Raw genomic sequence first — 56,135 nt, 5'->3', positions numbered from 1 at the left:
TCCGCAAGTCCCGCCCGGACCTCTCCGACCCCCGCCTGCACACCCTCGACCTACGCCACGGCGACCAGTTCCTGGTGATGCGGCGGGGTGGCTGCCTGGTCGCGGCCAACGTGGCCGGCAAACCCCAGCGGGTGACCCTGCCCGGGGTGGCCCGACGGGTCCTACTGGCCACCGGTAACGGCGTCACAGTGATGCGCGACCGCATCGAACTACCACCCGAAACAGCAGCCATCGTCGCCCTCTGAGAGTATTCGCTGCTCGGTCCGGCCTCGGTCGGACCCGCTTGGCTGCGGACTACACCCAGCGATACCTCTCGCCGGAGTGCTGCGGGTGCCATCTAGCTGCCTACGATGCGTGCGGGTCCGGCGGTTCGTCGGAGCTGAAGGAGGAAGGAATGGTGACAGTCGAGAGGCCCTGAACTGCCATCGGGTGGTATTGATCAAAGAGCTCTAGCACCGAGTTGGCCTGCTCAAACGTAAGATCGTTAGCGCTTGCCGCCGCAGGCCAGTCGTGTGACGAGACGTGATACTCCGAGTCTGCTGACACGGCCTCCCCTTCCTGGCGCTGTGGATGCTATGAAGGTTGATTAAAGCTTGCCTTGGGGTCAATGGGAACGGGACTGTCAAGAAAGTTGCAGTAAGTGACTGTGTGTACGCTGAGTGTAGCACCGCCGTTAATGAATGTTCTCTTTTGCGCCTCCAAACGAATCTGGCCTGTTCGATAGATGCATGAATTCCCAGGTTCGAGCAAGGTAGGCGTATATAACTGTTGAGGCATTGGCTAGAGATGTCAGGCACAACAAACCCCAGGCTGTCGAGGTGATACCTAGAATCGACAGGCCAACGGGGAGCTCCCATTGGAGATACGGAAGCCCTGCCTTGAAGATCATGAATAGCCCGCAGGCGGCGATCGAGCAAAGAACTGTAGCTACTAACGAGATTCGGGCGGCAAGGGTTCCCTCGATTAGGCGTCGTGGTTGTCCGTCGAAACCAAGCCATGCTGCAGCGACGGCGGGAAAGACGAGTAGGAAAGCTGGTACGTCCGTGCCGGGGTCAGGTTTGCGGGACGTAACGAAACCGATCAGCCAGATCAACAGTGCCGCTGCCGTGGCTGTTATGACTGCCCTGAATACTGATCCGGGTGGTACCTCATAGAAGCGAAATCTTACCTCAGGTATCTTCTCGCCCTTTGCAAGGCCTGACATGGGCGCGGGGAAGAACCTGGCGTAGAAGTGGGCGTAGCGCTGGCCTGCACGGCGTCTGAACCGATAGTAGGGCGGGGGTGAGGGTTCCAGAACATGGTCCTCCTCGGCCTTTTGTTGCTTCGAACGCCAGTGAGCATTGAGGTATGCAACTAGATCGTCTGATTCCTGCACCCCAACGAACACGCCGTCCTGAGCATCGATGAAGAGGTGATAGCTCTGGGTCGTGCACGCGTTGTCCAGCGTAACGGTGAAGTCAACCGGCCTGGATCCAAGGAGTAATCTGGCGCGAGCTTTTAGCCAGCTAAGTATTCCATCCGAGATTGGTGCTAGTGCTAGGCTGGGGGTCATCATTCTTTCGTAGGAAATAACGAACTTTCCTTCAGGTGGACAAGGTATTGCGGCCACGACCGCATAATGGGACGAAAGTTTGTTGACCAGCTCCACAGCGAGAGAAATTGCGGCGTGATTTTGTACCGTAGCCCCGTTTTTCTTTTTTGCGAGGTTTCGCAGCGCATTGACGCCCGACTGGTCGCGATTAACTTCGGTACTGCTGGGATCAATCGCTTCCTTTTTGGTGCGCCGCATGATTGCGCGAAGTGCGAGTTGCTCTGCCTCAAACGCCTCCGATCGGCTCTGCTCCGAAATATCGCCGCTATAAGCAATGTCGAGTAGAGTTCTGAGCGAGCGAGCCACCAGCTGCAGGTATTGCCTGTATGAAAGAACGGGGAGTTCGCTTCCGTCTGCCGCCCGAACGTGAAGATTGTCGACCAGTTCGCCCTTGCGTGGTACGAGGATAGGAAATAGGATCATCGAGTGGTCTTGACTCCCAGGCCCGGATGCTTGCCCCCAGTGCTCTTGCTCGTTCGCTTTGGGCGACGCTTCGCCGAATCTTTGCAAGGGAATATTCCGGTCATTCTGTCCGTTCTTCAAGCCAGGATGAAGTAGCTTCATCACAACTCTTGGGTGAAGCTGAACATCGATACTAACTTGCTGGATTAAGGTTCTTTGCCCCGGTTCATATCGTTCGGTTAGGCGTTGCCGGACATTGGCTGGGAAGATAATAGCTGACGTAAAAATCCGTGCTCTTTCGGCGTCGGCCTCGCTCTGGCGTGAAGCAGCCAAAGCTTGTCCGGCGCTGCGCCGCAAAATGTTCACCTGATGATCGGGGAGATCCCAGATGTACGTTTCCCGGTGTGAATCCCTTTGTGGCAAGTAGTATCGACGTCTGGTATACCAGACTAGGATGGCGACGATTCCCATCATGGCAAATATCCGCATTGACCATTTGGTGTACATCCCCATCTCTGGCGGGGTGCCAACGAGCGCAAAGGCGAATAGTATCGTGACTAGTGCCCATGCTATAAAGACAGACCGCTGGGACAGCTGTTTCGTGGAGCGGTATCGCTCGGCAATATCACTATCGCCCCGACCCGACTGGATATTGAGGGCTCGTTGCCCGGACCGTCGAAGGCTGGAGACCACAACTTCTCCTTCTTCGTGCAGTGGGGTGTGGATTCGGGTTAGCGCCTTGGCACTTTGCAAGCTCCCGTGATCAAGTAAAAGTGAACTGTCGCGAAGGTGACAGTACGTGTATGGCGACGCTCTCCGGTGCTGCGAAGATCCTGAACCTGGATCCTTCTCGCCTTACGAAAATCTCCTTTTGACGACTGTCGAACTCATGATTCCGCTGCTATGAACGGGCCGTCCTCGATGATCTACGTTCGGGCGGTAGCGAGGTGTAGCGGTACCTTTCCGCCCGGCACCCCGCCCCGGTGCGTCACCTCGTACATGATCGATCGATCATGGCCTCGGTCCTTGGTCCTCGCCGAGGGTTAGTCCAAGCCCGAAGGTTCACTCGACGTCAGCGGACGTGGCCGTTGGCCACCCTGATCGGCCTCACCCCTGACCGGCCAGAAGGCACCACTACTCCGATGATCTGGCAGTTGTGGCAATAGAGAGAAGAACCGTGAGGATGACAGGTGCCACAACTGCATGATCGACAAGCGCAGAAGGGGCAAGTCAGCGACCGGCGCGTTTCCAGGCGCGGTAGAACTCTTTGTAGAGGAAACGCTGCACCGGGGTGCCGGTGGCGGAGACCTGTTTGCCGAGCGCCCGTGCGCCGATCCACATGCCGGCGACCTTGGGTACGCCGGGCACCGACTCGGTCACCGACGCCACTCCGTTGACCAACTCCTGTTCGACCGGTGAAAGCACTACCCGGCGCAGGCCGAGCCGTTCCAGGAGCTGTCGTTTCGCCCCGTTGATGTCGCGTGCGAGGCGGAGATGATCCTCGTCAGTGACGCAGCGGGCGACGGCGGCCCGCAGGTCGGCTGCCTTGTCCCGGTAATCGGCGATCCGGGCGACGATCAGGTCTATCCAGTCGCGTTCACCGAGCCGGCCGGTCTCGCCGGCCTGCCAGAGACGGCCGCCCAACAGCGGAAGTTCGAGTTCGAGAAGCTGTACGCGATGCGTGTCGCTGTCGTCTGCCGCGGTTACGAGGGACTCGTGGATCCCCCGGATGGCCTTGATGACGTCGAGCACCACTGTTTCCGTCGCACCTTCGGTGGAGAGGTCGAAGGTCAGCAGAAAGTCGCGCCGGACGGGATGGGCCTGATAGGACAGGCTGGTGGCGTCCGCACGCGCCTGATACTTCAGCCCACGCGCCAGTGTCGCCGCGACGTAGACCTCCTCGCCAGGCGGTGCCATCAGCCGCAGCGGGCCACGTAGCACGATCGAGGCCGCTCGTGCCCAGGTCCCGAAAGGGTCGTCCTCGACCCCGTCGGAGGTCGTGATTCGATCCGTGTGATGACCGGCGACCCGTACGTTGGCAGCCTGGAAGGCGCACCAGCCGTGGATGCGCTTCGACAGCGAGTTCCGTGAGTCAGGCAGGGCATCGTCGCAGGTGACAGCTTGCCCGATGAACTGGCCGAGGACCTGGTTGCCGCGCCAGCTCTGCAACTCGTGCAGCGCCGCTTCCTCGGCCTCGCGCACCCGATCGATCTCATCGTCGGTCAGTTGCAAAGGATGCAGCAGTCCCGCGTCGGCCAACGCCCGGAGGAGGTACGGCCTGGCACCGAAGTCGACGGCCGAAGGGTGGGCGAGTACCGGATGCGCCACCCACACCCGTTCCATGAAAATCAGAGATTGGATCAGTTCGACAAACGCTTGGCGGGCGAACGGGTCGTCGGGCCGAGTCGCGCGGTTCTGTGCAACGACGAAATCTTCCGCGCTGATGATCGACGTGACGTCTACGAGGACTTCGGTGTTCCGGTGGGGGAGTCCCGGGCTAGCTCCACGAACCACTTGACGGCCTCCGGGCGACCCATCACAGTGCTGGCGAAAGTCGGCTCAGGCTGGGCGAGCGTTTCCATGGGCACCGGCAAATGCCGTTTCCCATTCACGTCTGTGGACATTAGACCGACGATCTCACCGAGACACAAGCCTGCGAGGCCGTCCCAGACCTTCTGCCGAGGGCGGTAGAAAAGGTCGAAACGCGGCGTATCCGTAGCGAGATCAGTGAGGTCCAGGGCGGTACGCAGCATGTCCAGCGTCTGTGACGTCGTCCGCGTCTTCAGGGCGTAGCCTGCCTCGGCCATGCCGATCTCGTGCGGCGGGGCTTCCGATCGGGCGCTGCGGGTCAGGGATGCGACACGAACCGGCTCGCTGTTGTACGCCGCCGGTCTGCCATTGACCGTGATCGTCCGGGCGGCTCGCCTGGCGAGCACCACGATCGGGGTGCCGCCGTCTCCCAGTTCAGGCGCGACGACGAGCGCGGCAACCGGCTCCCGCCGCTCCAGCAGGCAGACCACGGAACAGAACTCGACGCTGCGCGGATCGACGAACTCGGCCGTGCCGTCGATCGGATCGATCACCCAGATCCGCTCGGGTTCCTCGTCGCGACCGGGCCGCCAGGAGCCACTGCCCGACTCCTCTGCCAGGACGCGAGCCTCGGGGTCCACCGCCCGGATCTTGCTGATCACCATGTCTTCGACCGCGAGGTCGGCCTCGGTGAGCAGGGTGCGGTCGGCTTTCTCCTGCACGTCCAACTCGGCTACCCGAGAGCGGTACGACGCGAGGACGCCCGACAACTCCGTTGTCAGATCGGCCCACAAAGGGTCAAGGTTCATCGACGCGACACTCCTCGCGACCGGCTCGGCACCGCCCTCGATCGATAGGTCCATCATTCCACTTCGGGTGCCCCGGCAGCCGAGCGGCGGACGTCCGTGCTTCGGCGGCGAGGGCCGCCAGCCTGTCGACCAAGAGGGTTGCGTCACCGGAACGGCGTGGCCAGGACGCAAAGCTCTTGATCGACTGGCGTGGCCGGGCGGAGTTGGGAGGCGGGCGGGGGAGCGGTGGCGGTCGGGCGGCAAACGATTGCAGTGCGTTGGGACGTGCTGGCAAGATGACCGTCGATGCGGCGCGTGGGAGTGGCAGCGATGACCTGAGCCGAGGGCAACGGCCGGGATCAGATGTTCCTGTTAGAGAGGAAGCTCGATGCGGCTTGCCCATCCTGACAACATCCCATCGTCACGCCGGCGGCACGGGGCCGTCGTGATCACCGTGCTCGCGGCGGCGACCTCGCTGGTCACCGTGGCGGGAATCCTGACCGCGCCACCCTCGCTGGCCGCGACACCCGACATCACCGTCAACACCGCTTCGAGTTTCCAGACGATCGACGGGTTCGGGGCCGCGACTCCGATCTTCGGTGGTTCCGGTGACCCGTGGACGACAGGCGAAACCCAGACCCTCGTCGGTACGGGGCCGGGACAGCTCGGTCTGTCGATCGTGCGAACGGTGGTGTCGCCCGTGTCGAGCGAATGGGGTCTGTACGCCAGCAGCCTGCAAACGGCGAAGTCCTACGGATCCGACGTCAAGATCCTCGCCTCGCCGTGGACCGCGCCCGCCCACTTCAAGACGAACAACAGCAGGGTCAACGGCGGCAAGCTCCGGACCGACTATTACGACGACTATGCGGAGCACCTGAACAGCTACGTGCAGTTCATGAAGGGCCGGGGTGTCACCATCGACGTGACTTCGGTCCAGAATGAGCCGGACTGGCACCCCGACTACGACTCGATGGACTGGACCGGTAGCGAGATGCGGAACTTCGTCCGCGATCACGGTGCCCGGGTCAGGGACACCCAGCTGATGGTCGGCGAGTCCCTGCGGTTCGCGCGCCAGTATTCCGATCCCACCTTGCAGGACGCCACCGCGCGCAACAACATCGGCTACGTCGGCGGCCACCTGTACGACGCCGAGAACAGCGGAAACCTCTCGCCCTACCCGCTCGCCGCCCAACACGGCAAGAACCAGTGGATGACCGAGTGGAATCTGCACGCGGCCGACGGCAGCGGTTCGAACATCTGGGGAGACCCGGGCAACACGGCGGTCTGGAACGAGACCCTCGACGACATCATGCGGACCGTGCACAGGTCGATGGAGGCCAACTGGAGCGCGTACATCTGGTGGTACGGCCGCCGCTTCTACTCCTTCATCGGTGACGGCGACGCGCAGTACGGGACCACGAAGGGCGCCGTCCTCAAGCGTGGCCAGGCGTTCGCCCAGTACGCCAAGTACGTCCGTCCCGGTGACCGCCGAGTGGCCCTGTCGAAGAGTTCGCGGGCTTCCGGGCTGGAGGTCACCGCCTACCGTGGCCGTGGCAAGGTCGTGCTGGTGCTGCTCAACCGGTCGAACAACGCGGTCAACGATGCCGTCGTCCAGGTGCCGCAGAACATCTCGGCGGCCGAGTACACCGTCACCTCACGAACCTCGGGCGCCCAGTCGCAGGCGGTGAACGTCAGCGGGGGACAGGCGACGGTGAACGTTCCCGCCCGGAGCATCTCCACGATCGTCCTGACCGAAGGGTCTGCCTCACCCACCCCGACGGCGACCCCGACGCCTACGCCTACGCCGACAGTCAGCCCGACCCCGACGCCCACCCCGAGCCCGACCACCGAACCGCCGACGGGCACGTGCCGGGTGACCAATGCGGTAAACGCGTGGAACAACGGCCTGGTCGACAACATCACCATCACCAATACCGGTACCAGCGCCGTCAACGGCTGGTCGCTGCGATTCGTCCTCGCCCCCGGGCAGACGATCACCTCTGGCTGGGGCGCCACGTACTCACCAACCAGCGGCCAGGTGACTGCGACGAACGTCAGCTACAACCCGTCCATACCGCCAGGAGCCTCCGTCACCATCGGCTTCCAGGCCAGTCATGGCGGCAACGACGCCCCACCCACTGGCTTCACCCTCAACGGCGCCGCCTGTAGCTGAGCGGCTCATTCAGGTCGGAAGCGGCGCACGCCGGCCAGGGCCGGCGTGCGCCGCCCGACCGTTGGCTGCCCCTCACGCGGCGCGAGGCGCTACCCCCGTCAGCGGCGCGTGGCGAACACCACGCCGGTCAGGCAGAGCGCGCCGCCCAGCAGGGCCAGCGCTGCCGGCACCTCGCCCAGCAGCGTCCAGGACAGCAGGACGGTGACCGGCGGGACCAGGTAGGTGGCGGCGGTGGTGCGCCCCGCCGTCCAGCGGGACAGCACGTAACCCCAGGTGAGGAAGCCGATCGCGGTCGGGAACACGCCCAGGAACAGCACGCCGATGGTGGCCGGTACCGGGGCCGCGGCGAGTTCTGCCAGCAGGGTGGGTGCGAACGGCAGCAGGGCCGCCGTCCCGGCCAGCGCGCCGAGCCAGGTCATCGTCGGCGCGGCCATCCGCGCCAGGAGGCGTTTCTGGAGCAGTACGCCGAAGGCGTACAACAGGGCGGAGAGCACCGCCAGCGCGACGCCGACCTTGTCGGCGTGCCCGGTGAAGCCACTGGCCGCGATCAGGGCCACGCCCACGAAGGCGACCGCCACCCCGACGCCGAGCCGGCCGGTGAGCCGCTCGCCCAGGACGAGCACCGCTGCCACCGCGACCAGGATGGGTGCGACCGCCACGAGCAGGGCCGCCGTGCCGGCATCGACCAGCCGCTCGGCGGCGTTGAGCGCCACGTTGTACCCGCCGAACCAGGCCACGCCCCAGAGCGCGACGAGTCCCAACGTCCCACCACGGGGCAGGGCGTCCCGACCGGTCGCGGCGTGCGGCGCTCGGGCGCGCCGTAGCCGGGCGGTGAACGCGACGAACACGCTCAGCGCGGCGGAGGCTGCCACCATGCGGCCCAGCGCCATGGCGCCGGGGGAGTAGTCGTGCCCGGCGAAGCGGATGCCCACGAACGCCGAGGCCCACAACAGCACCGTGGTGCCGGCGGCGGCGACGATCGGCCAGGACCGGGGCCGCTCCGCGAGCCGGGCGTACCCGGTGTCGGTCTGCTCGGGGACGGCCCGGATCGGGGCGGCGGGCTCGGTCATCGACGGGCTGCTCATGAGGTGATTCTCGGCCGCCCGAAGATTCAGCACCAGCGACTCTTTCTTCACAACAGTTTAGTCGCGCTTTATCGTTGGGTGGTGCTTGACGTTCACCGCCTCCGGGTCTTCCGTTCCGTCGTGGCGTCCGGGTCGGTCCAGGCCGCCGCCACCAACCTCGGCTACACCCCCTCCGCCGTCAGTCAGCACCTCACCGCACTGCAACGTGAGACCGGCCTCACCCTGCTCGCCCGAGCCGGACGAGGGCTGCGGCCCACGGCCGCCGGGCACGCCCTCGCCGCGGAAGCCGATCGGGTACTGGCCAGGGTCGGTGCGGCCGAATCGCTCATCGCGGACCTGCGCACCGGCCGCACCGGCGCCCTGTCCATCGCGTACTTCGCGTCGGTGGGCGCGGCGTGGATGCCGCACGTGGTGCGGGGCATCCTCACCGAACTCCCCGGCGTACGGCTCGACCTGCAACTACGCGAACACATCCCGGACAGCCGGGAGGAGCGCGCCGACGTGCAGGTGGTCGTGGCGGGCACCGGCTTCGACCCCGGTTCGGGCTTCACCGCCCACCACCTCCTCGACGACCCGTACGTCGCCGTGGTTCCGGCCGGGCACCGCCTCGCCGACCGGCAGGAGACGGACCTGGCCGACCTCGCCGACGAGCGCTGGGTGGACAACGACTTCGCCCGGGGCTGGTGCCGCGCCCACCTCCTCGAAGCCTGCACCGCCGCCGGTTTCCGTCCGGCCTTCCGGGTCGAGGCGCACGACTACCGGACGGCACTCGCCTTCGTCGCCGCCGGCATCGGCCTCACGGTGCTGCCCGCGCTCGGCGCGGCACACCTGCCGGACGGCGTGACCTGCATCCGGCTGCTCCGCCCGACGCCGACCCGGTCCATCCACGTGGTGGTGCACGACGCGGTCGAGCACACCCCGGCCGCCCGGATGGCGGTAGCCGCGCTACGGGACGCCGCCCACTCCGCCCCCACCCCAACCACCGCATGACGGTCGGCGGGTCAGGTCGGATCCAGCGTTCCGCGCGCGACAGCGACGAACGCGTCGCGGCGCTCGGTCCGGCAGCGCAGCGCGGCGAGGTGCTCGGCACGGTGCTGGACGGCCACCGGGGTGGCTTCCTCGGTCTGCTCCCGTGATAGCTGGCGCTGCCGGGCGTACTCCTCGTTGACGCTGCGGACGGTCCGCCCGGCGGCCTCCGCAACCGGGCCCGGGCCGGCCAGCAACACCAGGTTGTACGCCTCGTCGAGCGCGCGCAGCATCCGGTACGGGGCGTCCTCGCCGGGTGCGGTCTCCGGTCCGACCCACCCGGTGTCCAACGCCCGGTAGGCCCGGTCGCAGGCGGCCAGGAAACCGACGTACGTGTCCCGCCGTGCCTGGTTCCTGCGGAGCGTACGCTGCGCGTCGCGCTCCTCCCGGGCGGCGGTGAGTTGGCCGCTGACCTGCCGACGCACGGTGAGCGCGGTGATCAGCCCGGTAAGGCCGGCGGCGGTCAGCGTGGACAGTGACGTGATCAGCGCGATGGCGACGGTCTCCCGCATGCCGACCATCATCGTCGGGCCGGCCCGACCGAGTCTCGCCGCCGTCACCGCACTAGCGGTGCAACTGCCGCCTCCAGTCGGCGGGTACGCGGTCTGCCGGGGCGGGTGCGCCCTGCTCGGGCGGTCGGCTCACGGGTGCCACGAGCACCACCCTCGGTCCGTCCGCACGGGTCGTGCCCTGGCCCCTCGCTGTCCGGTCTCCGGTCGGGCCGCTCACCTGGGTCGGGCGGCCCGCCACTCGTCGCGGGTCATCGCGTACTCGACCTCGCCGTGCTCGGTTCCGGGCAGCGGATCGTCCCACGTGGGAAAGAAGGTGCGGACGTGACGCAGGCCGACGGACTCCATGACCCGGCGGGAGGCGGTGTTCACGGCCATGGTCTGTGCGATCACCCGGTGCTGGCCGACCGTGTCGAACGCGTGCCGCAGCAGTTCCCGGGAAGCCTCGCTGGCCAGGCCCTTGCGCCAGTGCCGGCGCAGGAGGCGGTAACCCAGCTCGGCGACGGCGGGGTCGTCCGGCTGGTCGGGGCCGTGCGTCGGCGGAAGCATCATCAGCCCGACGAACTCGCCGTCGTCCTCGGTCGCCGGGAGTATCGAGCCGCGTGCCCCGCCGTCGGTGCCGAACGCCATCCAGTAGCCGAGGCCGTCCACCTTCTCGGCCAGGGCCATCCGGTTCGCGTGTGACCCGACCACCTCGTCCCTGGTGCGGGCCCGGCCGTGGAGGTAGCGCAGCACCTCCGGGTCGGAGTCCAGGTGGACCTCCAGATCGAGGTGCCGATCGGCGAGCGGCACCAGCAGCAGACGATCGGTACGCAGGACCGGTTGGGGCATCGGGAAACGATCGCATGCCCGTCCCCGGTTGGCGACCTGATTGCCGTCGGGGTCGACTCCGGCGTGAGCACCTCGCGGCGCAGCCGGTGTGCCGGTCGGCGCCTCGGCCCTACGATCGGGGCAGTATCTGGAACACCGGATGGTCGGCGGCGATCCGGGCGAACTCCGCGAGCGGCGCTCCCCGGTGGACCGGCACGTGCGGCCGCGCCCCTGGGGCCTTGTCCAGGTAGCGCCGCAGGATCGGTGCCCGTTGCGCGACGGGCACCTCCACCAGCAGCACCGGTCGGTTTCGACCGTGCCGCAGCACCGCCCGCCCGGCGGCGGCCCGTACGTTGCGTACCCAGTTAGCCCGCTCGCCGAGCATCGACACCAGGTACCGCCGGCCGTCGTGGTCGACGGCGACCAGCGGAAACGACACCGTTCGGCCACTGTGCCGACCCGTCACCTCCAGGGTGACCCAGTTGCCGGGTGCGAGGAAGCCCGCCGAGAACTGCCAGGCGGAGACGCGGTTCATGATCCGCGCCAACCAGTTGGGCCGGCCGCCCCGGTACATCCACCGCTTCATCCGGTGGAGCCGGCGGTCGCTGATCTGCTCCATGGTCGGTCCTCCCCGTGTCCGGCCTCCCTCGGCTCGACGCTACGACGCTGGTGGCCGTACTCGAAGGGACGGAAGTCCCGAGGTGTGGCCCGGCGTACGCGCCGTCTGGTTCAGGTCCGCGAGTGCGCACCGGCTGGCTGCGCCAGGGGCGGCAGGCCGCACGCGGCGGAGAACTCCTGTGATTCGACGCCGAGCGCGACGTTCATCCGCGCGGCGAGGTTCGCTGCCGCGACGAACGCGGTCAGTTCGACAAGGGCCGGAGCGCCGAGCCGCGTGAGCAGTCGCGCGGACATCTCGTCGGTCACGACCAGGGTGCGGTGGGGTACCAGGGGATGATCTCGCGGCGGGCGAGCAGCCGGACGTCCCAGTAGAGGAAGGTGAAGGCGCCCGCGACGAGGAACGCCACCGCGATGGTGGCCGCCAGCCGGGACGGGCGGGCGGCGAACCAGCTCTGGAGCCTGCTGCCGGCGAACCAGGCCATCAGGAGGAAGAGCACCGCGATGATGACGATGTTGCCGATCGACTGGAGAGTGAACGCCGCGGCGCCGTACAGCGGGTTCCCGCTCTCCGCGGCGTCACGGAACATCTGGCGGAACAGGGCGAAGGGCCGTCCGATCAGGAAGCCGGCGATGAGCGCGCCCATGAAGACCAGGGGAGCGTGGGGATACCGGCGGGAGATCCGGGCGAACGGATCCGGCAGCACCCGCAGCGCGGCCAGTCCCAGGTAGATCATGATCAGCCCGATGAGGCCGAAGACCACCATGGACTGGATGCTGCGCGGCGACAGCGATCCGGGCGTGTTGGGGACGGTGGAGAACTGGGGCATCGACGTTCCGACAAGCCCGACGACCGCGCCGTACGCGGCGGAGACGGCGATCATGCCGACGGCCATCCAACCCAGGGGGCGCAGCGGTGCCAGGAAACGGGTCAGCCGGCCGCCGGAGGTGCCGGCCAAGGGGGCGAGCGCGCCGAAGGCGGCGACGTTGCAGGCGGTGAAGGTGCCAGCGACGCCGGAGACGAACGCGAAGATCACGCCCGCGACGACCCCGCTCAGCGGAGTCTCCTTGGCGTCGTGGCCCAGCATGGTGTTGGCGATGTTGTCGCCGATGGTCTGGTCGACGAACTCCGCCGACCAGACGACGGTGAGCAGGAAGCCTCCCAGCACGCTGAGCAGGACGATCAGCCAGCGTCGGCGTGGGGTCTGCCCGGGGACGAACAGGGAGGTGGCGCGGGGCTCGGACGGCAGTCGGATCTCGTCAGCGGCGGTGGGATGACTTGTGCGCCGATCGGTTCTCGTCACGGAAACGCTCCTTATCATCACGGAGGGTGAATTCCGATGATGGTGGATGGACCGATGTCGGGGCCAATTAGTCGGCAAGGCCGAAGGTGTGTTCGTTCTGCTTGCCCGCTTCGAGGTGCATCCGGCTGCGACGCGCGGCCCGGTGGTCGCTGTGGGTGGGCGTGCCCCACGGTGATGTCGCCCAGGTCGGCGCGTGCGGGTTGATGTCGTCGGAAAATCCCGAGGATGCGTTTGCATGACCATGCGTCCTAGTGCATACTTTTCCTCGTGTCCAAGGTCCTGACCTCCCTGCCCACCGGTGAACGTGTCGGCATCGCCTTCTCCGGCGGCCTCGACACCTCCGTCGCGGTCGCGTGGATGCGCGACAAGGGCGCCATCCCGTGCGCCTACACCGCCGACATCGGCCAGTACGACGAGCCCGACATCGCCTCGGTGCCAGACCGGGCGCTCAGTTACGGCGCCGAGGTGGCCCGACTTGTCGACTGCCGGGCGGCCCTGGTGGAGGAGGGGCTGGCCGCGCTGACCTGCGGTGCCTTCCACATCCGCACAGGCGGGCGGGCGTACTTCAACACCACGCCGCTGGGCCGCGCGGTCACCGGCACGCTGCTGGTGCGGGCGATGATCTCCGACGACGTGCAGATCTGGGGCGACGGCTCGACCTTCAAGGGCAACGACATCGAGCGGTTCTACCGCTACGGCCTGCTGGCCAACCCGCAGCTGCGCATCTACAAGCCGTGGCTCGACACCGACTTCGTCAGTGACCTCGGTGGCCGCAAGGAGATGTCGGAGTGGCTGCTGGCCCGGGGCCTGCCGTACCGGGACAGCACCGAGAAGGCGTACTCGACCGACGCGAACATCTGGGGTGCCACCCACGAGGCCAAGACCCTCGAACACCTCGACACCGGCATCGAGACGGTCAACCCGATCATGGGTGTCCGGTTCTGGGATCCGACGGTGGAGATCCCCACCGAGGACGTCACGATCGGCTTCGACCAGGGCCGGCCGGTGACCATCAACGGCAAGGAGTTCGGCAGCGCGGTCGACCTGGTGTTGGAGGCCAACGCCATCGGCGGCCGGCACGGGCTGGGCATGTCCGACCAGATCGAGAACCGGATCATCGAGGCCAAGAGCCGGGGCATCTACGAGGCGCCCGGCATGGCGCTGCTGCACGCCGCGTACGAGCGGCTGGTCAACGCCATCCACAACGAGGACACCCTGGCCAACTACCACAACGAGGGTCGCCGACTGGGCCGGCTGATGTACGAGGGCCGGTGGCTGGACCCGCAGGCGCTGATGCTGCGCGAGTCGCTGCAACGCTGGGTCGGCACCGCCGTCACCGGCGAGGTGACGCTGCGGCTGCGTCGGGGCGAGGACTACTCGATCCTGGACACCACCGGGCCGGCCTTCAGCTACCACCCGGACAAGCTGTCGATGGAGCGTACGACGGACTCCGCCTTCGGCCCGGCCGACCGCATCGGTCAGCTCACCATGCGCAACCTCGACATCGCCGACTCCCGGGCGAAGCTGGAGCAGTACGCGCACCTGGGCATGGTCGGCGGCGCTCCGCAGCGGGTGGTCGGTGCGGCCCAGGCGGCCTCGACCGGGCTGATCGGCGCGATGCCGGAGGGCGGCGCGGAGGCCATCGCCTCCCGGGGCGTCCCGTCGGCGGAGGACGAGGCCCTCGACCGTGCCGCGATGGAGTTCGGCGTCGACTGACCGACCGACTCCGGCCCGGCTAGCCGCCCGCCGTCGACGGTCGTCCGCCGTCGACGGCACCTGGGGTCTTGGGGCCACTTGAACGGTGGCGGGCAGCGCGCGGCCACCGTTCGATGACCGATCGACCGAGGTGACCTTCTCGGATGTTCGATCTACTTTGCGTAATCGACTGATCGCGCAACGTTCATGAGATCGAAGGTGGCGTCGGTCCGTCATCGCTCCCGAGGAGGACCCGTTGAGGTATCCCACCCGCCTGTCCGCCGCCGTGGCCGCGTCCGTGCTCGTCGCGTCCGCGCTGACCGTCCTGCCCGCCGCCGCCTCCGCCGCCCCGGCGGCGTACGCCTACCGCGCCGTCGACCTGGGCACCCTCGGCGGTGCCGCCAGCGCCGCCACCGCGACGAACGACCGGGGCACGGTCGTCGGCTGGAGCCTGACGGCCGACGGCTCCCGGCACGCGTTCGTCTGGCGCAACGGGGTGATGACCGACCTCGGCGTGCTGCCGGGGCACGTGGAGTCCAGCGCCGTCGACGTCAACGAGCGTGGCGACGTGGTCGGCACCTCCACCGGCCCGGAGCAGATCACCCGGGCGGTGCTCTGGCGTAACGGCCAGATGATCGACCTGGGCACCCTCGGTGGCGACTACAGCGAGGCGGTCGCCGTCAACGACCGGGGGCAGGTGCTCGGGCTGAGCAACCCGGTCACCGACATACCGCACCGGGTCGTATGGCAGGAAGGTGCGATCACCGACCTGGGCCGGCAGGACTTCTACGAGCTGACCACCGGGTTCAACAACCGGGGTGACGTGGTGGGCACCTTCAACGTCCCGCCGTACGACTACCCGTGCACCTGCGTGGGAGGCCGGCTGCGGGACGGCGTCGTCACCCCCGTCGGCGACCAGGCGACGGCGATCAACAACCTCGGCCATGTGGTCGGCGTGGACGGCGGCCGGGCCTTCCGCTGGCGCGCCGGGGTGCTGACCGACCTGGGCACGCTTGGCGGCGCGACGAGTCGGGCGACCGCCGTGAACGACCTGGGGGTGGTCCTCGGCAGCGCCGACACCGCCGCCGGTGCCCGACGACCCGTCCTGTGGTGGGCCGGGCACGCCATCGACCTGACCGCCCATGGGCTCGGTGACACGGACGCGGTCAACGACCTGGATATCCGGGGTCGCCTGGTGGGCAGCCGGGCCGGGCGCGCCACGCTCTTCCGGTAGCGCTCCGGCACGGCGACTGTGACCGGCTATGTGGCCGCGTCGGAAACGGTGACCACCACCTTGCCGGCCGGGTGCCGGTCGGTGAAGTGGCGCAGCGCGTCCGCCGTCTCGGCGAGCGGGAAGCTGCGGTCGATCTGCGGGGTGAGCGCGCCGGATTCGACGAGGTCACGCAACCGGTCGAGGTCCTCGGTGCGCTCGCCAGCGCTGACGGCGCGCAGCCGGTGACCGACGACCGTCGACAGCAGCGGCGCCCCGAACATCTGCCGGCCGTAGCCGCCGAGCAGCGGCCCCCGGGTCCAGTCCCCGCCGACCAGGGCCAGTGTTCCGCGTGGGGTGAGCGCGCGTCGCAGCAGCGCCAGCGGACGGTTGCCGCCGGTGTCGATGACCACGTCGTAGACCGGGCCGTCCCGGTCGATCTCCTCGCGGGTGTGGTCGAGCACGTCGTCGGCGCCGAGGGAGCGGACGAAATCGGTTTTCGTGGGGCCGCAGACGCCGGTGACCGTCGCCCCGTACGCCTTGGCGATCTGCACGGCCTGGTGACCGACGCCGCCGGAGGCGCCGATGACCAGCACGCGATGGCCTGGCCGCACCTGGCCGGTGTCGCGGACGGCGCGCAGCGCGGTCATCCCGGAGACGGGTACGGCGGCGGCCTGGGCGAAGGTCAGCTTGGTCGGCTTGTCGGCCAGCCGCCGCTCGTGGGTGGCCGCGAACTCGGCGTACGACCCGCGCAGGCAGGTGCCGTACACCTCGTCGCCGGGCCGGAAGCGGGTCACCCGGGTGCCGACCTCGGCCACCACGCCGGCCACGTCGCGGCCGAGTACCGGCACCCGGGGTCGGCGCAGCCCGGAGGCGAGTCGTACCAGGTAGGGCCGCCCGGCCAGGAAGATCAACACTCCCGGGTCGACACCGGCGGCGTGTACCCGCACCAGCACCTCCCGGTCGCCGATGCCGGGGCGGTCGATGTCGCGGAGTCGGAGCGCGGACGGCGGACCGTAGCGGTCGTGCACGATGGCTTTCACGATGCCTCCTCGGGGTACTGGAACACGTCGTCGAGCCGGACGCCGAGAACGTTGGCGATCCGGAAGGCCATCTCCAGCGAGGGGGAGTAGCGGCCCTGCTCGATGGCGATGACGGTCTGCCGGGTCACGCCGAGTCGTTCGGCCAGCTCGGCCTGGGTCATCTCGTCGCGGGCGAACCGCAGTGCCCGGATGTTGTTTGTGACGCGGGTCGGCTTCACCACTGCGGCACGCCCCTGCGGTAGACGATCACCTTCGCCAGCGAGCCGACCACGGCCGACAGCACGAAGCAGAGGTAGATCACGTTGGCGATCCAGAACCAGTGCCACTGCGCCAGCGCCATAAGCATCGCCGACACCGCCCCGATCACCACGAACGCCTGCCCGACGTGGTCACCCAACCGCCCGATCTCCCGGTCGCGTACGTCGCTGACCCGCGAGGCGCGTGGGTTCACCACGCCGATCCCGATCTCGAGGAGCATGCTGGCGGCGATCGCGCCGCCGACCGTCCAGAGCAGAGCGCCGGCGTACGGCGTCGTGGTCAGTCGCCCCTCGTCGACCCGACTGAGGACCACGGCCACGTAGACGGCGTAGCCGACCACGCTGACCACCAGCATGATCCAGGCCCGCTTCTCCTGGTGCGTCATCACGACTCCCGATGTAAAGAATCCTTGACATCATGAGAGTAAGGCGTCTTTGACATCATGTCTAGAAAGTTTTACATCTCAAGTCGGGTGGTCGCCGGGTGGTCACGATTGCTCACCGGGTCAGCGTCGTGCGGCGCGCAGCGCGTCGTGCAGGTCCCGAGCCACCTGCGCCAGCGCCGCCTCGGCCTCCGGCTGCACGGCCGCGGGCACCGTCGACTCGCTCAGCGCGGCCACGGCGTACGCCTGCCCGTCGGCGTGTTCCACCACGCCGACCTCGTGCCGCAGGTTGAGCAGCGTGCCGGTCTTCGACGACCAGCGGGAGGCGTCGGAGCTGAAGTCCGGGGCGAGCCGCTGACGCAGCAGGTTGTCACCCATCAACTCGCGTACCCGGGCGGCCACCGCGGTCGGGATCCGCGACGGACGCCACAGCGCGTGCAGCAGCTCGACGAAGGCCCGGGCCGAGCCGGAGTTGGCCCGACCCACGTCCAACTGGGCGACGGGATGACCCTGACCGGCGGTGGCCGCGGACGCAGCGAGGGAGTGCGCGAGGTGCACCTCCGGCGCGAGCCGCTCGGCCGGAGTGTCGGTGAGGTCCCGGGTGTGGTGCCGGATGCTGATCCCGTCGACGCCGAAGCGGCGCAGCGCGTCGGCGACCGCCGTCGGCGGAGTCAACGCGAACAGTGCGTCCGAGGCCACCTCGTCGCTGATCGCGACGCTGAGGTAGAGCAGGTCGTCGACCGCCACGGTGGCCGGGTGCCGGAACCGGCTCAACCCGGTGGGACCGGGCGTGCGCACCCGGCCCGGCGCCACCGTGACCGCGCCGGCACCGTCGAGTTCACCGCGGACGATCCGGTCCACGGTGGCCACCGCCAGCGGCACCTTCACCAACGACGCGACGGGCAGCACCGCGTCGTCGTCCAGACCCAACTCGTCGCCGGAGTCGAGGTCGCGGACCAGAAGACAGCCGCGCAGCCCGGCGTCGCGCAGCGTCTCCCGGGCGGTGCGGAGCAGTCGGCCGACGGTCACGCCGCCTCCGTCACGCCGAGACACCGGGCCACGGCGGCACCCAACGCGTCGCGCAGCCGCTCGGCGTCCTCCCGGACACCGGCCGTCACCTGGTAGCCGCGGACCGGCCGGAGCTCGCCGAGGGGCCGCCAGTGCAGTCCGAGTTCGTGCGCCTCGGCGGGGGAGCAGAGCACCAGATCGGTGCCGGCGAGCGCCTCGGCGGCGGCGTCGACCATGGACGCCGCGACCGCCACCTGGGTCGGCTGCAACCCGACGGCGTCGCGCAGTCGGGTCAGCGGGTCACGGACGTGCGGCACATCGTCCTCCGGCGAGATCCAGACCCGACGCCGCCGGGACCGGCGGTCCGCGCGCGGGGCACGCAACGTCTCCAGCCGCACCACCTCGACATCCGGGTCGGTGCCGCCCGCGAGACCGAGCGGCACCCGCCACGCGGCCTCGTCCGGCGGTACGCAGACAAGCGCGGCCCGCACCTCGTGCCCCTGCCGCAGCCGGGCCCGTTCCGCCGGCTCGCCCCGGCGCAGCTCCAGGTGCAGGTCGTGCCGGCGGGCCTCGACCACCAGCCGGGCCAGCGACCGGGGTGCGCAGACCGCCGGCACGGCCAGCCGGAACGGGCGCAACCGGGCTCGTTCGGCGTCGTGCTGCATCGCCTCCGCCAGGTCGACGATTCGTCGGGCCGAGGCGAGCATGTCCCGCCCGAACGGGGTGAGCGTGACGCTGCGCGAGGTGCGCTCGAACAGCCGTCCACCGAGGTGCCGCTCCAGCGCGGCCACCCGTCGGCTCGCCACCGACTGGGGGATGCGGGCGACGGCGGCGCCGACGGTGAAGCTGCCGTGGGTGCCGACCGACACGAACGCCTGGCAGGCCGCCACGAGATCCACGCCGGCATTCTATGCCGATTCGGCATCGGTACCCTCGCCGGTGTCTTCGACAGCATGAGGTGGCGCTGCGAATCTGGGTGCCGACCGCCCGGACGACGTCCGGTAGACCGGTTGATCGAGGGAAGGACCCAGCCGTGACCAGTACCAACCGCCGCACCCGTGCCGTCGCGCTCGCCGCCGCCCTGACGCTCGGCCTGCTCGCCGGTTGCTCACCGGGCAGCCCGACCGCGCCGGCGCCGACGGTGTCCACCTCGACGGCGTCCGCTGCGCCGGTCGCCGTCGACTTTGCCCCGCTGGAGCGGGAGTTCGACGCCCGGCTCGGCGTGTACGCGATCGACACCGGCAGCGGCAGCACCGTCACGCACCGGGCCGACGAGCGCTTCGCGTACGCCTCGACCTTCAAGGCGCTCGCCGCCGGTGCGGTGCTCGCCGCGACCTCGACCGACGAACTCGACCAGGTCGTCACCTACTCCCGCGACGACCTGGTCACCTACTCGCCGATCACCGAGCGGCACGTCGACACCGGCCTGTCGCTGCGCGCGGTCGCCGACGCCGCGGTGCGCTACAGCGACAACACCGCCGGGAACCTGCTGCTCAAGCAGCTCGGCGGCCCCGCTGGCTTCAAGCAGGCACTGCGCGACCTCGGCGACGAGGTCACCGAGCCGGTGCGGTGGGAGACCGAACTGAACGCGTACGTCCCGGGCGAGCGCCGCGACACCAGCACGCCCCGCGCCCTGGCCACCACCTTGCGGGCGTACGCGGTCGACGACGTCCTCTACCCGGAGGACCGGGCCGTGCTGGTCGACTGGCTCAAGCGCAACACCACCGGCGACAAGACGATCCGGGCCGGGGTGCCGGACGGTTGGGCGGTGGGTGACAAGACCGGCTCGGCCGACCACGGCACCCGCAACGACATCGCGGTCATCTGGCCGCCGGACCGGGCACCGATCGTGCTGGCCGTGCTCTCCGACCGGGCTGAGCCCGACGCCGAGCGCGACGACGCCCTGCTCGCCCGGGCCGCCGAGCTCACCCTCGAGGCGCTGAGCTGAGTCGGCCCCTTGGGCGGGTACCGGCCACCAGGTGACCGTGACGGTCGTCCTGGTGGCCGGTACCCGGTCGCTGGCTCGGGTTCGTATGAGGCCCGGTTCCGGCCGCGCCGCCGGACGGCTCGCTGGCCGGGACCGGGCGACCGTCAGGGGGTCGGGACCGTGGCGGGCCCGGTCAGGTCGAAGTTGGCGGTGACCGGGGTATGCCTGATCCGCAGGGGTTGCGCCTCGGACACCTGCTCGGCGTTGGGGAACCAGCGGCTGGGCACGTGGGCGCAGTCGCACCGCAGCAGCACCCGCTGCCCCGGCAGCAGCCGCAGCGTGTAGTCGGCACCGACATCGACCACCCCCGTCACGTCGCCGGTACGCGCGTGGAAGGCGATCACCTGGGAGTAGTTCGGCATCTCGTCGACGGCGATGGTGCCGCTGACCACGGTGCCCGCGACGAGCTTCTGGTTGCTGGTGACTGTCGTGCCCGTCCGGACCCGTACGGTGTCGGCCTTCCTGCGGTCGGCCACCCCGCCGGACCACTGGCTGGCCAGTCCGTAACCGGTGTAGTACAACGGCCAGCGGTACGGTCCGAGGCCGGTGAGCGTGTACCGGCCGTCGTCGTCGGTGATGACGCCGTAGTCGCTGTACTTGGGATGCGGGACCACCGGCAGGGGCAGGACGTATCCGAAGTAGACCGGGGTGCCGTCCGCCGCGCGGGTGACCCGACCGGTGACCGTGCCCGGCGGATCGAAGTGGACCGTCGGGGCGGTGACCGTCCGGCCCGGACGCACGTGGATGGTCACGCCGCGCTCCCGCTGGCCGGTGCCGCCGTACCGACCGACCCACTGCATGCCGTGCTGCGCGTTGTCGTAGGGCTCGGCGAGCAGGTGATAGCGGCCGGGTGGCACGTTGCTGGCGAGCACGTCGCCACCGTCGACTCCGGTGCAGCCGCCGTGCCGGCCGTCCTGCACCTCGCCGAGAAACACGACGGTGAGCCGGTCGCGGTCGACGGGGACCAGGGACACACACCCGCGCACGGCGGCCCCGGTGGCCCTGTCGCGCAAACTGGTCCGCACCTCGCCGGGGGTGGTGGCGACACTGCCGCGACCGGCTGCCTGCCGGTGGGACGCGACGACGAACGTGGACGTGGACGGCGCGGCGGCGGTGGCGCGCGGAGCGGCGGCGGACTGGGCGAGCCCGGGACTGGCCGTGGCGGGCAGCGGGAGGCTGACGATGAGCAGGGCGACGGTGAGGGGAATGGCGTGACGTGGTGACCGCGACATCGGCGGGGTCCTCTCCACCCGGCGGACGAAACCCACTCACGGTAGCGGGCGTGACGGACCCGTCACGCGTTGTGTCGGGAGGTGGTCAGGGGATCGGCCACTCGTGGACCGGCCGGTTGCTGTGCATCAGCTCCACGTAGTGCCGGACCACCTGACGCAGCGCGTCCGGGCGGTCCAGCTGGTCGGTCGACTCCAGCCGGTGCAGCGTCGCCACCTGCCAGGTGGCGCCGTTGCGGCCGGTGAGGCAGCGTTGCTCGATGATGCCGAGCAACCGGTCCCGCTCGTCCGGCTCGACACCCCAGCGGTCCAGACCGTGGTGAGCCAGGGGCAGCAGGCGACGCAGCACCAACTCGGCGACCGGCAGATAGCCCAGCCCGGGCCAGAAGACGTGGGCGTCGATGCCGTGCCGCGCGCAGGTGTTGAAGTTCTCCTCGGCCGCGCTGAACGACATCTGCGACCACAGCGGCCGGTCGGCCTCGGCGAGCGCCCGGACCAGTCCGAAGTAGAACGCCCCGTTGGCGATGGTGTCCAGCACGGTCGGTCCGGCCGGCAGGACCCGGTTCTCCACCCGCAGGTGCGGCCGCCCCCGCAGCACGTCGTAGACCGGCCGGTTCCACCGGTAGATGGTGCCGTTGTGCAGCCGCAACTCGGCCAGGGTCGGTACACCTCCGGCGGCGAGCGTCTCGGACGGGTCCTCCGGATCGCAGACCGGAAGCAGCGCCGGGAAGAAGCGCACGTTCTCCTCGAAAAGGTCGAACACGGAGGTGATCCAGCGTTCACCGAACCAGACCCGGGGGCGTACGCCCTGGGTCTTGATCTCCTCGGGTCGGGTGTCGGTGGCCTGCTGGAACAGTGGGATCCGGGTCTCGCGCCACAGTTCCCGGCCGAAGAACAGCGGCGAGTTCGCGCCGAGCGCCACCTGGATCCCGGCGATGGCCTGGGCGGCGTTCCAGTAGTCGGCGAACTGGCCGGGACCGACCTGAAGGTGGAACTGGGTGCTGGTGCACGCCGCCTCCGGCGTGATCGTGTCGGCGGTGACCGCGAGCCGCTCCACCCCGTTGATGGCGATCCGCAGATCCTCACCCCGGGCCGCGAAGATCTGCTCGTTGAGCAGCGCGTAACGGGGATTGGCCGACAGGGTGGCAGCGGTCAGGTGCTCCGGCAGCACGGTCGGCAGAATGCCGATCATGACCAGCTGCGCGCCAACCGTGCGGGCCCGCTGATCGGCCGAGTTCAGGGCGGCGCGTACGTGCTCCTCGAACTCGGCGGTGCCGGTGCCGGCCAACCGCCGCGGCGCGACGTTGATCTCGACGTTGAACTGGCCGAGTTCGGTCTGGAAGCTCGGGTCGGCCACGGCCCGCAACACGTCGGCGTTGCGCATCGCCGGCATCGACTCGGCGTCGACCAGGTTGAGTTCGATCTCCAACCCGGTCATCGGCCGGTCGACGTCGAACCGGGACTCGCGCAGCATCTCGGCGAAGACGTCGAGACAGCGGCGCACCTTGTCCCGGTAGCGAGCCCGATCCTGGCGGCTGAAGGTCTGTACGCCGACTTCCTCGCCCATAGGTCACCACCCTGTCACCGCTGGTACCCCGAACGTCGCACGTCCATGCCACCTGCGGAAGTCGGGACCGGTCGGGTGGTCCGTAGCATGGCCGTCGTGCGTGACAAGGTGACCCGACTGTTCGTGATGGCGGCGATCGCGGAGGCGATCTCCTGGGCTGGCCTGCTGGCCGGGATGGTGGTCAAGTACGGCCCGCCCGGCAACGAGCTGGGGGTGCAGGTCTTCGGTCCGATCCACGGCGTGCTCTTCGTCGCCTACGGGGTGCTGGTGCTGGCGGTGGCCCGGGTACACCGGTGGAGCCTGCTGGCCACGTTCGTGGCGCTGGCCTGCGCGGTGCCGCCGTTCGCCACCGTGGTCTTCGAGCGTTGGGCGCGGCGGCGGGGGATGCTCGACGTCACCGAGCCGGCCCCGGAGCCCGCCCCGGTCGGCTGAGAGCGAGCCGGCCCGGGCCCCCGACACCCCGCGGTCGACCCGCGCCGTCGGCGTTGCCGGACGGTCGCACGGCCGCCTCAGGTCACCGCCGTGCAGGCGGCCACCGTGGTGAGGACCAGCACGCCCAGCACCGCCTGAAGCAGCAGCGGGGGCCCCAGATGCGACCACATGGTGGCCGTACGTGGCCGGAGCAACTGCCCGGTGGTGAGGTTGACGATCCGTTCGATCTTCGGTGCCAGGTCGGGGTCGCCCTGGTCGCGCAGGGTCAGCTGGACGTGGTCGGCCGGATGCAGAGCACTCTGCGGCAGGTGCCCGTGCAACTCCACCTCGTAGAGCCGGCCGTCGGCGTCGCGCAGGCGAACCGGGGTGACCAGGTACTCGGGGCCCTTCTTCAGCTCCTTGAAGCTGCGCCGGCCCGTCCCGGAACCGGCCGAGAGCAGGGCCCGCACCAGCTTGGCCAGCAGGCCCGCCACGCCGGCCGCGGCGAGCACCACCACCAGCACCGGCTGCCCCACCCGCACCTCCCGGGGGTAGCCGTCCATCAGGCGCACGATCTGCGCGGTGAGGATCCGCCCGGTGGGGTGCAGGCTGCGCCGGGAGTACGATGTCGCGTCCATTTCACCACCCAGAGTCCGCCTACGCCTACAGATCGTATCGATCCTCCGAGTTGAACGACGTGAATGAAAACCGGTCACGCGGTTGCCGGCAGGTGACAAGCACCGTGCCGCGGGTAAGCGGTGGGCCGAGCTGGAAAGGGGTCGAGCATGCAGCTGTCCTTCCTGCGCCCGCTGTACCAGCGTCCAGGCCCGTGGTGCTCGGTGTACCTGGACGCCTCCCTGGACACCGAGGACGCGCACGCGGCACTCGATCTGCGCTGGCGTGGCCTGCAACGGCAACTGGCCGAGCAGGGGGCGGACGAGCCGACGATCGCCGCCATTGACCGGGTGGTCCGGGGACACGACCCGATGCCCGGCGACTACGGGCTGGCGGTGTTCGGTGCCCGGGGACAGGTGGTGCTCTCCGAGTACCTGTCCGCCCCGCCGCGTCGGGATCTGGCCGCGTACGCCCCGCTGCCGCATGTGATGCCGCTGCTGGCGCAGCGCGGCGAGCAGGTGGCGTGGGTGCGGGTCCTGGCCGACCGCACCGGTGCCGACGCCATGTCGGTAAGCGCCGGCGGAGTGCCCCGGCGGGCGCACGTCGCCGGCCGGGAAAGCTATCAGCTACGCCGGGTCAAGCCCGGCGGCTGGTCCCAGTCGCGCTACCAGCGGGCCGCGATGGAGGCCTGGCATCACAACGCCGGTGACGTCACCGCCGCGACCGTCGAGCTGGCCGAGCGGGTGGGCGCCGAGGTGGTGGTGGTGGCCGGCGACGTCCGCGCCACCGGCATGATCGCCGCCCAGATGCCGGACCGCTGGCAGGACATGGTGGTACGCACCGACGCCGGTTCGCGGGCCGGCGGTGCCGACCAGACCCTGCTGGACGACCTGACCGTGCAGACCATCGCCGAGGTGGCCGACCAGCGGGTGAACGCGGCGCTGGACCGCTTCGGCACGCAGGAGGACGTCGGCGCCGGCCTCGACGCCGTGGTGGCCGCGTTGCAGCGCAACCAGGTCGACACGATGCTTATCGTCGACGACCCGTCGGCCGACGGCCAGCTCTGGATCGGCCCGGCGGCCACCGACATCGCCACCGAGCCGGATCAGCTGGCCACGGTCGCCGAACCGGAGCGGGTCCGGGCCGACGCGGCGCTGGTGCGTGCCCTGGTGGGCACCGACGCCGAGCTGACCGTGCTCGGACCGGACGAGGCCCCGCAGCTGGTGGACGGAGTGGGCGCGGTGCTGCGCTACGTCGACCAGGTCACCCCGGGACGGGGCGGTGCCTGACCCGAGCGTCGCTGACGCGGTGGTCGGCCGGCTGCTGGCCTGGCGGATTCCGCGGGTCTTCGGTCACCCGGAGGAGGCGGTCGCGGCACTGGTCGAGGCGCTCGACGCGACCGGTGGCGACCCGGAGTTCGTGCCTGCCCGCGACGCGGTCAGCGCCGCTGTCATGGCGGCCGGCCACGCCCGGTTCGCCGGCGGGCCGGGCGTCTGCCTGGCGGCCGGCGCAGTGGCCGCCGCAGGCCTGCTCGCCGGGCTCGACGCCGCCCGCCGCGCCGGGCTGCCGGTGCTCGCCGTCGTCGCCGAGCCCGGCCCGGTCCCGGACGACGAGGTGGGTGTCACGACGCGACTGCTCGCCGAGGTGTGCCACGGCGTCCGGTACGCCGCCGACCCGGTGCGGGTGCCGGAGCTGGTGGACGAGGCGCTGCGCGCCGCGTCGCGCGGTGGCGGCCCGGTGGGCCTCGTGCTGCCGTACCGGCCGGCGGACGACCGGAGGCGGGCCGCGTCCCCGGCCACCGGGTTCGCCGCGCGGCTGGTGCTCGACGAGATGTCCACCCGGCTGCCGCCGACCGCGACGGTGGTCGTCGACGGCACCCTGCCGATGACCGGCCTCGCGCACCCCCCGGGCGCACCCGGCGACGTCGGCGTGGGTCCGACCGGGTTGTCCGGCGGCGGCGTCGTGATGGGTCCGACCGGGTTGTCCGGCGGTGCGTTGCCGTACGCCGTCGCCGTGAAGCTGGCCGCCCCCGACCAGCCGGTGGTCGCCCTGGTCGCCGACGACGGGATGCGCGCGCACGGGCTGGCCGAGCTGGTCACCATCGCCCGGCGGCGACCGGCGTGGCCCGATCCGCGCCTGGTGGTGCTGGTGTGCAACACCCGGTCCGGTCATGCCCGGCATCTGGATCCGGCCCGGCCGGTCACCGACGACGTCCCCTACGCCGGCTGGGCCCGGTTGCTCGGCCTGCACGGGGTGCGCGTCGACCGGCCGGAGCTGGTCGGCGCGGCCTGGGACGAGGCGCTGAACGCCGACCGGCCGTGCGTGCTGGAGGTGGTGACGGACGCGCTGACCCGCGGCTCGTGGAACCGTCTCACCGCCCCGACGGTCGAGGTTGACGCGCAACGCCCCCTCGCGGCCCCTTACGCCACCTGACCTCGCATTCCCCGACACGTCGGGAAGTGCGACAACATCGGGGATGTTGCTGCCTCAGGCGACGTGCGACGGCGAGAAAGCAAAATCCCGATGTTGCTGGCCAGTGCTGGTGCACCGGCGATGGGCGGGTGGTCGGTGTCGGGGGGAAGGGGCAAGATCCCCTGATTGATGCCGCCCGGTGGGGAGATGCCCTGTTTAACCCGCATCGTGGCGGGAAGCCGGGCCGCGTGGTGAGCGATCGAGGCAAGGTGGGGCCGGTGCGCAAGGTGCGCCCGGGACTGACGGCGGCCGGGGCCGGCATGGCCGGCGACCGCGTCGTCGCGGTCGGCAGCACCGCCCGGATCCTGGTCGCGGCCACCGCCCGCGCCATGCGCGGCAGCGACTGCGCCGACCTCGGACACGCCGGGCCGGTGTCCCGTTTCGCCGGTACGCCCGACCCGGTGCGGCGGGCGGCGGCGATCCGCTCCGCCGGCCGGATCGCCCTCACCGCCGGGCAGGCCGCCGAGGTCGACGCGGAGCGGGTCGCCCGATGGTTCGTCGACCAGTACCCGCGTCGCCGGTATCCCGGGGTGTTGCTGGGTTCCCCGCACGGCGGCGTCGCGCATCTGGCGGTGGCGCTGGGCATGCCCTGGCTGCCCGCCGGGTTCGAGATGGTCGCGCACTGGCCGCAGGGCGCGGTGGACCGGCCCCGTGCCGCCCTGGACCACGGCGCGGCGCTCGCCGGACGGGTGCTCGCCGGCAACCCCGACCTACATGTACGGCAGGTGCACTGCCCGGCCAGCCGAGGTGCGCTGGCCGGGGCGACGGTGGCGCTGACCGGCCGCTGGCGGACGCTGCCGGCGGCGTACCGCAGCTTCCTGACCGACCGGCTGGCACCCGGCGCGCCGGTGCTGGTGCTGCGGGACACCCGGACCTGGCCGGTGGTCGACGCCGCCGACGGACACAGCTTCCAACTCGGCTGCCCGGCCAGCGGCCTGAACCCGGTGGACTTCCATCCCGACAGCCATGCCCTGCGGCAGGTGCTGCGCTCGACCGGCGGTGACAGCGCGCACTGGGAACCACCGGAGATCTCCGCCCCGCCCGCCGCCGCCGAACACGGCGTGGAGTCCGGTTTCGACCGGGGCGTACGTGACTGGACCGCTCGGCACGGTCATCCGTTGCACCAGATCCTGGTGCCCACGCCGGAGGCGCTCAGCGCGGCCACCGCGGACCTGTACCGACGTTGGCTGCGGGCCGCCGGCAAGACCGGTGACCGGCTGGTGGTCGAGTGCGGGCGACTGCTCGACCCCTGGCAGGTGCTCCGGGCCGGGCTGGTGCCGTACTGGTGCGAGAACGCCACCCGGCGCAGCGTCGAGCAGGTGGAGTGGTGGCTGGCCGGAAGTGAGTCGTTCACCTCGATCGACGTGCTGCCGGAGCCACCCGGCGTACGCTCACCGGCGCTGGCCGGGTTGCCGCAGTGGCTGGCGGTCGCCGGTTTCGGCCGGCGGCGGCGGGCCCTTGACCGCACCTCGGCGCGCGGCTACCCGGTCACCTCGGTGCCCACCCGCAGGGCCACCGAGGTGCTCCGCGCCCAGCCGTACGACCTGCCCAACCCGGCGCCGCTGGCGACCGGCGAGGCCCTGGCCGCGCTGCGCGACGGCGGCGGCCACCACGGCCTGCTGATCTGTTGAGACCGGGCTGACGAAACATCCTCGCGAACCCGTGATCCCGTGATTGAGTACCTACGGAGCGGGAACACCGCCGGCTGCGACAGGCTGATCACCTTGCGTGGCGCGGCGCCGTCGCCCGCTGGCATCCCAGTCACGTAACCCAGTCACAGGCCCGTGCGTGCCTACGCGCGTGCCCGGTGTCGGTGAATCCGGGCGGGGTCCTTCCCGAGGGAGGCGCGGATGTTCGGACAGACCACCACAACCACACCACCACCCACCGATCGGGGGTTGGAGGACCTCGACGCTGCGGCGCTGGCGTACGCGGCGCGGATCGAAGGGCTACCGCCGGAGCGTCGCCAGGAGGCCCGCGACGACCTGGTCCGGTTCGCGTTGCCGTTCGCGGGCCGGTTGGCCCGCCGCTACCGGGGACGCGGGGAACCGCTTGAGGATCTGGAGCAGGTGGCCCGTCTGGGGCTGGTCAACGCCGTCGACCGGTACGACCCGGAACGGGGTTCCTTCACCGCGTACGCGGCAATCACCATCGTGGGTGAGATCAAACGCCATTTCCGGGACCGCACCTGGGGCGTGCATGTGCCCCGCCGGCTGCGCGACCTGATCCTGGAGGTCGGACAGGCGACGGCGGCACTGACCAGTGAGCTGTCTCGGGCGCCTACCGTGGCCGAGCTGTCGAAACGGCTGGAGACGCCGGAGGCGGAGATCCTCGCCGCGCTGGAGTCGGCGGCCGGCTACAGCCCGGCGTCGCTCAACGCGCCGGTCGGCGGGGAGAGTTCGGCGGAGTTCGGCGACCTGGTCGGCGAGTCGGACATCGCGCTGGAGTCGGTCGACGACCGGGTGACCGTCAGCGGCCTGCTGCACCGGCTGCCCTGGCGGGAGCGGCGGATCCTGGCCATGCGGTTCTACGGCAACCAGACCCAGGCCGAGATCGCGGCCCGCTTCGGCATCTCCCAGATGCACGTGTCCCGGCTGCTGTCCAGGGCGCTGACCTGGCTGCGCCAGGCGATGCTCGCCGACGCGCCACCGCCGTGGCAGAACGGTCCCGCCGAGTCCGAGGCGGCCAACCAGGCGCGCGCCGCGGCTCCGGTACGCGGGCGCTGACCGACCATCAGGGAACGTCGTCGGGGCGGCACCGAGTGGTGCCGCCCCGACGGTACGCGTGGGTCATCAGTTCTGCGGGGTGTCACCGTGCCCGCGCGGATGTCGCCACCGGTCGTTGGGCTGCGCGTCGCGCTGCGCGCCCAGCGGGTTGTCCTCCGGCTCGTCGGTCTCCTCGAAGCTCGGCCGGCGTACCTCCTCCGGCTCCGGCACGTCGACCGGCCGGGCACCGGACTGCGGCGCGGGCTGGTACGCGACCGCCTCCCGCGCGCCGTGCGCCCCCTCGGCACTCGGTGATTCCGGCATGTGCACCTCCCGGTGGATCTCGTCGCGGAACTCCTGCGGCGGTTTCGTGGTGCGCTGTGGAAGGTCACGGCCCAGGTCGGAGACGAGCTCGCCGTACTTGGCGTCGAACGCGGGCCGTTCCGAGCGGATCCGGGGCATCCGGTCGAAGTTGCGCAGCGGTGGCGGGCAGGTGGTGGCCCACTCCAGGGAGTTGCCGAAGCCCCAGGGATCGTCCACGGTCACCTCGGCGCCGTAGCGCCAGGACTTCCAGGCGTTCCACATGAAGAACAGGGTGGACGCGCCGAGTACGAACGCGAAGATGCTGGAGATGGTGTTCAGCGTGGTGAACCCGTCGGTGGGCAGATAGTCGGCGTACCGCCGGGGCATGCCCTCGTTGCCGAGCCAGTGGTGCACCAGGAAGGTGCCGTGGAAGCCGATGAACATGGTCCAGAAATGCAGCTTGCCGAGCCGCTCGTCGAGCAGGCGCCCGGTCATCTTCGGCCACCAGAAGTAGAAGCCGGCGAAGAGCGCGAAGACCACCGTGCCGAAGACGACGTAGTGGAAGTGGGCGACCACGAAGTAGCTGTCGTGGGTGTGCCAGTCGGCCGGCGGGCTGGCCAGCAGCACGCCGGTCAACCCGCCGAGCAGGAAGGTCACCAGGAAGCCGATGGCGAACAGCATCGGCGTCTCGAAGGTGAGCTGTCCCTTCCACATGGTGCCGATCCAGTTGAAGAACTTCACCCCGGTGGGCACCGCGATCAGGTAGCTCAGGATGCTGAAGAACGGCAGCAGCACCTGGCCGGTGGCGAACATGTGGTGCGCCCAGACCGTCATCGACAGCACGGTGATCGCGATGGTGGCCAGCACCAGCCCGGTGTAGCCGAAGATCGGCTTGCGGGAGAAGACCGGGATGACCTCGGTGATGATGCCGAAGAAGGGCAGCGCGATGATGTAGACCTCGGGGTGACCGAAGAACCAGAACAGGTGCTGCCACAGCATCGGCCCGGCGGTGTCGGGGTTGAACACCTGCGCGTCGAGCAGTCGGTCGGCGCTCAGCGCCAGCAGCGCGGCGGCCAGCAGCGGGAAGACCAGGATCACCAGCACGCTTGTGAAGAGCATGTTCCAGGTGAAGATCGGCATCCGGAACATGGTCATGCCCGGCGCGCGCAGGGTCAGGATCGTGGTGATCAGGTTGACCGCGCCGAGGATGGTACCCAGGCCGGACACCACCAGGCCGATCACCCACATGTTCGCGCCTACGCCGGGGGAGTGCTCGACGGTGCTCAGTGGCGTGTACGCGGTCCAGCCGAAGTCGGCCGAGCCGCCCGGGGTCAGGAACCCGCCGACCACCATCAGCCCGCCGAAGAGGTAGAGCCAGTAGGCCAGCGCGTTGAGTCGGGGGAACGACACGTCCGGGGCGCCGATCTGGATCGGCACGATGTAGTTGGCGAAGCCGAACGCCGCCGGGGTGGCGAACAGCAGCAGCATCACCGCGCCGTGCGAGGTGAAGAGCTGGTTGTACTGCTCCGGGGCGAGGAACTGCAGACCGGGCCGGGCCAACTCGGCGCGGATGACCATGGCCTCGATCCCGGCCAGCACGAAGAAGCCGAACGAGGTCAGCAGGTAGAGCAGACCGATCTGCTTGTGGTCGGTGGTGGCCAGGAACCTGACCAGCTTTCCGCCCGGAAGCGGCCTGCGCAGCGGTCCGGGATAGCCGCCGAACCGGGCCGGGGCGAGGATCGCCGGGCCCCGGTCCTGTCCGGGTTCGGTGGTTACCCGTTTGGGCATGAGCGCTCACCTGCGTTGACGACGGATAAGGACGGGCGTGGCTACCCACCCCGTCGACCATGTAACCAGGCGAGAGCGGTAATTTCGGTCAATTCGCCGGTAGCGTGGCCCAGACGGCCTTTCCGTCGCCGGCCGGGGCACTGCCCCAGCGGTCGGCCAGCTCGCGTACCAGCAGCAGCCCCCGACCACCCTCGTCGCGCTGCCCGGCCGCGCCGGGCCGGGCCGCCGCACTGCTGCCGTCGACCACGGCCAGGTGCAGCCAGGGCCGCCGTAGGGTCACCGTGACCTGCATCGGGGTGCCCGCGTGCCGAACCACGTTGCCGACCAGCTCGCTGAGCACCACCGAGGCCGGGCCGACCGCCTCGGGCAGGTTCCACCGGGCACAGGCGTCGACCACCAGTTCCCGGGCCCGCCGGCAGGCCGCCGCGACCGGGTCCAGGCGCAGCCGCAGTCGGGTCACCGCCGACGCGTCGGCCACCTGGCTCGCCTCGTCGCAGTTGTCCCGCACCGGCACCACCCGGCAGGCCGTCGACCCGGCCAGCAGCGCGGCGGCGTCCGGGTGCGGCGCGCAGAGCACCAGCGGCACGACCGGCCAACCCGCGGCACGGCGCGCCACGGCGGCGAAGACCGACACCGCCAGCTGTTCCCGCACGTCCAGCTCGGTCAGGTCCACCACCAGCGCGTCGGGCTGTCGGGCCAGACATTCCTCCAGGAACGCGTACACCTGACGCATCGAGATCATGTCGAGGGTGCCGGCGAGGCGTACGACGGTGACGTGTGCTCCGTCGTGCACCTGGCAGCTGATCCGGCTGGCCATCTCCACCCTCGTCTCGGCGATGTCGCAGAGACTGGCAGGTACCCGGCCCCCCACCGGCTGAAACGCCACGGTGGGGCCGGACACGTCACGCCGCGGCGACCTGCCGTCGCGGCAGTCGGTGCTGCAACTCCGCCAGCGGGGGTCGCTCCTCCACGGCGACGTCGCTGACCACGATCTCCCGGTCCAGGTTCGGCAGCGCGTCCGAGCCGCCCCGGCGGAACTGGGTCAGCAGGGCGGTGGGCAGCACCTCCGAATTCGCCCAGCCCCGTCGTTGCAACCGGGACCAGGCGGTGAGCATGATCTGGGCGGACATCCGGCCCAGCGCGGCGGTGTCCTGGTGCCGGTGCTTACGCTCGCCGAGATCCACCTGGGCCAGCGCGTCCAACCCGACGAGTTCGAGCAGGTCGATCAGCATGGCGGTCTCGACGCCGTAGCCGGAGACGAACGGCACCCGGGCCAGCACCTCCCGGCGGCCGGCGTACTCACCGGCGAGGGGCTGCACGAAACCGGCCAGTTCCGGCCAGAACAGGTTCAGCATCGGCCGGGCCATCAGCTCGGTCACCCGGCCGCCGCCGTCGGCCTCCACCCCGCTGGTGCTGACCAGGGGCCGGTGGTAGAAGCCCTTGACGAAATCGACCGACGGGTCGGTCAGCAGCGGGCCGAGCAGCCCGGTGACGAAGTGCGGCCGAAACTCGCGCAGGTCGGCGTCGACGAAGGCCACCACGTCGCCCTCCGCCGCGGCCAGGCCGGCCCAGAGCGCGTCGCCCTTGCCGGTCAACCGGGGCAGCCCGCGGGTCATCGCGTCCTGGCTGACCACCTCGGCGCCGGCGGCCCGGGCCACCGCGGCGGTGCCGTCGGTGGACCGCGAGTCGACCACGATCAGCTCGTCGACCAGCGACACCCGGTCCATCAGGTGCTCGCGGATGGTCGCCACGATCGCCCCGACGGTGGCTTGCTCATTGCGCGCCGGCAGCACCACGCTGACCCGGCTGTCTCCCTTGGCCCGAAGGAGTCGTCGGGTCGGCCAGTCGGCCGCCGAGGTGGTCCGATAGGTGGCCCAGGCCTCCACCACCGGCGAGACCAGAGATTCGTTGTTGCGCACAGGCACCCCCTCGTCGGCGGGAAGACCGGAAGATGGATTTCCCAGCACCCCGCACGCTAATCGGATCGGTCCCCCAGCTTGATCACCACTGTGCTCCAGCCACGTTCCCAGCTGATGAACCTTTGATTGCGCCTCGCCGGTCATCCCAATTTCCGCGATCTTGCACTTCTGGTCGCCCTTATGCGCCGGACATCCCTTATGTCTAGGCAGAAAGTGCAAGATCGCGCGAATTCGGGAGGGCGGGCGGGACGTTCAAGATCGGTTAGGTCGCGTACCGTTGCGGCTCATGGGTGTGTCGCAACGGTTGAAGACCAGGTTTCGCCGGTTCCTCCAGCGCCCGGGGACGACCGTCGATCTGGCTCCGCTGGAGAAGCTGCTGCCGGTCATCGAGGCCCGCGAGGAGGAGATCTCGGCGTTCGACGACGCCGAACTCACCGAGGCGGCGGCTGCGGCGTCGAGCTACGAGGAGATCTGTGCGCTCGGCCGCGAGGCGGCCCGCCGCGGCATCGACCAGCGTCCGTACGATGTCCAGCTGCTGGGTGCCATGTCGCTGCTCTCCGGCAAGGTCGCCGAGATGGCCACCGGTGAGGGCAAGACGCTCACCGCGGCGATCGCCGCCTACGGCCACGTCCGGCTCGGCAACGGGCCGGTGCACGTGCTGACCGTCAACGACTACCTGGCCCGCCGCGACGCCCAGTGGATGGAGCCGATCTACACCCTGCTCGGGCTCAAGGTCGGCTGGGTCAACGAGGCGTCCACCCCGGTCGAACGGCGTGCCGCGTACGCCTGCGACGTCACCTACGTCTCGGTGAGCGAGGCCGGCTTCGACTTCCTCCGCGACCAGCTCGTCACCGACATCGAGGACCGGGTGCAGCGGCCGCTGCGTGCCGCGATCGTCGACGAGGCCGACTCGATCCTGATCGACGAGGCCCGGGTGCCGATGGTCCTCGCCGGCTCGGTGCCCGGCGAGCAGGACCCGGTCCACGCCGCTGCCGGGCTGGTACGCGGCCTGCGCAAGGGCAAGCACTACACGGTGGCCGAGGACGGCCGCAGTGTGGCCTTCACCTCCGCCGGTCTGGCCGCCGTCGAGGCCAAGCTCGGCATCGACCTGTACGACGAGGAGAACGTCGAGCAGCTCTCCGCGGTCAACGTGGCGCTGCACGCGCACGCCCTGCTGCACCGGGACGTGGACTACATCGTCCGGGACGGCACGGTCGAGCTGATCGACGAGATGCGGGGCCGGGTGGCCCAGCGCCGCCGCTGGCCCGACGGGCTCCAGGCGGCGGTCGAGGCCAAGGAGGGGCTGGACGCCACGGCCGAGGGCGAGGTGCTGGGCACCATCGCCGTGCAGGCGTACGTCGGGCTCTACCCGGTGGTCTGCGGCATGACCGCCACCGCGGTGCTCGTCGGTGACCAGTTGCGGGAGTTCTTCGGCCTGGAGGTCGCGGTGATCCCGCCGAACACCCCGTGCGTGCGGGTCGACGAGCCGGACCGCATCTACGCCACCCGGGCGGAGAAGGAGGAGGCGCTGATCGACGAGATCCGGCGCTGCCACGCCGACGGGCGCCCGGTGCTGGTCGGCACGCTTGACGTCAAGGAGTCCGAGCAGTTGGCGGCCGGGCTCAACGCCGCCGGGGTGCCGTGCGTGGTGCTCAACGCGAAGAACGACGACGAGGAAGCGGCGATCATCGCCGAGGCCGGCGCGTACGGCGCGGTCACCGTCTCCACCCAGATGGCCGGCCGGGGCGTGGACATCCGTCTCGGTGGCAGCGACCAGGTCGACCGGGAGCGGGTGGCCGAACTCGGCGGCCTCTACGTGATCGGCAGCGGTCGGCACGACAGCCGTCGCGTGGACGACCAGCTGCGTGGCCGGGCCGGTCGCCAGGGCGACCCCGGTGGCTCGGTCTTCTACGTCAGCCTGGAGGACGACCTGGTCGTCCGTCACGCCGGTGACACCGTGCCGCCGTCGCCTCGGATGAACGCCGACGGCCTGGTCACCGACCCGCAGGTGGACTACGCCGTCGAGCACGCCCAGCGGGTCGCGGAAGGGGTCAACCACGAGATCCACCGCAACACCTGGCGCTACAGCGTGGTCGTCGAGCAGCAGCGCAAGGCCCTCGCCGAGCGGCGGGAGCGGCTGCTCACCAGCGACGTCGCGGCCCTGATGCTGCTGGACAAGATGCCGGAGAAGGCCGGCGAGATGGACGAGGACCTGCTGGCCCAGGTGGCCCGGTCGATCGCCCTCTACCACCTCGACCGGCTGTGGGCGTCGCACCTGGCCGAGCTGTCGGAGGTCCGCGAGGGCGTGCACCTGCGGGCCCTGGGGCGGCTCGATCCGCTCGACGAGTTCCACCGGGCCGCGGTGCCGGCGTTCACCGACCTGGTACCGGCGATCGAGGCGCGTACCCTCGCCACCTTCGCCGAGACCGAGTTCGACGAGGACTGGGAGCCCGACGCGGCGGAACTGGTCCGCCCGAGCGCCACCTGGACGTACCTCGTGCACGACAACCCGTTCGGCTCCGAGCTGGACCGGCTGATCGCCTCGGTCGGCCGGCGGCTCAGCGGGGCCGGCTCACGCTGAGTCGTCCGGTCCGGCCCACCCCTCCCGGCGGCACCCGTACCCTGGAGGGGCCCCGGTTTGCGCCGTTTCGACCATTGTTGGCGCGGGTAGTAGGGCGATCGTGATGTCGAGGGGCGGCTCCAGCGTGAGGGCCCAGCCGAGGAGGAGACGGGTGACGACGCTGACCGGGCGTACGGGAGTCGCGGGCCGGTGAACCTGGAGACGCGTACGCCGCTGGCGGAGACCCTCGGCGTGTTGGAGACGGCTGCCCTGCTGCGGGAGTTGACCGCCGGGCTGATCGCCGTGGACGACTTCGACGTGGCACTGTCCGCGCTGGTCCGGATCACCCGGGACGCCCTGGCGGGGGTCGCCTGGTGCGGCTTCACCGCCCTGCGGGCCGGTGAGCCGGCCGGCGTGGCCGCCTCCGATCCGCGACTGAGCGGGCTGGACGACCTGCGGTACGGACCGGACACCCCGGCGATGGACGCGATCCGCCGCCGGGAGATGGTCGGCGCGGAGGAACTGAGCGCAGAACCACGCTGGCCGGACTGGACGCCCCGGGCCCGCGAACTGGGCGTACGCGGGGTCATCTCGGCGCCCGTCGACATCGACGACCAGGTGATCGGCGCGGTGAACCTGTACGCCGCCGAACCCGACGCGCTGACCCCCGGTCACCAGTTGACCGCGATGCTGCTGGCCGAACACGCCGGCCTGCTGCTGGCGGCGGTCCGCGACCGGGAGAAGCGCGCCGCGCTGACCGGGCAGCAGGACAGCGCGCTGCTCAATGACGGCGTGATCGGCCAGGCCGTCGGCGTCATCATGACCCAGCGCGGCTGCCCGGCCGAGGACGCCCTCGACGTGCTGCGCAGCGCGGCGTCCTCGCTGTCGATCCCGCTACGGGAGGTGGCGGAGCGACTCGTCAGCACGGTCTCCCGGCCCCGGGACAACTGACCGGGGCGTGTCGTTTCGCCCGGGTGGCGCCCGGGTAGCACCCTGGACTGATGGACTGAACCTATCCAGGGGGACACGATGCAGAGCCGGCTGCGGGTGCAGGGACATCCCATCCAACCGATGCTTGTGACTTTTCCGTACGGGCTCTTCGTCTGTGCCGTCATCTTCGACTCCGCCGACGTGGTCGGCGGCCCGGTCTTCCTCGGCGAGGTCGGTTACTGGACGGCGGTGGCCGCCCTGGTGACCGCCGCGTTGACTGCGGTGGCCGGGATGGTCGACCTGTGGGACGTGCCGCCCGACCGGACCCGGCACACCGCTATCAGCTTCAACGTCGTCAACGCCGGCATGGCCGGGCTGTTCCTGCTCTCCTGCCTGGTCCGGGCGGACGCGACGAACCGCGGTGCCTCACCGGCGCTGCTGGCCGTCGAAGTGCTCGCCCTCGCCGTCGGTGGGGTGGGCGTACGTCTCGGCGCGCGGCTGATGCGTCACTTCGACGCCACCCGGCCCGAGGCGACCAGCGTCGAGCTCGTACGCGGCGTGGACGCCCCCACCGTCGGGGTCGTACGGCCCCGTCCGTAGGCACGGCCCGATTCCCCGGGCTGCGGGCCCGACGGCGTCGGCGGCCGACGCTCCGGCGGGACGGCGTCGGATAAGGCGTTGCCGGAGCGGGCTCGGCCGGACACGCTGACACCCGTGCCGCGAGAGACGAGCTTCGAGGATCTGATCGCCGAGGGGGCCGCCGCCCCGGTCGAGGGGTGGGCGTTCGACTGGCTCGCCGGGCGGGCCACCGAGGAACGCCCACCCTGGGGTTACGCGCGGCTGGTGGCGGCGCGGATGACGGGCGTCGACGCGGCGTTGGACATCGACACCGGCGGGGGAGAGGTGCTGGCCGAGGTACCCCACCCACCCCCGCTGCTGGTCGCCACCGAGGCGTGGCCGCCGAACGTGCTGGTGGCGTGGGCCAACCTGGCTCCGCTCGGGGCGAGCGTGGTGGCGGTGAAGGGGGACGCCCCACTGCCGTTCCGCGCCGCCGCCTTCGATCTGGTGGTCAGCCGGCATCCGGTGCGCACTGACTGGCCCGAGGTGGCGCGGGTGCTGCGCCCGGGCGGTACGTTCCTGTCCCAGCAGATCGGCCCCGGGACCGTACGCGAACTCAGCGAGGCGATCCTCGGCCCGCTGCCGCCGCCGGCGCATCGCCATCCGGAGCACGCGGTGGCCGCCGCTCAGGCAGCCGGCCTGACCGTGGTGGACCTGCGCGAGGCGACGCTGCGGACGGTCTTCCACGACATCGGCGCGGTGGTCTGGTTCCTCCGGAAGGTGATCTGGACGGTGCCCGGCTTCACCGTGGCGGCGCACCGACCCGCGCTGCGGCGCCTGCACGATCGGATCCGCGCCGAGGGCACCTTCGTCGCCCACGCCCGCCGCTTTTTCATCGAGGCCAGAGCGTAGGCACCTGGTGCGGTGTCCAAAAACCGCACTAGCTGGAGCGCAGGAGTGTGAGCATCTCGGGCAGGTCGAAGAACTCGGCCGTGGCCACCGCGGACGGATTGCCGCCGTCGGGGTCGGCACCCGCGTCGAGCAACGCGCGTACCGCCTCGGCGTTGCTGCGGAACACCGCCGCGGCCAGCGCCGTCTGGCCCCGGTCGTTGGCGCGGGAGTGATCGGCTCCCCGGTCGAGCAGCGCGCGAACCGTCTCCGGGTGGGCGTGATACGCCGCCAGGATCAGCAGGCTGTCACCCTTCTGGTTGGTCAGGTTGACCGGTAGCCCCGCGTCGACGTACCCGGCGAGTTCCGTGGTCGCGCCGTCGCGCGCCAGGTCGAACATCCGGTGCGCGAATTCCAGGGTCTCGGCGTCGAGTTCGTCGCTCACCGGTCCAGGTTAGTCGGCGCCGCCGCACCGCTCGCGACCGCCAGCCGACCAGCTGATCTTCGCCGGCCGCTGTCCCGTTGGCGTGACGGTCGTGGCGTGGGAGCGCGAACAGCCGACGTCACGCCGGGTACGGACATCCCGCCCCGAAGGCCGCGAACGGCGTGGACCACCCCCCGTATCAGGTCAACTTGGCGACTCTGCTGTAATCATCTGGCCTCGTACGCAGAGCGAGCGGACGGCTCCGATGTGTCGGTCAATTGTCACATTCATGCAACGCAGCCGCCCCTTGACCCTCGCACGGGCGCCGGGAAGCATCGATAGAGCGGCGTCCCGGGGCCGTGGGGAATACCCGGACCAGCCAAGGAGGACCATGTCGGTCAGCCCCGCTTCGTCGCGCGCCGGATGGCATACGTCCCAACCCGCGGTGCCCGGTCGACCCCCCGGCGGTCAGCGTCGTCCCGCCAACACCGCCGCTCCCGTGCTGACGGTCACCCTCTCCATTCCCCTGGCGTGCGAGGAGTCGCTGACGCCGGCCGCGCGCCGGCTGCTCGACGCGGCACGGGAGATGCTGGAGCGGGGCGAGGGCACCATCACCACCGTCGGCCCGGTCGTACCGGAACGCCGCGGCGAGACCGTGCCGGCGGGTCGTACACCCTCGCGACAGCTCGCGCCCGCCATTCCCGCCCTGCACATCCTGGCGTCCTCTCGTTCGGTGCTGCGCGACGGCGAGCCGTTGCCGCTGACCCGGCTGGAGTTCGATCTGCTGCTGCACCTGGTCGCGAATCCCCGGCGGGTCTTCACCCGGCTCCAGCTGCTCAACGCCGTCTGGGGTTACGAGCACGCTGGCGTACGCACGGTCGACGTGCACGTGCGTCGGCTACGCGGCAAGGTCGGCGTGGACGTTCCGCTGGTCACCACCGTCTACGGCGTCGGCTACCGGTTGGCCGACGACGCCAGGGTCACCCTCGACCGCGCCGGCTGACTGCGCCGCGCCGTCCTGGCCCGGGCACGGTCGGCGGGCCTCGTCGGACGCGAGGACCGGTGCGCGGTTGCGGGTCAGCGCGGCCGGGGCGGGCATGGCGGCACCGACCGGCGGGCACCATGGTCGGATGCGTGTGTGCGTCCCATTTCACCGCCGCTCCTGGTCAGCGAGCTGTCCGAGCGGCTGGCCGGCGCGGTGTCGACCGGACGGCTGCGGGTGGCGGTGGACGGTGCTCCGGCCGCCCGCCCCGACCAGTTGGCCGACGCCCTGGTCGATCCACTGCGCGCCCTCGGCCACCCGGTGCTGCACGTGCGGGCCGACGAATTCCTGCGCCCCGCCTCGCTGCGCCTGGAACGGGGCCGAACCAACTCGGATTCGTACTACGAGGGCTGGGTCGACGAGGCCGGCCTGCGGCGGGAGGTACTGGACCCGGCGGGGCCGGACGGGCACGGAAGGGTGCTGCCCTCGCTCTGGGACGCCCGGGCGGACCGGGCCAGCCGGGCCGGCTACGTCGACCTGCCACCCGGCGGGGTGGTACTGGTCAGCGGCGCGTTCCTGCTCGGCGGCGGGCTGGCGTTCGACGTCGTCGTACACCTGGAGATGACGGCCGCCGCGTTGCGTCGGCGGACCGACTCCGAACTGGCCTGGACCCTGCCCGCGTTCGACCGGTACGCCACCGAGGTGGCCCCCGCCAGCTTCGCCGACGTGGTGGTCCGGGTCGACGACCCGCGTCGCCCGGCGTTGGTGGAATCCGTCGACGGCCCGGTTTGAGTCGTCGACAACGAGGGTAAACGCGGGGCTCACAGCGCCCGGGTGCGATGACTTGGGCGGTATGACCGGGTGCGGACCGACCCGCCCGGGGAGACCATAAGGCCCAGGAAAGGCAGGCAGCGATGCTCGTCCACGACACGGTCGGCACGGGCCGATCCCAGGCGGAGATCGACCAGATCCGGCTCTCCCTGCAGGCCCGCCACGACGAGCTGACCGAGGAGTACCAGCAGGCGGTGCAGCAGAGCCAGGTGCTGCGGCTCGTCGAGGTCGGCGACACCGCCGGCGACGACCAGGCCGACAGCGGCACCAAGACGGCCGAGCGGGACACTGCGCAGTCGCTGCTGCGGACCATCCTGGACCGTCGCGCCCAGTACGAACACGCCCTCGCGCGGCTCGCGGAGGGCACCTACGGCTTCTGTGAGGGCTGCACCGCGCCGATCCCGGTCGAACGGCTGGAGATCTTCCCGTCGGCCACCACCTGCGTCACCTGCAAGCAGACGCGCGAGCGTCGGGCGGCCTGACCCGCAACGGTTGCCGGTCGGTCCGGGACACGGTGGACTCCACCCATGGGCGAGATCATGGTGGGCACCGCGTCCTGGACCGACCGGACCCTGCTGGACTCCGGCTGGTATCCCCAGGCGGCGGACACTCCGGAGAAACGGCTGGCCTACTACGCGCGCCAGTTCCCGCTTGTCGAGGTCGACGCCACCTACTACTCGCCGCCCGCGGAGCGCACCGCGAAGCTGTGGGCCAAGCGGACCCCGGCCGGTTTCACCTTCAACGTGAAGGCGTTCAGCCTGCTCACCGGTCACCCCACCCGGGTCAGCGCGATCTACAAGGATCTGCGACCGGACACCGGCAAACGCAACCTCTACCCCGACGACCTGCCGCCGCAGGCGTACGAGGAGGTCTGGACGCGTTTCCTCAGCGCCCTCGACCCCCTGGTCGAGGCGGACAAACTCGGCGCGCTGCTGTTCCAGTTCCCGCCCTGGTTCACCATCCGGCGTGACAACAAGCAGTACCTGCTGGAGGTGACGCGGCGCTGCGCGCCGCTGCGGCCGGTCTTCGAGTTCCGGCACGCCTCCTGGTTCGACGGCGAGAACGCCACCGAGACCCTCGACTTCCTGCGTGAGCACCGGCTCGCGTACGTCAGCGTGGACATGCCGCAGGGACACCGCTCGTCGATTCCGCCGGTGTTGGCCGCCACCTCGGACCTCGCGGTGGTGCGCTTCCACGGGCACAGCGACAAGTGGACCAGCAAGGACATCCACGAGAAGTTCGGCTACCACTACTCCGAACGGGAACTGCGGGACTGGGCCCCCAAACTCCGCGAGCTGGCCGGCGAGACCGAACAGACCCACGTTCTCCTGAACAACTGCTATCGGGACTACGCCCAGACGAACGCTCAGCAACTCCAGGCGCTGCTCACCGAGTCCGCCTGACCCGCCGCCCGGCCTGCCCCGGCGGCTCAGCGTCGGGGCAGGCGGACTCCCGGCCCGGGCCGGCGTTCGTTCGGCGGTGACGAGCGGGTGAGAGGACGGGTTCTCACCCGGACGGGGTGAGGACGACTCACCTGGCTCGTGCGGAGGATGGTGTCGGCGGGCGGCGCTGTGGCGATCGTTCGCGCGGAAGCGACACCACGGAGGTGGCGATGACCGTTCAGGTGGTACCACACCGGCGGCGAAACGGCGTCCTGCGGATTGTCGGAGCGGCTGAGCAGCCGCGGCGGGCCGCGCGTGCGGGGCGCGACAGCCCGATCCGGTACCGGCGTGGCCCGGTGGGGCCGCCGCGACGTCAGGACGACCGAAGGTGGGAAACCGACCTACGGGGGTGGACAGATGGCTGAGCAGTTCCAGTCCGCGATCGAGTCCTCGATGGACAAGACCAACCTGATTCTGAAGGACATCGAGCAGGCGTACGGATGGCCGAAGGAGCAGCGCAACCAGTCGTATGCCGCGTTGCGTACGGTGCTGCACCTGCTGCGCGACCGGATGCCGGTGCAGGAGAGCGTGGAGTTCTCCGCCCAACTGCCGGTCGTGGTGCGAGGGATCTACTTCGACGGCTGGCAGCCGCAGAACGTGCCGATCAAGCTCAACCGGGACGACTTCCTCTACGAGGTCCGCCAGGGCTTCCCGTACGACGTGGCCGGCGGCCCGGAGCGGGTGGTCCAGGTGGTGCTGGACACCCTGCGCCGGCACATCACCCAGGGCGAGTGGGAAGACGTCAAGGACACCATGCCCGCCGACCTCGCCCGGATCATGCCCTGACCCGGGCACGCCGCGACCCGCCCCGCCGGCCGTGGGGTGGGTCGACGCGCCCGGTGCACCGGGGCGAGGCCCAGGCCCTACCAGAGGTCGAAGTGGAACACCTCGAACGAGGTGCCGTAGCGCACGCCCAGCCGGGCGCCGACCGGCCGCGCGCCGCCCTCCAGGAACTCCTCGGCGTCGAAGCTGCCGTCGCCCAGGCCGGTCAGGTACGCCTCGTGGGCCAGCAGCGACGCGACCCCCCGGTCGAACGTGTCGGTGGTGTCCACGCCGTGCCGGGAACGCGGCGACGAGGCCGCCCACACCTGACGTACCCGGCCCCACGGCTCGACGCCGTCGGTCAGCTGCTCCGGGAAGATCCAACGGTTGCCGGCGTCGCGCACCGCGTCCAGGGTGGCCCGGCCCACCGCGATGTGGTCGGCCTGGTTGAGCACGTCCGCGCCGTCCCAGGTGGCCCGGAAGTTGTTGGTGATGACGATCTCCGGGCGGTGCCGACGGACCACCGCGGCCAGCTCCCGGCGCAGCGGTACGCCGTACTCCAGCACCCCGTCGGGCAGACCCAGGAACTCGACCGTGTCCACGCCCACCAGGGCCGCCGACTCCCGCTGCTCCTGCTCGCGTACCTCCCGGGCCTGCGGCGGCGGCATCCCGTCGATGCCCGCCTCGCCGCTGGTGACCAGGCAGTAGACCACCTGCTTGCCCTGCCCGGTCCAGCGGGCGATGGCGGCGGCGGCACCGAACTCCAGATCGTCGGGGTGGGCCACGATCGCCAGGGCGCGCTGCCAGTCCTCGGTCACCGGCTCGAGTGGTTCGGTCATCGGCACCTCCGTCGGTGTGTTCGGCCCATCCTGCCACCCGGGGCGCCGGCCTGCCCGCAGCGGTGAACTGGTCATGCCGGACGGTTCGGGAGATTACGGTGGAACAAGGTGTGGTTAGAGAAGATCGGGAGCGGGGTACCACCCGCGGCAGGACGCACCCGACCAACGGCGGCGGGGGCGGGTCAATCCGAGGGAGCACGATGCCACTCAACGACGATGACATGCAGACCACAAGCGGCGGCGGGGCGGAGGGTCCGGCCGACGGCGGTGCCACCCCGGGTCAGCACGACGGTGGTGCGGACGGCAGTGCCGAGGGTCCGGCCGACGGCGGTGCCACCCCGGGTCAGCACGACGGTGGTGCGGACGGCAGTGCCGAGGGTCCGGCCGACGGCGGTGCCACCCCCGGTCAGCAGGACGGCGGCGCCGACGGCGCAGCCCGGTAACGGATCGCCATGACGCATCTCGACCCGCCGGGCGGCCACGGCCGCCCGGTGGCTCCGTCTCCGGCCACCGTGCCGGCCAACCTCGACGGGCCCGCTGAGCTGACCTCGGCCGCGGCCGCGTTGGCCCGCTGCGTCAGCGTGGAGGCGGCAAAGTTCGCCGCCGCACACTGGGGGCGCACGCCGCTGTTGTCCCGCGCCGCCGAGTTGCCCAACCTGGCCGGCTTCACCGATCTGCTCAGCCCCGCCGACGCCGACGAACTGCTCAGCCGGCGTGGGCTGCGTACCCCTTTCCTGCGGGTGGCCAAGGACGGCCAGGTGCTGCCGGCGGCGCGGTACACCGGCGGTGGCGGTGCCGGCGCCGAGATCGACGACCAGGTCCTCGACGAGAAGATCCTCCAGTTGTACGCCGACGGCGCCACCCTGGTCCTGCAGGGTCTGCACCGCACCTGGCCGGCGTTGATCGAATTCACCCGGGACCTGAGCCTGGCCGTGGGCCAACCGTTGCAGGTCAACGCGTACCTGACCCCGCCGGACAGCCAGGGTTTCGCCACCCACTACGACACCCACGACGTCTTCGTGCTCCAGGTCGACGGTCGCAAGCACTGGCGGATCCATCCGCCGGTGCTGCCCGACCCGCTGGAGCGGCAACCGTGGGGCGGCCGGGCCGACGAGGTCGCCGCGACCGCACAGGGTCCCGCCGCGCTGGACGTGGTCCTGGAGCCGGGTGACGCGCTCTACCTGCCCCGGGGATGGCTGCACAGCGCCCAGGCCCAGGAGTCCAGCTCGCTGCACCTGACCGTCGGCGTCCGGGCGTTGACCCGTTACGCGCTGGTCGAGGAGTTGCTTGCGTTGGCCGCCGAGGATCAGCGCCTGCGGGCGACCCTGCCGTTCGGCACCGACGTGGCCGACCCGGACGCCATCGAACCGGAGCTGACCGAGACGGTCGAGGCCCTGCGGGATTGGCTGCTGCGGGCCGATCCTGCCGCCGTGGCCGGCCGGCTGCGGCAGCGGGCCTGGTCGGCGTCGCGTCCGGCGCCGATCCGGCCGCTGGCTCAGGCCGCCGCGATCACCGCGCTGACCGCCGACAGCCGGGTCACCGCCCGTGCGGGTCTGCGCTGGCAGTTGGCCACCGAGGGCGAGCGGGTGGCGCTGCGCCTGTTCGACCGTACGATCACCCTGCCCCCGCAGTGCGGGCCCGCCGTGCGTGCCCTGCTCGCCGGCCCGGCAATCCGCATCGGCGACCTGCCGGGCCTGGACACCGACGCCGACCGCCTCACCCTCACCCGCCGCCTCCTCCGCGAAGCCGCCCTCGCCCCCGCCTAACCCGCCGCCAGCATTGGTTGATCATGAAGTTGTTGTCGCGGAGAGCGGTTACCTGGGCAACAACTTCATGATCAACCGCTTGGTGGGTTAGTGCGGTGGAGTCAGGGGAGGGGGAGGGTTAGTAGGAGGAGGGTGGTGGTGAGGCCGGCGACGACCACGATGAGGACGGGGCGGGGGCTCAGCACGGCGTGGCGACGGTCGGCGATCAGGCGCGCCGGGATCAGGCCCAGCACCGGGCCGAGCAGCGTCACCACCAGGGCCAGCACCGGCAGGCCGACGGCCAGGTCACCGTCGTTGCGCGCACCCAGGGCGCGGGCGACGGCGCCCAGCGCGTACGCCAGCACCGCAGCGGCGACACCGCTCAACGCCAGCAGCGGGTTGACGTTGCCCGGTAGCTCGCCGGGCTGACGGGTACGGCGCAGCAGATCGCGTACCCCCTCCAGCAGTGCGACCGGGTCGCCGGTGGCCTCCGACGCGGGGGCCGGCGGTGCCCCGGCGCGTCGCCCGCCGCCGCCCAGCCGGCTGTTCAGCTCCTGCCACAGCACCGCCACCTCGGCGTCCACCCGTTCCTGTGCCTCGCGCGCGGCTGCCAGCTCCCGTTCGGCCCGGTTCACCTCGTCGGCGGACTCGGCCACCGCCCGGTCCGCCGCCGCGCACTGCTGTTCGTACCAGTCCCGCGCCTCCTCGCGCTGCTCGCGCACCCGGGCGGCCAGTTCGGCGAGCCGTCGCAGCTGGGCGGTGTACGTCTGGCTGGTGACCGGTTCGTTCATCGTGCCGGCCCGTAGGGGATGATGGTCTGCCCGGTCCGGTGCACCGCCCGGTCGAAGAAGAGCCCACGCCACGGGCGGGGATACCAGTCCGGCCCACCACTGCCCGGGTACAACGACGGGCCCAGCTCGCCGCCGTGGGCGTCCAGCGCCACCCAGGCACCGATCTGGTCGGTACGCGCGCCGGTGCCACCCAGGTCGGCGCGCATCCGGGCCACCCCGCGCCACCAGGCCAGCACGTGCGTACGCCGCTCGGGGCCGTCGTGCAGGATCCGGCGCAGGTTCTCCAGCCCGGTGGCCCGCCCGGTGGGTGCGGCGAGCGTCCCGGCCGCCGCGTCGACGGCGAACAACAGCAGATAGTGGGGTGCCCCGGTGGCGCCGGGGGCACCCAGGGCGTCGGCCGTCTCGGCCATCAGCTCGGCCACGGTCTCCTCGTCGTACCAGGCGGCGTCGTCGGCGAGATCCTCGTACAGGGCCCGAGCCGCCGGGTCGGCGTCCGGATCCAGGCAGGCGATCGAGAAGCGGGCGCTGCCGGGGCGGTGCTGCCGGGCCAGCGAGCGGGCCGCCGCGTCCAGCACCGCGCACGCCTCGTCGACCCGGGTGCCCAGGACGGCCAGGTTACGGCCCGGCGCCCGGGGCAGGCGCAGTACCGCCGAGCGGGCCTGCACGTCGATGATCTCGCCGAGCAGCGCGACGGGCCCTCGGGGCGTACCGACCTCCGGTGCCCGCAGCGCCCGGAAGTCCGGCGCGTCGGCCAGCCGGGGGACGGCGTCGCCGTCGAAGAGACGGGCGGGCGAAGCCTCCGCCGGACGCATCCGCCACAGCCGGTGTTGCAGGTCGCTCCACGTCTCCCAGTCGCTGGCCGACGGGATCCGGGCCACCTGGTTGCCCTCGGTCAGGCCCGACTCGGCGTTGACCACCGCGTGGAACTTCGGCAGCGACTGGGCGGCGTCGTTGCGTTCGGCGAGGATGCGCAGCGCCTTCGGCAGCGCGATCCGCAGGGTGAACTGGGCCACCAGCGCGGGCCGGCCCCACAGCGCCTCGATGCCGCGTACGTCCTGCGAGGCCAGCACCAGGTGGATGCCCTGGGAGCGGCCCCGGCGGGCCAGGTCCTCCAGCAGGTCGGCCGCCTCCCGGGCGACCGCGTCCCGGCCGGCCAGCAACATCTGGAACTCGTCTACCACCGCGACGATGCGGGGCCAGTGCCCGGTCGGGTCCACCGCGCGCAGCTCGGCCAGCTTGGTGACCTCGTGCTTCTTGGCCGCGTCCGCCCGTCGGCGCAGCTCCTCGGCCAGGAAGCGCAGCAGTGCCAGGCCGAACTCCCGGTCGGTGTTGACGTTGATGCCGACCAGCCGCATGTGCGGCAGCCAGCTCGGGTCCCGCCGGCCCTGGGCGAACCGGGCGAAGGACACCCCTTCCTTGAAGTCCAGCAGGTAGAACTCCAACTCGGCGGGGGAGTAGCGGGCGGCCAGGGCCCCGATCCAGGCGAAGATCAGGTTCGTCTTGCCGGTGCCGGAGGGGCCGCCGATCAACGCGTGCGGTGGATAGTCGCCGAGGGTGAGCAGCACCGGCCGGCCCTGCGGTCCCTCACCGATCGGCGCGGTCAGCCCGATCGCCGAATCCTCCCGCCACATCTGGTCGGCCGGCGGCAGCAGGTCGGTGAACGGGGTGGGTGCCGGTCCGGCGCTGACCACCGAGGCGATGTCCCGGCAGGTCTCGGTGACCAGGGTGGCCGGCGGGGGCGGGTCGAGCCGGACCGGCAGGCTGCCGATCCGGGCGCCGTCGGCGGTCACCGTCACCCGGGTCACCGCCGGCTGGTCGGGCACCGGCACACCCCGCACGATCAGGTGTACGCCGCAGGCCGCGCCAGCGCGTACCACCCGGTCGAGTTGGCCGCGCTCGTGCCGGGACAGTTCATCGCCCCCGAGCAGCACCGCGACCCGCCACGGCTCCGGGCGGCGTCCCGTCGCGGCGGCCAGGTCACGCAGCGACGCGTGCTCGCCGGCCAGGACGGTCTCGTTGATCCGGCGGATCTGTTCCACCAGGTCGTCCAGGAGCCGGCCCAGACCACCCGGGCCGACGAAGGTGAGCAGCCCCGCCGGACCCAGCGGGGCGAATCCGGCCAGCCCGCCGCCGAGCCGGTCCGGGTCGTAGCCGACCAGCCGTACGTTGCCCGGTGCGGCCCGACCCAGGCTGCGGAGCAGCAGCGCGGCGACCAGGGCCGCGCAGGCGTCGGCGTCCCCGTCCAGCGTCACGTGCCCCGAATCGAGCAGCGGCACCAGTGCCGGAACCGGCTCGGTGCCGGCCAGCCGGACGGTGCCGATCCGGGTCGCACCCGGTGGTTCGGCCCGCTCGGCCGGGGTGGGACGCCACCCCGGCCAGTCCGCCGAACCCGCGCCGGGCGCCTCCCGGGCCGCGGCCTCGGCCGCCTCCCGGGCCAGCGCCGTCAACCGTGCCGCGTGCCGGGAGTCGATCTCGGCGAGGCGGCGGTCGCGTTCGGCACCGACGCGCTCCGGTACGGCGGCGGCGGCCCGCCGCACCCGCACCGCCCGCTCGCGGGCGGCGGAGAGCGTGACCTGTGCCGTGGTCGACCGTTCCCGGGACGCGCCGAGTGCCTCGGCGAGCAGTTCCCGGACGCGGGTGACCAGCTGGTTGCGCCGGTCAGCCATCGATCCCGCGCCTCGGCCGGCCGACGGGTCCGTGGCTGGAGGTGGGCCGTGACGGTGCCCCGGACCACGGTGTCGTGCGCCCACCCCCGGAGCTGGTCGGCCCGGATGTCCGATCGGGCTCCGGTCGCCTGCCGAGACCCGGCCCGCCACCCCGCCCGGCCGTCCCGCCGGTCGAGGGCCGGGCGTTGCCGGTGCTGCCGGCCTCGGGCGACAGGTCGCGGCCGAGGCGGTCGAGCAGGACGCCGGTGAGCACCCCGGCGGTTACCGCCGGGTCGACGGCGTGTGGCTGCTCGCCCTCGCCCCGGCGCGGCGGAGGCATCCGGCAGACCCGGCTGAGCAGGGTGTCGAGTACCGGGGCCGGCAGGCCGGGGAGCAGGTCGCGGACCCGACCGTCCAGTTCGCGGTGCAGCCGGGCGAGGTCGTCGCCGCGCGGCGGATGACCGAGCAGTTCGCTGGCGAGGTCGCGCAGCAGCGGCGGAGCCACGGCGGCCAGCCCGAGACCGACGTCGGCGTGGGCACCGCGCAGGTCGCGGTGCAGGCGGTCACGGTCGCCGGCCCGGACACCGCGTACCACCCGGTGCAGCAGCTCGCGGGAGTCGGCGATGCGTTCGTCAGGCTGTTCCGCGGAGCCCTCCCGCCCGCCGGTCAGCTCGGCCACCCGCACCGACCACCAGCGGCGCAGCCGCACCTCGCCGGCCGGCTCGGGTGCGGCGACCACCGGTTCGGCCGCTCCCGGCGCGTCGTGCACCGGCCGCCGCTGCGGCGACTGCCCAGCCGGTGGCGCGCCGTCGGGTGCCAGCCCGATCGCGGCGAGGTACGCGGTCAGTTGCTCCTGGGCCAGCCGCAACGCGTAGCCGGCGGTCTCCGCGTGCTCGGTGGCGGCGGACAGCTCCGGCACCCCCATCGGGTTGGCCGACTCCTGGCGCACCCAGCGCAGCCGCTCACTGGCCAGCCCGAACTTCTCCAGCGCCTGCCCGAGCAGGCCCAGCGGCAACTCCTCGGCGGCGGCGCGGACCTGTGCGCCGACCTCCTCGACGATGGACACGCCCGCCCCTACAGCGTCGAGACGTACTGCTGGGCCTGCTCGACCGCGACGAGTGTCGCGGCGAGGCACTCCTCCAGCTCCTGGCTGGCCTGGGTCAGCGACGCCTGCGCCGCCTCCACCGTGGTGTGACCGCTGCCCTCCAACGCTCCGGCGAGGGTCTGCTGCGCCTCGGCCAGTTTCTCGCCGGCGGCCTGCACGGCGCTCTGACCGTCACCGATCTGCTGGAGTGCGACATCGATGGCTGCCTTGAGCTCGGCGACGCTCGCCACGCGGAACCTCCTGGGGGCGGGGAGGACTCCATTAGAGCCTATGCCGGTAGGGGACAGAACAAGTGCCCTGTCAGTGTTCCTGCCCCGCTGACCGGTTGTCGACCACAGACACCCCGGGTCCGATTCGTGGGACCGGTGGGCGACCGCTCACCCACCGCCACCGCCGGTCAGCCAACGTGGCCCGCGCACCTCGGCGCCGTACGCGATGACCCGCTCCCGCAGCTCCCGGTCGGCCGTCACCACCACCCGTCGCCGCTGCCCGGCGTGCGCCACCAGGTCGACCACGGCATCGTCGCCGGAACCGGCGGCGGACACCACGCGTACCCCGTCGACGCCCGGCACGTCCCGGGCCGCACCCTCCACCACCAGCACCACCTCGACGGGTGGTGGCAGGTCCGGTGGCAGACCCCGCCCACCCAGCGAAACGAGCGTGTCCCGTAGTCGGGCGGTGGCGCCGGCCCGGTCGCGCCACCAGCCGTTCGGGCGCGAGCCGACCACGTTGGCCGCGTCCACGATCAGCAGCGGTGTCGGTTCCATCCGTTCAGCCTGCCATCCGGCGGCGGCAACGGCTGGTTGACCCTTCGTGGCGTTTGTCCGGCCGGTGCCTGGGTAGCCCGTGCCGACCGTCTCGCGCCCGACCGCGGAGGACAGACATGATTGGACCCGGTGACTTCGGCTCCGACCCGTGGGACGAGTTCCTGGCGCGGTACTTCGGTCGGGGCGAGGGCGGGCGACGTCCGGCGCATCGGGTCGACATCACCCGACTGATGACCGCGGACGCGCGGGAGATGCTGGCCGACGCGGCGCGTCGAGCCGCGCAGAAACAGAGCAACGACCTGGACACCGACCACCTGCTCTGGGCGGCGTTGCAACGCGAGCCGCTGCGCGACCTGGTCCGGCGGGCGGGGGCGGACCCGGACACCCTGGTCAACGCCCTGGGCGGGCGCGGCGACGGTGCCCCGCACGGCGAGGTGCCGCCGAACCTGTCGCTGACCCCGGCGGCCAAGCGGGCGCTGCTCGACGCACACCAGTTGTCCCGGGCGATGGGCGCCAACTACATCGGGCCCGAACACATCCTGATGGCCCTGCCGCTGAACCCCGAGTCGCCCGCTGGCCGGATGCTCGCCGCCGGACGCATCCAGCCGGAGTCGTTGCAGGCCGCCAACGCCGAACGCGGCCCGGCCGGCGGCCCCCGACCGGACCGGGGCACGCCCACGCTCGACCAGTACGGCCAGGACCTCACCGACCTGGCCCGCAACGACCAGATCGACCCGGTGATCGGGCGTGCCGACGAGATCGAACAGGCGGTGGAGATCCTTTCTCGGCGTACCAAGAACAACCCGGTGCTCATCGGCGAGGCCGGCGTCGGCAAGACCGCGATCGTGGAGGGCCTGGCGGAGAAGATCTGCGACGGCGACGTGCCGCAGACGCTGCTCGGCAAGCGGGTGATCCAGCTCGACCTGGCCGGCCTGGTCGCCGGCACCCGGTACCGGGGCGACTTCGAGGAACGACTGAAGAAGGTGATCGACGAGATTCGGGCCCACCGGGAGGAGCTGATCGTCTTCCTGGACGAGATCCACACCCTGGTGGGGGCGGGCGGCGCGGGCAGCGAGGGCGGCATGGACGCGTCCAACATGCTCAAGCCGGCGCTGGCTCGCGGCGAACTACGGGTGATCGGCGCGACCACGCTCGACGAGTACCGGCGCACCATCGAGAAGGACGCCGCGTTGGCCCGGCGTTTCCAGCCGGTGTTCGTACCCGAACCCACCGCCGAGGACACCGTGGCCATCCTGCGTGGGCTGCGGGACCGCTACGAGGCACACCACCAGGTCCGCTTCACCGACGAGGCGTTGGTCACTGCCGTCGACCTGTCCGACCGCTACATCACCGACCGCTTCCTCCCCGACAAGGCAATCGATTTGATCGACCAGGCCGGTGCCCGGGTCCGGCTGCGCACCCGGACCCCGGACGCCGACGTGCGTGACCTGGAACAGCAGCTTGAGGAGGTACGGCGGGACAAGGAGCAGGCCGTCGCCGACGAACAGTACGAGCGCGCCTCCGCGCTGCGCGACCGGGTCGCCGAACTGGAGAGCCAGGTGAACCGGGCCCGGGGCGACGACGGCAGCGGCAGCCAGGTGCCGGAGGTCGGGCCGGAGGAGATCGCCGAGGTGGTGTCCCGGGCCACCGGCATCCCGGCCAGCCAGCTCACCGAGGAGGAACGCGACCGGCTGCTGCGGCTGGAGGGCCAGCTGCACGAGAAGGTCGTCGGGCAGGACGACGCGGTCACCGCGGTCGCCGAGGCGGTCCGTCGCTCCCGTACCGGCCTGGCCGACCCGAACCGGCCGATGGGCAGCTTCCTGTTCCTCGGCCCCACCGGCGTCGGCAAGACCGAACTGGCGCGTGCGTTGGCCGAGGCGCTGTTCGGTGAGGCGGACCGGATGGTCCGGGTCGACATGAGCGAGTTCCAGGAACGGCACACGGTCAGTCGACTGGTCGGTGCTCCGCCCGGCTACGTCGGGTACGAGGAGGCCGGCCAGCTCACCGAGGCGGTCCGCCGCCGCCCGTACGCGGTGGTGCTGCTCGACGAGATCGAGAAGGCCCACGCGGACGTGTTCAACGTCCTGTTGCAGGTGCTCGACGACGGGCGGCTGACCGACAGCCAGGGCCGCACCGTCAACTTCAAGAACACCGTGCTGATCATGACGAGCAACATCGGCTCCGAACTGATCACCGGCGCGCAGCGGGCGGTCGGCTTCGGCGCCGGCGAGCCGGGCAGCGCCCAGGAGAGCGACGAGCTGCGGGAGCGGCTGATGCGCCGGTTGCAGGAGAACTTCCGCCCCGAGTTCCTCAACCGGATCGACGAGGTGATCATCTTCCGTCGGTTGGAGGCCGCGCAGCTGCGTCAGATCACGGAGCTGCTGCTGGAGGAGACCCGTCGCCGGCTGCACGCCCAGGACATCGAGGTGGACTTCACCACCGCCGGCATCGACTGGCTCGCCGAGCACGGCTACCAGCCGGAGTTCGGTGCCCGGCCACTGCGCCGGGTGATCCAGCGGGAGGTCGACAACCACCTGTCCCGGATGCTGCTGGAGCAGCAGATCTCACCCGGTCAGCGGGTCACCGTCGACGCCCGGGACGACCGGCTGGCCTTCGACGTGTCGGCCGGCCGGGGCCACGCCAGGGCGACGACCTCGCATCCCCGCTGACCGGAAGGGCACTGATGACCGAACCGGACGAGGCCCGCGAAGACGAGCGGACCGAGGTGATCCTGGCACCACCGACGGCCAACCCCGCCCGGGTGCAGGTGCCGCCGGAGGGGCCGGGCGGGCAGACCGACGAGGGGCACCCGGAGGAGTCCGGGTCGCCGCCGGCAGAGGAGGGCTGATGGTACGCGAACAGCGACTCGACCCAGAGGTGGAAGTGCTCTGGGAGGACTTCCACGCCGAGGTCAACGTGCCGTCCGAGCAACTGCGACAGTGGCTGCTGACCCGCGGCTCCGGCGAGAGCGCGTTCGGCCCCGACCCGGACCTGAACCTGCCGGAGCCGGGCCGGCAGATCCTCGCCGTACTGCGTAAACGCAAGGTCGACCTGACGCCGGAGGACATCGACGTGATGCGCGACGCCGTCGAGCGGATCCGATCGCTTACCGCCGCCAAGCCCGGCCGGGGCAACGCCGACGACGAGTGGCGGCACAGCCTGCTCGACCTGGGTCACGACGTGCTCGTCGAACGCTGACCCGCCACGGTCCTCCCCGGCGCCGCCGCATCGCGCCGGGGACGACCGTACGTCCGACCCGGCTACTCGGCTTCGAGGCTGGCGATGGCCAGCCCGGCGGTGTCGGCGGCGGCCTGCCGGTCGGCGCGGGTCTGCTCCTCGCGGGTCAGCAGATTGGCGTACTCGGCCAGGTCGGCCGGGTCGGGTACCTCCGGCAACCGGCGCAGGAACGCTTCGCACTCGCGGACGGCGGCGGTGTGCGCGGCGGCCGCCCGACGAAGCAGTTCACGGTCGTCGGCGGCGGGATAGAGGTCGGTCATACCCGCCCCTTACCCGCGCTCAGGCGGTTCGCACCCGGTGAGCCGCCACCACCGGTGCCGGTCGCCGGACGCCGAACGCCGGGTTGCGCAGCAGCCAGGCCAGGTACGCCGGATGTGGCGCGAGGGCGTCGGTGTACGCGACCAGGGCGGTCTCCAGCACCAGGTCGGCCGTGCGGGCGGCGGCGGACTCCGGGTGCCAGCCCAGCATCAGCCGCCAGCGCAGCGGCGTGTCGACCAGCCGGCGGGTCACCAGACCGGCAACCGGCCGGAACGTGGCCTGGCACAGCGCCACCGCCTCGCCGGCGTCCACCAGGTCGATGCAGCTGCGTACGTCGGCCTCGTACACCTTGCGGGGGGTGAACCCGGCCCGGGCGCAGGCGGCGGCGAAGCAGTCGCCGAAGCAGCCGTCCCCCGGTGCCGCCACCCACTGCTCGTGCCGCAGGTCGGCCAGGTCCACCTCGTCGCGCCCGGCCAGCGGGTGGGTCTCCGGCAGCAACACCATGACCGGGTCGACGGCGACCTCCCGCCAACTCAGCCCGTAGTCCGCCGACGGTGTCGAGTCACCGCACACCCCGGTCAGCGCGTAGTCCAGCCGTCCGCCGGCGACCAGCTGGGCCAGCTCGTCGACCGACCAGGAGGCGTGCGTGCTGATCTGCGCCTGCGGCTGCTCGGCCGCCAGCCGGTGCACCAGCCGACCCAGGATCGGGCTGTTCACCCCGCCGAACCGGTACCGGCGGGGGGCGTCGCCCGCGCCAGCCAACCGGGCCGCCTCGTCCTGCAGACCCTTCATCGCCGGCAGCAGCACCCGGGCCCGGGCGAGAACCAGCTCGCCGAGGGCGGTGGGCCGCGCGCCGCGCCGGTCCCGTTCGAACAGCGGCCCGCCGAGGGTACGTTCGATCCGCTGGAGCTGGGCGGTCAGCGCCGGCTGGGCCAGGCCGAGCGTCGAGGCCGCCTTGGTCACGCTCCCCGTCTCCGCGATGGCGCAGACCACCCGCAGGTGGCGCAACTCCAGATTCATAGCGTGACGGTAGGGCCACGGCGGAGCTGGCGGTAGTGCCTGGACGGATCAACGACCATGAACGTGTCGTGGGTCTCTCACCGAGGTGGCGGCTCGGTCAGCTCACCCAACTGGGTGTGCCGGCCGGCGAGGACGTCCCGAACCTTGTCGACCACCCCGACCGCCGGCTCGACGATCCGGTTCCACGGTGGGTTGTGCGGCACCGCCGGATGCGGGCGGGTCGGTGCCGCCTCCTCGGCGATCTCCAACCGGTTGCCGAGCCGGATCAGCTCCTCCTCGGTGGCGGCGGCGCAGAGGCGCTGCATCAACGGATCGACCGCACGGGCGTGCGCCTCGACCCGGGCGGCCACGTCGGGCAGGCCGTCGTCGGTCAGCCCCTGCAGGGCCCGCAGCAGCTCGACGTCGCCGGCCAACACCTCGTCGACAAGCGGGTTCGCGCCCTCGACGGCATGCCGGACGGCGGGCAGCAGGTACTGCTCCTCCCCGGAGAGATGTCGCGACAGGGCGGCGACCAGGACGTCGCGGCCGTGCTCCGGGTCCGGACCGGGCTCGATCAGCCGCCGGGTCAACTGCAGCAGCTGCCGGTGCTCCTCGGCGACCAGGTCGGCGATGCTGCGCCCGGTGGGCTGGTAGTCGTCCCCGGGGGTGGGTGGCAGCGGCGGCAGGTGGACGGACATGGTCGCCTCCTGGGCGGGCGAACGGAGCGACGAGGTGGCTTCGGCGGGCATCGGGCAGGCGCGGCAGTACCCGCAGCCGCCCGAACCGAAACTTTAGTGGGGTGGCCAGGAACGTTGGCGGTGTCGCGGCGAGGTCCAGGCGGCGATCCGGCAAGGCGGAGTCGGGTCCGGATACCGGTGTTGTATCCGGACCCGACACCAACGCCGCCCGGCGTGGGGGGGCTCCCGCGCGGCCCCGGGTACGTTTATG

General features: G+C 71.1%; 55 protein-coding genes (1 of these 55 running past the window's edge). 25 read left to right on the top strand and 30 right to left on the bottom strand.

Annotation, left to right across the window (positions count from 1 at the left end; translation table 11 throughout):
* A protein-coding gene (treZ, locus tag AB0J93_RS08590; RefSeq protein WP_363919599.1) for a malto-oligosyltrehalose trehalohydrolase crosses the window boundary here: on the top strand, positions 1-245 show its final stretch. 1,483 nt of this gene lie to the left of the window's left edge; 245 of the gene's 1,728 nt are visible here — the last part of the coding sequence; its start codon lies beyond the left edge, outside the window; its stop codon occupies positions 243-245.
* A gap of 428 nt (positions 246-673) precedes the next feature.
* On the opposite strand, the gene AB0J93_RS08585 is transcribed toward treZ, so the two are convergent.
* From AB0J93_RS08585 to AB0J93_RS08575, 3 genes are all read right to left on the bottom strand, one after another.
* Entirely contained in the window at positions 674-2,506 is a 1,833-nt protein-coding gene (locus AB0J93_RS08585) for a hypothetical protein (protein ID WP_363919597.1), read from the bottom strand.
* Between the two features lie 717 nt (positions 2,507-3,223).
* Positions 3,224-4,507 (bottom strand): hypothetical protein, encoded by a 1,284-nt coding sequence (locus tag AB0J93_RS08580; protein ID WP_363919595.1) that lies wholly within the window; start codon positions 4,505-4,507, stop codon positions 3,224-3,226.
* Positions 4,453-5,385, bottom strand: coding sequence for an inositol monophosphatase family protein (locus tag AB0J93_RS08575; RefSeq protein WP_363919593.1), 933 nt, complete (start codon positions 5,383-5,385; stop codon positions 4,453-4,455). Before AB0J93_RS08575 ends, AB0J93_RS08580 begins: the two co-directional genes overlap by 55 nt.
* Before the next feature lie 370 nt (positions 5,386-5,755).
* On the opposite strand from AB0J93_RS08575, the gene AB0J93_RS08570 reads away from it, so the two are divergent.
* On the top strand, positions 5,756-7,483 hold the full coding sequence (locus AB0J93_RS08570) for a cellulose binding domain-containing protein (protein WP_363919591.1): 1,728 nt from the start codon (positions 5,756-5,758) through the stop codon (positions 7,481-7,483).
* A gap of 98 nt (positions 7,484-7,581) precedes the next feature.
* On the opposite strand, the gene AB0J93_RS08565 is transcribed toward AB0J93_RS08570, so the two are convergent.
* Positions 7,582-8,568, bottom strand: a complete 987-nt coding sequence (locus AB0J93_RS08565; RefSeq protein WP_363919589.1) for a DMT family transporter — start codon at positions 8,566-8,568, stop codon at positions 7,582-7,584.
* An 81-nt stretch (positions 8,569-8,649) separates the two neighbouring features.
* Between AB0J93_RS08565 and AB0J93_RS08560 the strand changes: the two genes are divergently transcribed.
* Positions 8,650-9,558, top strand: a complete 909-nt coding sequence (locus AB0J93_RS08560) for a LysR family transcriptional regulator (RefSeq protein WP_363919587.1) — start codon at positions 8,650-8,652, stop codon at positions 9,556-9,558.
* A gap of 11 nt (positions 9,559-9,569) precedes the next feature.
* Here AB0J93_RS08560 and AB0J93_RS08555 read toward each other — a convergent pair whose 3' ends face one another.
* The 5 genes from AB0J93_RS08555 to AB0J93_RS08535 all read right to left on the bottom strand — a co-directional run bounded on the left by AB0J93_RS08555 (position 9,570) and on the right by AB0J93_RS08535 (position 12,832).
* Positions 9,570-10,106, bottom strand: a complete 537-nt coding sequence (locus AB0J93_RS08555) for a hypothetical protein (RefSeq protein WP_363919585.1) — start codon at positions 10,104-10,106, stop codon at positions 9,570-9,572.
* A 213-nt stretch (positions 10,107-10,319) separates the two neighbouring features.
* Complete coding sequence (locus tag AB0J93_RS08550) at positions 10,320-10,934, bottom strand: GNAT family N-acetyltransferase (protein WP_363919583.1); 615 nt, start codon at positions 10,932-10,934, stop codon at positions 10,320-10,322.
* A gap of 109 nt (positions 10,935-11,043) precedes the next feature.
* On the bottom strand, positions 11,044-11,532 hold the full coding sequence (locus AB0J93_RS08545; RefSeq protein WP_363919581.1) for a nitroreductase/quinone reductase family protein: 489 nt from the start codon (positions 11,530-11,532) through the stop codon (positions 11,044-11,046).
* 110 nt (positions 11,533-11,642) lie between these two features.
* Complete coding sequence (locus AB0J93_RS08540; protein ID WP_363919579.1) at positions 11,643-11,837, bottom strand: hypothetical protein; 195 nt, start codon at positions 11,835-11,837, stop codon at positions 11,643-11,645.
* Entirely contained in the window at positions 11,834-12,832 is a 999-nt protein-coding gene (locus AB0J93_RS08535) for a hypothetical protein (protein ID WP_363919577.1), read from the bottom strand. Before AB0J93_RS08535 ends, AB0J93_RS08540 begins: the two co-directional genes overlap by 4 nt.
* Before the next feature lie 267 nt (positions 12,833-13,099).
* Here AB0J93_RS08535 and argG point away from each other — a divergent pair, with 267 nt between their 5' ends.
* Both argG and AB0J93_RS08525 read left to right on the top strand, forming a co-directional pair.
* Positions 13,100-14,548, top strand: coding sequence for an argininosuccinate synthase (gene argG / locus AB0J93_RS08530; RefSeq protein ID WP_363919575.1), 1,449 nt, complete (start codon positions 13,100-13,102; stop codon positions 14,546-14,548).
* 235 nt (positions 14,549-14,783) lie between these two features.
* Positions 14,784-15,761, top strand: a complete 978-nt coding sequence (locus tag AB0J93_RS08525; protein ID WP_363919573.1) for a hypothetical protein — start codon at positions 14,784-14,786, stop codon at positions 15,759-15,761.
* A 26-nt stretch (positions 15,762-15,787) separates the two neighbouring features.
* Here AB0J93_RS08525 and AB0J93_RS08520 read toward each other — a convergent pair whose 3' ends face one another.
* The 5 genes from AB0J93_RS08520 to AB0J93_RS08500 form a co-directional block, all read right to left on the bottom strand.
* The gene (locus AB0J93_RS08520; RefSeq protein WP_363919571.1) at positions 15,788-16,780 is read right to left on the bottom strand and encodes an NAD(P)-dependent alcohol dehydrogenase; all 993 of its coding nucleotides are present in this window, start codon (positions 16,778-16,780) and stop codon (positions 15,788-15,790) included.
* Positions 16,777-16,971 (bottom strand): helix-turn-helix transcriptional regulator, encoded by a 195-nt coding sequence (locus AB0J93_RS08515; RefSeq protein ID WP_363920225.1) that lies wholly within the window; start codon positions 16,969-16,971, stop codon positions 16,777-16,779. Before AB0J93_RS08515 ends, AB0J93_RS08520 begins: the two co-directional genes overlap by 4 nt.
* 23 nt (positions 16,972-16,994) lie before the next feature.
* A complete protein-coding gene (locus AB0J93_RS08510) occupies positions 16,995-17,423 on the bottom strand; it encodes a hypothetical protein (RefSeq protein WP_363919569.1) in 429 nt (142 codons plus the stop codon).
* A 120-nt stretch (positions 17,424-17,543) separates the two neighbouring features.
* Complete coding sequence (locus AB0J93_RS08505; RefSeq protein ID WP_363919567.1) at positions 17,544-18,449, bottom strand: serine hydrolase; 906 nt, start codon at positions 18,447-18,449, stop codon at positions 17,544-17,546.
* Positions 18,446-19,327, bottom strand: coding sequence for a LysR family transcriptional regulator (locus tag AB0J93_RS08500; protein ID WP_363919565.1), 882 nt, complete (start codon positions 19,325-19,327; stop codon positions 18,446-18,448). Before AB0J93_RS08500 ends, AB0J93_RS08505 begins: the two co-directional genes overlap by 4 nt.
* A 134-nt stretch (positions 19,328-19,461) precedes the next feature.
* On the opposite strand from AB0J93_RS08500, the gene bla reads away from it, so the two are divergent.
* Positions 19,462-20,376, top strand: a complete 915-nt coding sequence (gene bla / locus AB0J93_RS08495) for a class A beta-lactamase (protein ID WP_363919563.1) — start codon at positions 19,462-19,464, stop codon at positions 20,374-20,376.
* Positions 20,377-20,519: 143 nt separating this feature from the next.
* Here the strand turns inward: bla and AB0J93_RS08490 are convergent, their stop codons facing one another.
* The gene (locus tag AB0J93_RS08490; RefSeq protein ID WP_363919561.1) at positions 20,520-21,647 is read right to left on the bottom strand and encodes a hypothetical protein; all 1,128 of its coding nucleotides are present in this window, start codon (positions 21,645-21,647) and stop codon (positions 20,520-20,522) included.
* An 85-nt stretch (positions 21,648-21,732) separates the two neighbouring features.
* The gene (locus tag AB0J93_RS08485) at positions 21,733-23,211 is read right to left on the bottom strand and encodes a glutamate--cysteine ligase (RefSeq protein WP_363919559.1); all 1,479 of its coding nucleotides are present in this window, start codon (positions 23,209-23,211) and stop codon (positions 21,733-21,735) included.
* Between the two features lie 87 nt (positions 23,212-23,298).
* Between AB0J93_RS08485 and AB0J93_RS08480 the strand changes: the two genes are divergently transcribed.
* Positions 23,299-23,643 (top strand): DUF3817 domain-containing protein, encoded by a 345-nt coding sequence (locus AB0J93_RS08480; RefSeq protein ID WP_363919557.1) that lies wholly within the window; start codon positions 23,299-23,301, stop codon positions 23,641-23,643.
* 77 nt (positions 23,644-23,720) lie between these two features.
* Here AB0J93_RS08480 and AB0J93_RS08475 read toward each other — a convergent pair whose 3' ends face one another.
* Positions 23,721-24,260, bottom strand: coding sequence for a hypothetical protein (locus AB0J93_RS08475; protein WP_363919555.1), 540 nt, complete (start codon positions 24,258-24,260; stop codon positions 23,721-23,723).
* Between the two features lie 147 nt (positions 24,261-24,407).
* Here AB0J93_RS08475 and AB0J93_RS08470 point away from each other — a divergent pair, with 147 nt between their 5' ends.
* From AB0J93_RS08470 to AB0J93_RS08455, 4 genes are all read left to right on the top strand, one after another.
* Positions 24,408-25,526, top strand: a complete 1,119-nt coding sequence (locus AB0J93_RS08470) for a Vms1/Ankzf1 family peptidyl-tRNA hydrolase (protein WP_363919553.1) — start codon at positions 24,408-24,410, stop codon at positions 25,524-25,526.
* Positions 25,519-26,670 (top strand): thiamine pyrophosphate-binding protein, encoded by a 1,152-nt coding sequence (locus AB0J93_RS08465; protein WP_363919551.1) that lies wholly within the window; start codon positions 25,519-25,521, stop codon positions 26,668-26,670. The genes AB0J93_RS08470 and AB0J93_RS08465 overlap by 8 nt, the downstream gene beginning before the upstream one ends.
* A gap of 299 nt (positions 26,671-26,969) precedes the next feature.
* The gene (locus tag AB0J93_RS08460) at positions 26,970-28,340 is read left to right on the top strand and encodes a hypothetical protein (RefSeq protein WP_363920223.1); all 1,371 of its coding nucleotides are present in this window, start codon (positions 26,970-26,972) and stop codon (positions 28,338-28,340) included.
* 219 nt (positions 28,341-28,559) lie between these two features.
* Entirely contained in the window at positions 28,560-29,435 is an 876-nt protein-coding gene (locus AB0J93_RS08455; RefSeq protein WP_363919549.1) for a SigB/SigF/SigG family RNA polymerase sigma factor, read from the top strand.
* 66 nt (positions 29,436-29,501) lie between these two features.
* Here the strand turns inward: AB0J93_RS08455 and ctaD are convergent, their stop codons facing one another.
* The 3 genes from ctaD to AB0J93_RS08440 form a co-directional block, all read right to left on the bottom strand.
* A complete protein-coding gene (gene ctaD, locus AB0J93_RS08450; RefSeq protein WP_363919547.1) occupies positions 29,502-31,505 on the bottom strand; it encodes a cytochrome c oxidase subunit I in 2,004 nt (667 codons plus the stop codon).
* An 88-nt stretch (positions 31,506-31,593) separates the two neighbouring features.
* Positions 31,594-32,322, bottom strand: a complete 729-nt coding sequence (locus tag AB0J93_RS08445) for an ATP-binding protein (RefSeq protein ID WP_363919545.1) — start codon at positions 32,320-32,322, stop codon at positions 31,594-31,596.
* An 85-nt stretch (positions 32,323-32,407) separates the two neighbouring features.
* Positions 32,408-33,391, bottom strand: coding sequence for a glucosyl-3-phosphoglycerate synthase (locus tag AB0J93_RS08440; protein WP_363920221.1), 984 nt, complete (start codon positions 33,389-33,391; stop codon positions 32,408-32,410).
* A 319-nt stretch (positions 33,392-33,710) separates the two neighbouring features.
* On the opposite strand from AB0J93_RS08440, the gene secA2 reads away from it, so the two are divergent.
* The 4 genes from secA2 to AB0J93_RS08420 all read left to right on the top strand — a co-directional run bounded on the left by secA2 (position 33,711) and on the right by AB0J93_RS08420 (position 38,384).
* Complete coding sequence (gene secA2 / locus AB0J93_RS08435; RefSeq protein ID WP_363919543.1) at positions 33,711-36,005, top strand: accessory Sec system translocase SecA2; 2,295 nt, start codon at positions 33,711-33,713, stop codon at positions 36,003-36,005.
* 189 nt (positions 36,006-36,194) lie between these two features.
* Positions 36,195-36,935, top strand: coding sequence for a GAF and ANTAR domain-containing protein (locus AB0J93_RS08430; RefSeq protein WP_363919541.1), 741 nt, complete (start codon positions 36,195-36,197; stop codon positions 36,933-36,935).
* 78 nt (positions 36,936-37,013) lie between these two features.
* A complete protein-coding gene (locus AB0J93_RS08425; protein WP_363919539.1) occupies positions 37,014-37,514 on the top strand; it encodes a DUF2231 domain-containing protein in 501 nt (166 codons plus the stop codon).
* 114 nt (positions 37,515-37,628) lie between these two features.
* On the top strand, positions 37,629-38,384 hold the full coding sequence (locus AB0J93_RS08420) for a class I SAM-dependent methyltransferase (protein WP_363919538.1): 756 nt from the start codon (positions 37,629-37,631) through the stop codon (positions 38,382-38,384).
* 28 nt (positions 38,385-38,412) lie between these two features.
* Here AB0J93_RS08420 and AB0J93_RS08415 read toward each other — a convergent pair whose 3' ends face one another.
* Entirely contained in the window at positions 38,413-38,805 is a 393-nt protein-coding gene (locus tag AB0J93_RS08415; RefSeq protein ID WP_363919536.1) for an ankyrin repeat domain-containing protein, read from the bottom strand.
* Positions 38,806-39,175: 370 nt separating this feature from the next.
* Between AB0J93_RS08415 and AB0J93_RS08410 the strand changes: the two genes are divergently transcribed.
* The 5 genes from AB0J93_RS08410 (at position 39,176) to AB0J93_RS08390 (ending at position 42,825) form a co-directional block, all read left to right on the top strand.
* The gene (locus AB0J93_RS08410; protein WP_363919534.1) at positions 39,176-39,787 is read left to right on the top strand and encodes a winged helix-turn-helix domain-containing protein; all 612 of its coding nucleotides are present in this window, start codon (positions 39,176-39,178) and stop codon (positions 39,785-39,787) included.
* A gap of 135 nt (positions 39,788-39,922) precedes the next feature.
* Entirely contained in the window at positions 39,923-40,558 is a 636-nt protein-coding gene (locus tag AB0J93_RS08405) for a uridine kinase (RefSeq protein ID WP_363919532.1), read from the top strand.
* Between the two features lie 122 nt (positions 40,559-40,680).
* Positions 40,681-41,079 carry a TraR/DksA C4-type zinc finger protein gene (locus AB0J93_RS08400; protein ID WP_363919530.1) on the top strand — a complete coding sequence of 133 codons (399 nt, stop codon included), beginning with the start codon at positions 40,681-40,683 and terminating at the stop codon, positions 41,077-41,079.
* Between the two features lie 45 nt (positions 41,080-41,124).
* Positions 41,125-42,000 (top strand): DUF72 domain-containing protein, encoded by an 876-nt coding sequence (locus tag AB0J93_RS08395; RefSeq protein WP_363919528.1) that lies wholly within the window; start codon positions 41,125-41,127, stop codon positions 41,998-42,000.
* Positions 42,001-42,396: 396 nt separating this feature from the next.
* Entirely contained in the window at positions 42,397-42,825 is a 429-nt protein-coding gene (locus AB0J93_RS08390; protein WP_363919526.1) for a DUF2267 domain-containing protein, read from the top strand.
* A 77-nt stretch (positions 42,826-42,902) separates the two neighbouring features.
* Here the strand turns inward: AB0J93_RS08390 and AB0J93_RS08385 are convergent, their stop codons facing one another.
* On the bottom strand, positions 42,903-43,640 hold the full coding sequence (locus AB0J93_RS08385; protein ID WP_363919524.1) for a PIG-L deacetylase family protein: 738 nt from the start codon (positions 43,638-43,640) through the stop codon (positions 42,903-42,905).
* Between the two features lie 200 nt (positions 43,641-43,840).
* On the opposite strand from AB0J93_RS08385, the gene AB0J93_RS08380 reads away from it, so the two are divergent.
* Both AB0J93_RS08380 and AB0J93_RS08375 read left to right on the top strand, forming a co-directional pair.
* A complete protein-coding gene (locus AB0J93_RS08380; protein WP_093402782.1) occupies positions 43,841-44,083 on the top strand; it encodes a hypothetical protein in 243 nt (80 codons plus the stop codon).
* A 9-nt stretch (positions 44,084-44,092) separates the two neighbouring features.
* On the top strand, positions 44,093-45,406 hold the full coding sequence (locus tag AB0J93_RS08375) for a cupin domain-containing protein (RefSeq protein WP_363919522.1): 1,314 nt from the start codon (positions 44,093-44,095) through the stop codon (positions 45,404-45,406).
* A gap of 101 nt (positions 45,407-45,507) precedes the next feature.
* On the opposite strand, the gene AB0J93_RS08370 is transcribed toward AB0J93_RS08375, so the two are convergent.
* From AB0J93_RS08370 to AB0J93_RS08350, 5 genes are all read right to left on the bottom strand, one after another.
* Positions 45,508-46,176: a hypothetical protein gene (locus tag AB0J93_RS08370; protein WP_363919520.1), complete on the bottom strand. Its 669-nt coding sequence runs from the start codon at positions 46,174-46,176 to the stop codon at positions 45,508-45,510.
* Complete coding sequence (locus tag AB0J93_RS08365) at positions 46,173-48,842, bottom strand: FtsK/SpoIIIE domain-containing protein (protein WP_363919518.1); 2,670 nt, start codon at positions 48,840-48,842, stop codon at positions 46,173-46,175. Before AB0J93_RS08365 ends, AB0J93_RS08370 begins: the two co-directional genes overlap by 4 nt.
* Positions 48,835-49,887 carry a hypothetical protein gene (locus AB0J93_RS08360; RefSeq protein ID WP_363919516.1) on the bottom strand — a complete coding sequence of 351 codons (1,053 nt, stop codon included), beginning with the start codon at positions 49,885-49,887 and terminating at the stop codon, positions 48,835-48,837. The genes AB0J93_RS08365 and AB0J93_RS08360 overlap by 8 nt, the downstream gene beginning before the upstream one ends.
* An 8-nt stretch (positions 49,888-49,895) precedes the next feature.
* Positions 49,896-50,156, bottom strand: coding sequence for a hypothetical protein (locus AB0J93_RS08355; RefSeq protein ID WP_092379879.1), 261 nt, complete (start codon positions 50,154-50,156; stop codon positions 49,896-49,898).
* Between the two features lie 147 nt (positions 50,157-50,303).
* A complete protein-coding gene (locus AB0J93_RS08350; RefSeq protein WP_363919514.1) occupies positions 50,304-50,693 on the bottom strand; it encodes a hypothetical protein in 390 nt (129 codons plus the stop codon).
* 116 nt (positions 50,694-50,809) lie between these two features.
* Between AB0J93_RS08350 and AB0J93_RS08345 the strand changes: the two genes are divergently transcribed.
* From AB0J93_RS08345 to AB0J93_RS08335, 3 genes are read left to right on the top strand one after another with little or no spacing between them, the layout of a single operon-like run.
* Entirely contained in the window at positions 50,810-53,362 is a 2,553-nt protein-coding gene (locus AB0J93_RS08345; protein WP_363919512.1) for an ATP-dependent Clp protease ATP-binding subunit, read from the top strand.
* A gap of 14 nt (positions 53,363-53,376) precedes the next feature.
* Positions 53,377-53,541 carry a hypothetical protein gene (locus AB0J93_RS08340; RefSeq protein ID WP_363919510.1) on the top strand — a complete coding sequence of 55 codons (165 nt, stop codon included), beginning with the start codon at positions 53,377-53,379 and terminating at the stop codon, positions 53,539-53,541.
* Entirely contained in the window at positions 53,541-53,891 is a 351-nt protein-coding gene (locus AB0J93_RS08335; RefSeq protein WP_363919508.1) for a DUF3140 domain-containing protein, read from the top strand. Before AB0J93_RS08340 ends, AB0J93_RS08335 begins: the two co-directional genes overlap by 1 nt.
* A gap of 62 nt (positions 53,892-53,953) precedes the next feature.
* Here AB0J93_RS08335 and AB0J93_RS08330 read toward each other — a convergent pair whose 3' ends face one another.
* The 3 genes from AB0J93_RS08330 to AB0J93_RS08320 form a co-directional block, all read right to left on the bottom strand.
* Positions 53,954-54,190, bottom strand: coding sequence for a hypothetical protein (locus AB0J93_RS08330; RefSeq protein ID WP_363919506.1), 237 nt, complete (start codon positions 54,188-54,190; stop codon positions 53,954-53,956).
* A gap of 19 nt (positions 54,191-54,209) precedes the next feature.
* Positions 54,210-55,208 (bottom strand): LysR family transcriptional regulator, encoded by a 999-nt coding sequence (locus AB0J93_RS08325; RefSeq protein WP_363919504.1) that lies wholly within the window; start codon positions 55,206-55,208, stop codon positions 54,210-54,212.
* 77 nt (positions 55,209-55,285) lie between these two features.
* Entirely contained in the window at positions 55,286-55,885 is a 600-nt protein-coding gene (locus tag AB0J93_RS08320; protein WP_363919502.1) for a hemerythrin domain-containing protein, read from the bottom strand.
* Positions 55,886-56,135: the final 250 nt, after the last annotated feature.

Origin of the sequence: Micromonospora sp. NPDC049374 (assembly GCF_040677165.1) — a bacterium.
Lineage (GTDB): Bacteria > Actinomycetota > Actinomycetes > Mycobacteriales > Micromonosporaceae > Micromonospora.
This window is presented reverse-complemented; position numbering and strand designations above follow the sequence as displayed.

Excerpts from the sequence above, each read along its gene's own strand:
- AB0J93_RS08470 (WP_363919553.1), top strand. The coding sequence starts at position 24,408 with ATGCAGCTGTCCTTCCTGCGCCCGCTGTACCAGCGTCCAGGCCCGTGG.
- AB0J93_RS08410 (WP_363919534.1), top strand. The coding sequence starts at position 39,176 with ATGTCGGTCAGCCCCGCTTCGTCGCGCGCCGGATGGCATACGTCCCAA.
- AB0J93_RS08575 (WP_363919593.1), bottom strand. The coding sequence starts at position 5,385 with ATGGACCTATCGATCGAGGGCGGTGCCGAGCCGGTCGCGAGGAGTGTC.
- AB0J93_RS08460 (WP_363920223.1), top strand. The coding sequence starts at position 26,970 with ATGGCCGGCGACCGCGTCGTCGCGGTCGGCAGCACCGCCCGGATCCTG.
- AB0J93_RS08345 (WP_363919512.1), top strand. The coding sequence starts at position 50,810 with ATGATTGGACCCGGTGACTTCGGCTCCGACCCGTGGGACGAGTTCCTG.
- AB0J93_RS08330 (WP_363919506.1), bottom strand. The coding sequence starts at position 54,190 with ATGACCGACCTCTATCCCGCCGCCGACGACCGTGAACTGCTTCGTCGG.
- AB0J93_RS08365 (WP_363919518.1), bottom strand. The coding sequence starts at position 48,842 with ATGGCTGACCGGCGCAACCAGCTGGTCACCCGCGTCCGGGAACTGCTC.
- AB0J93_RS08490 (WP_363919561.1), bottom strand. The coding sequence starts at position 21,647 with ATGTCGCGGTCACCACGTCACGCCATTCCCCTCACCGTCGCCCTGCTC.
- AB0J93_RS08325 (WP_363919504.1), bottom strand. The coding sequence starts at position 55,208 with ATGAATCTGGAGTTGCGCCACCTGCGGGTGGTCTGCGCCATCGCGGAG.
- AB0J93_RS08375 (WP_363919522.1), top strand. The coding sequence starts at position 44,093 with ATGACGCATCTCGACCCGCCGGGCGGCCACGGCCGCCCGGTGGCTCCG.
- AB0J93_RS08320 (WP_363919502.1), bottom strand. The coding sequence starts at position 55,885 with ATGTCCGTCCACCTGCCGCCGCTGCCACCCACCCCCGGGGACGACTAC.
- AB0J93_RS08445 (WP_363919545.1), bottom strand. The coding sequence starts at position 32,322 with ATGGCCAGCCGGATCAGCTGCCAGGTGCACGACGGAGCACACGTCACC.
- AB0J93_RS08585 (WP_363919597.1), bottom strand. The coding sequence starts at position 2,506 with ATGGGGATGTACACCAAATGGTCAATGCGGATATTTGCCATGATGGGA.
- AB0J93_RS08455 (WP_363919549.1), top strand. The coding sequence starts at position 28,560 with ATGTTCGGACAGACCACCACAACCACACCACCACCCACCGATCGGGGG.
- ctaD (WP_363919547.1), bottom strand. The coding sequence starts at position 31,505 with ATGCCCAAACGGGTAACCACCGAACCCGGACAGGACCGGGGCCCGGCG.
- AB0J93_RS08390 (WP_363919526.1), top strand. The coding sequence starts at position 42,397 with ATGGCTGAGCAGTTCCAGTCCGCGATCGAGTCCTCGATGGACAAGACC.
- AB0J93_RS08425 (WP_363919539.1), top strand. The coding sequence starts at position 37,014 with ATGCAGAGCCGGCTGCGGGTGCAGGGACATCCCATCCAACCGATGCTT.
- AB0J93_RS08550 (WP_363919583.1), bottom strand. The coding sequence starts at position 10,934 with ATGCCCCAACCGGTCCTGCGTACCGATCGTCTGCTGCTGGTGCCGCTC.
- AB0J93_RS08380 (WP_093402782.1), top strand. The coding sequence starts at position 43,841 with ATGCCACTCAACGACGATGACATGCAGACCACAAGCGGCGGCGGGGCG.
- AB0J93_RS08545 (WP_363919581.1), bottom strand. The coding sequence starts at position 11,532 with ATGGAGCAGATCAGCGACCGCCGGCTCCACCGGATGAAGCGGTGGATG.
- AB0J93_RS08395 (WP_363919528.1), top strand. The coding sequence starts at position 41,125 with ATGGGCGAGATCATGGTGGGCACCGCGTCCTGGACCGACCGGACCCTG.
- AB0J93_RS08510 (WP_363919569.1), bottom strand. The coding sequence starts at position 17,423 with ATGACGCACCAGGAGAAGCGGGCCTGGATCATGCTGGTGGTCAGCGTG.
- AB0J93_RS08485 (WP_363919559.1), bottom strand. The coding sequence starts at position 23,211 with ATGGGCGAGGAAGTCGGCGTACAGACCTTCAGCCGCCAGGATCGGGCT.
- AB0J93_RS08555 (WP_363919585.1), bottom strand. The coding sequence starts at position 10,106 with ATGCGGGAGACCGTCGCCATCGCGCTGATCACGTCACTGTCCACGCTG.
- AB0J93_RS08385 (WP_363919524.1), bottom strand. The coding sequence starts at position 43,640 with ATGACCGAACCACTCGAGCCGGTGACCGAGGACTGGCAGCGCGCCCTG.
- AB0J93_RS08350 (WP_363919514.1), bottom strand. The coding sequence starts at position 50,693 with ATGGAACCGACACCGCTGCTGATCGTGGACGCGGCCAACGTGGTCGGC.
- AB0J93_RS08480 (WP_363919557.1), top strand. The coding sequence starts at position 23,299 with ATGGCCGTCGTGCGTGACAAGGTGACCCGACTGTTCGTGATGGCGGCG.
- AB0J93_RS08370 (WP_363919520.1), bottom strand. The coding sequence starts at position 46,176 with ATGAACGAACCGGTCACCAGCCAGACGTACACCGCCCAGCTGCGACGG.
- AB0J93_RS08340 (WP_363919510.1), top strand. The coding sequence starts at position 53,377 with ATGACCGAACCGGACGAGGCCCGCGAAGACGAGCGGACCGAGGTGATC.
- AB0J93_RS08565 (WP_363919589.1), bottom strand. The coding sequence starts at position 8,568 with ATGAGCAGCCCGTCGATGACCGAGCCCGCCGCCCCGATCCGGGCCGTC.
- AB0J93_RS08475 (WP_363919555.1), bottom strand. The coding sequence starts at position 24,260 with ATGGACGCGACATCGTACTCCCGGCGCAGCCTGCACCCCACCGGGCGG.
- AB0J93_RS08400 (WP_363919530.1), top strand. The coding sequence starts at position 40,681 with ATGCTCGTCCACGACACGGTCGGCACGGGCCGATCCCAGGCGGAGATC.
- secA2 (WP_363919543.1), top strand. The coding sequence starts at position 33,711 with ATGGGTGTGTCGCAACGGTTGAAGACCAGGTTTCGCCGGTTCCTCCAG.
- AB0J93_RS08335 (WP_363919508.1), top strand. The coding sequence starts at position 53,541 with ATGGTACGCGAACAGCGACTCGACCCAGAGGTGGAAGTGCTCTGGGAG.